Source organism: Blautia fusiformis (assembly GCF_020686995.1).
GTDB lineage: Bacteria > Bacillota > Clostridia > Lachnospirales > Lachnospiraceae > Blautia_A > Blautia_A fusiformis.
In genome coordinates, this window is the sequence record NZ_JAJEPT010000006.1 from 57,672 (window position 1) to 113,709 (window position 56,038).

General features: G+C 40.4%; 67 protein-coding genes and 5 pseudogenes (2 of these 72 only partly in view). 52 read left to right on the forward strand and 20 right to left on the reverse strand.

What is annotated here, in order from left to right:
* The 3 genes in view from LKD46_RS06980 to LKD46_RS06985 are tightly spaced (at most 58 nt apart) and all read left to right on the forward strand, a layout consistent with a single transcriptional unit that may run on beyond the window.
* Positions 1-612: the 3' portion of a molybdopterin-binding protein gene (locus LKD46_RS06980; protein ID WP_021650138.1), read on the forward strand. 414 nt of this gene lie to the left of the window's left edge; only the last 612 of its 1,026 coding nucleotides appear in the window; its start codon lies off the left edge, out of view; it ends in the stop codon at positions 610-612.
* A gap of 58 nt (positions 613-670) precedes the next feature.
* Positions 671-964: a hypothetical protein gene (locus tag LKD46_RS16535; protein ID WP_287082736.1), complete on the forward strand. Its 294-nt coding sequence runs from the start codon at positions 671-673 to the stop codon at positions 962-964.
* The gene (locus LKD46_RS06985) at positions 933-1,670 is read left to right on the forward strand and encodes a molybdopterin-binding protein (protein WP_059086544.1); all 738 of its coding nucleotides are present in this window, start codon (positions 933-935) and stop codon (positions 1,668-1,670) included. The genes LKD46_RS16535 and LKD46_RS06985 overlap by 32 nt, the downstream gene beginning before the upstream one ends.
* Before the next feature lie 117 nt (positions 1,671-1,787).
* On the opposite strand, the gene LKD46_RS06990 is transcribed toward LKD46_RS06985, so the two are convergent.
* Positions 1,788-2,492 carry a formate dehydrogenase accessory sulfurtransferase FdhD gene (locus tag LKD46_RS06990; RefSeq protein ID WP_227573953.1) on the reverse strand — a complete coding sequence of 235 codons (705 nt, stop codon included), beginning with the start codon at positions 2,490-2,492 and terminating at the stop codon, positions 1,788-1,790.
* 222 nt (positions 2,493-2,714) lie between these two features.
* Between LKD46_RS06990 and LKD46_RS06995 the strand changes: the two genes are divergently transcribed.
* The 5 genes and pseudogenes from LKD46_RS06995 (at position 2,715) to mobA (ending at position 5,786) form a co-directional block, all read left to right on the forward strand.
* Positions 2,715-3,170 (forward strand): MOSC domain-containing protein, encoded by a 456-nt coding sequence (locus LKD46_RS06995; RefSeq protein ID WP_015526506.1) that lies wholly within the window; start codon positions 2,715-2,717, stop codon positions 3,168-3,170.
* Positions 3,160-3,645: pseudogene (moaC, locus tag LKD46_RS07000) on the forward strand (cyclic pyranopterin monophosphate synthase MoaC). The gene LKD46_RS06995 and the pseudogene moaC overlap by 11 nt, the downstream one beginning before the upstream one ends.
* A gap of 1 nt (position 3,646) precedes the next feature.
* Positions 3,647-4,621 carry a GTP 3',8-cyclase MoaA gene (gene moaA / locus LKD46_RS07005; protein ID WP_044960389.1) on the forward strand — a complete coding sequence of 325 codons (975 nt, stop codon included), beginning with the start codon at positions 3,647-3,649 and terminating at the stop codon, positions 4,619-4,621.
* A 6-nt stretch (positions 4,622-4,627) separates the two neighbouring features.
* The gene (locus LKD46_RS07010) at positions 4,628-5,116 is read left to right on the forward strand and encodes a MogA/MoaB family molybdenum cofactor biosynthesis protein (protein WP_021976150.1); all 489 of its coding nucleotides are present in this window, start codon (positions 4,628-4,630) and stop codon (positions 5,114-5,116) included.
* Complete coding sequence (gene mobA, locus LKD46_RS07015) at positions 5,103-5,786, forward strand: molybdenum cofactor guanylyltransferase (RefSeq protein ID WP_110103570.1); 684 nt, start codon at positions 5,103-5,105, stop codon at positions 5,784-5,786. Before LKD46_RS07010 ends, mobA begins: the two co-directional genes overlap by 14 nt.
* A 162-nt stretch (positions 5,787-5,948) precedes the next feature.
* On the opposite strand, the gene LKD46_RS07020 is transcribed toward mobA, so the two are convergent.
* From LKD46_RS07020 to LKD46_RS07035, 4 genes are read right to left on the reverse strand one after another with little or no spacing between them, the layout of a single operon-like run.
* The gene (locus LKD46_RS07020) at positions 5,949-6,812 is read right to left on the reverse strand and encodes a TylF/MycF/NovP-related O-methyltransferase (protein ID WP_227573954.1); all 864 of its coding nucleotides are present in this window, start codon (positions 6,810-6,812) and stop codon (positions 5,949-5,951) included.
* Complete coding sequence (locus LKD46_RS07025) at positions 6,809-7,834, reverse strand: XdhC family protein (RefSeq protein WP_110103572.1); 1,026 nt, start codon at positions 7,832-7,834, stop codon at positions 6,809-6,811. The genes LKD46_RS07020 and LKD46_RS07025 overlap by 4 nt, the downstream gene beginning before the upstream one ends.
* 31 nt (positions 7,835-7,865) lie before the next feature.
* Positions 7,866-8,939, reverse strand: coding sequence for a histidine phosphatase family protein (locus LKD46_RS07030; RefSeq protein ID WP_110103573.1), 1,074 nt, complete (start codon positions 8,937-8,939; stop codon positions 7,866-7,868).
* The gene (locus tag LKD46_RS07035) at positions 8,932-9,864 is read right to left on the reverse strand and encodes an NTP transferase domain-containing protein (protein WP_227573955.1); all 933 of its coding nucleotides are present in this window, start codon (positions 9,862-9,864) and stop codon (positions 8,932-8,934) included. The genes LKD46_RS07030 and LKD46_RS07035 overlap by 8 nt, the downstream gene beginning before the upstream one ends.
* A 209-nt stretch (positions 9,865-10,073) precedes the next feature.
* Between LKD46_RS07035 and LKD46_RS07040 the strand changes: the two genes are divergently transcribed.
* From LKD46_RS07040 to LKD46_RS07075, 8 genes are all read left to right on the forward strand, one after another.
* Positions 10,074-10,334, forward strand: a complete 261-nt coding sequence (locus LKD46_RS07040; RefSeq protein ID WP_015526497.1) for a hypothetical protein — start codon at positions 10,074-10,076, stop codon at positions 10,332-10,334.
* 36 nt (positions 10,335-10,370) lie between these two features.
* Entirely contained in the window at positions 10,371-13,133 is a 2,763-nt protein-coding gene (locus LKD46_RS07045; RefSeq protein WP_110103575.1) for a molybdopterin-dependent aldehyde oxidoreductase, read from the forward strand.
* 101 nt (positions 13,134-13,234) lie between these two features.
* Positions 13,235-15,529, forward strand: coding sequence for a pyridine nucleotide-disulfide oxidoreductase/dicluster-binding protein (locus tag LKD46_RS07050; RefSeq protein WP_110103576.1), 2,295 nt, complete (start codon positions 13,235-13,237; stop codon positions 15,527-15,529).
* Complete coding sequence (locus LKD46_RS07055) at positions 15,529-15,750, forward strand: DVU_1557 family redox protein (RefSeq protein ID WP_005427475.1); 222 nt, start codon at positions 15,529-15,531, stop codon at positions 15,748-15,750. Before LKD46_RS07050 ends, LKD46_RS07055 begins: the two co-directional genes overlap by 1 nt.
* On the forward strand, positions 15,751-16,284 hold the full coding sequence (locus LKD46_RS07060; RefSeq protein ID WP_110103577.1) for a class I SAM-dependent methyltransferase: 534 nt from the start codon (positions 15,751-15,753) through the stop codon (positions 16,282-16,284). It begins immediately after the preceding gene.
* 3 nt (positions 16,285-16,287) lie between these two features.
* Positions 16,288-16,722, forward strand: a complete 435-nt coding sequence (locus tag LKD46_RS07065; protein ID WP_021650124.1) for a DVU_1555 family C-GCAxxG-C-C protein — start codon at positions 16,288-16,290, stop codon at positions 16,720-16,722.
* Positions 16,719-18,044: a radical SAM (seleno)protein TrsS gene (gene trsS, locus LKD46_RS07070; RefSeq protein ID WP_110103578.1), complete on the forward strand. Its 1,326-nt coding sequence runs from the start codon at positions 16,719-16,721 to the stop codon at positions 18,042-18,044. Before LKD46_RS07065 ends, trsS begins: the two co-directional genes overlap by 4 nt.
* Before the next feature lie 20 nt (positions 18,045-18,064).
* Positions 18,065-19,240 carry a DVU_1553 family AMP-dependent CoA ligase gene (locus LKD46_RS07075; protein WP_015526491.1) on the forward strand — a complete coding sequence of 392 codons (1,176 nt, stop codon included), beginning with the start codon at positions 18,065-18,067 and terminating at the stop codon, positions 19,238-19,240.
* Positions 19,241-19,273: 33 nt separating this feature from the next.
* Here the strand turns inward: LKD46_RS07075 and LKD46_RS07080 are convergent, their stop codons facing one another.
* Positions 19,274-20,005: a DUF5714 domain-containing protein gene (locus LKD46_RS07080; protein WP_059086549.1), complete on the reverse strand. Its 732-nt coding sequence runs from the start codon at positions 20,003-20,005 to the stop codon at positions 19,274-19,276.
* Between the two features lie 330 nt (positions 20,006-20,335).
* Here LKD46_RS07080 and LKD46_RS07085 point away from each other — a divergent pair, with 330 nt between their 5' ends.
* Entirely contained in the window at positions 20,336-20,578 is a 243-nt protein-coding gene (locus LKD46_RS07085; protein WP_015526489.1) for a cation-transporting P-type ATPase, read from the forward strand.
* Between the two features lie 30 nt (positions 20,579-20,608).
* Here the strand turns inward: LKD46_RS07085 and LKD46_RS07090 are convergent, their stop codons facing one another.
* Entirely contained in the window at positions 20,609-20,812 is a 204-nt protein-coding gene (locus LKD46_RS07090) for a hypothetical protein (RefSeq protein ID WP_044960377.1), read from the reverse strand.
* 177 nt (positions 20,813-20,989) lie between these two features.
* Here LKD46_RS07090 and LKD46_RS16755 point away from each other — a divergent pair.
* The 5 genes and pseudogenes from LKD46_RS16755 to LKD46_RS07110 all read left to right on the forward strand — a co-directional run.
* Positions 20,990-21,058, forward strand: a pseudogene (locus LKD46_RS16755) (LPS biosynthesis protein); the annotation flags it as partial.
* Between the two features lie 123 nt (positions 21,059-21,181).
* A complete protein-coding gene (locus tag LKD46_RS07095) occupies positions 21,182-21,619 on the forward strand; it encodes a radical SAM mobile pair system MarR family transcriptional regulator (protein WP_005608550.1) in 438 nt (145 codons plus the stop codon).
* Complete coding sequence (locus LKD46_RS07100; RefSeq protein ID WP_110104282.1) at positions 21,616-22,305, forward strand: radical SAM mobile pair protein A; 690 nt, start codon at positions 21,616-21,618, stop codon at positions 22,303-22,305. The genes LKD46_RS07095 and LKD46_RS07100 overlap by 4 nt, the downstream gene beginning before the upstream one ends.
* Entirely contained in the window at positions 22,293-23,201 is a 909-nt protein-coding gene (locus LKD46_RS07105; RefSeq protein WP_021650118.1) for a radical SAM mobile pair protein B, read from the forward strand. Before LKD46_RS07100 ends, LKD46_RS07105 begins: the two co-directional genes overlap by 13 nt.
* Before the next feature lie 63 nt (positions 23,202-23,264).
* A complete protein-coding gene (locus LKD46_RS07110) occupies positions 23,265-23,474 on the forward strand; it encodes a DUF6219 family protein (protein ID WP_008392833.1) in 210 nt (69 codons plus the stop codon).
* Positions 23,475-23,736: 262 nt separating this feature from the next.
* Here the strand turns inward: LKD46_RS07110 and LKD46_RS07115 are convergent.
* From LKD46_RS07115 to LKD46_RS07130, 4 genes and pseudogenes are all read right to left on the reverse strand, one after another.
* Positions 23,737-23,985: pseudogene (locus tag LKD46_RS07115) on the reverse strand (ATPase); the annotation flags it as partial.
* 36 nt (positions 23,986-24,021) lie between these two features.
* Positions 24,022-25,782, reverse strand: coding sequence for a diguanylate cyclase domain-containing protein (locus LKD46_RS07120; protein WP_084449113.1), 1,761 nt, complete (start codon positions 25,780-25,782; stop codon positions 24,022-24,024).
* A 163-nt stretch (positions 25,783-25,945) separates the two neighbouring features.
* Positions 25,946-26,164, reverse strand: coding sequence for a hypothetical protein (locus LKD46_RS07125; protein ID WP_021650115.1), 219 nt, complete (start codon positions 26,162-26,164; stop codon positions 25,946-25,948).
* Positions 26,161-26,445: a transposase gene (locus LKD46_RS07130; protein WP_021650114.1), complete on the reverse strand. Its 285-nt coding sequence runs from the start codon at positions 26,443-26,445 to the stop codon at positions 26,161-26,163. The genes LKD46_RS07125 and LKD46_RS07130 overlap by 4 nt, the downstream gene beginning before the upstream one ends.
* A gap of 106 nt (positions 26,446-26,551) precedes the next feature.
* Between LKD46_RS07130 and LKD46_RS07135 the strand changes: the two genes are divergently transcribed.
* The 9 genes from LKD46_RS07135 (at position 26,552) to LKD46_RS07175 (ending at position 32,118) form a co-directional block, all read left to right on the forward strand.
* Entirely contained in the window at positions 26,552-26,944 is a 393-nt protein-coding gene (locus LKD46_RS07135) for a hypothetical protein (protein WP_021650113.1), read from the forward strand.
* A gap of 25 nt (positions 26,945-26,969) precedes the next feature.
* The gene (locus LKD46_RS07140) at positions 26,970-27,575 is read left to right on the forward strand and encodes a DUF1349 domain-containing protein (RefSeq protein WP_021650112.1); all 606 of its coding nucleotides are present in this window, start codon (positions 26,970-26,972) and stop codon (positions 27,573-27,575) included.
* A gap of 94 nt (positions 27,576-27,669) precedes the next feature.
* Entirely contained in the window at positions 27,670-28,482 is an 813-nt protein-coding gene (locus LKD46_RS07145; protein WP_044960374.1) for an alpha/beta fold hydrolase, read from the forward strand.
* Between the two features lie 72 nt (positions 28,483-28,554).
* On the forward strand, positions 28,555-29,310 hold the full coding sequence (locus tag LKD46_RS07150; protein WP_021650110.1) for a 4Fe-4S binding protein: 756 nt from the start codon (positions 28,555-28,557) through the stop codon (positions 29,308-29,310).
* Positions 29,311-29,608: 298 nt separating this feature from the next.
* A complete protein-coding gene (locus tag LKD46_RS07155; RefSeq protein ID WP_021650109.1) occupies positions 29,609-30,079 on the forward strand; it encodes an LURP-one-related/scramblase family protein in 471 nt (156 codons plus the stop codon).
* A gap of 45 nt (positions 30,080-30,124) precedes the next feature.
* Complete coding sequence (locus tag LKD46_RS07160) at positions 30,125-30,343, forward strand: hypothetical protein (protein WP_015526477.1); 219 nt, start codon at positions 30,125-30,127, stop codon at positions 30,341-30,343.
* 23 nt (positions 30,344-30,366) lie between these two features.
* Positions 30,367-30,729: a YccF domain-containing protein gene (locus tag LKD46_RS07165; RefSeq protein WP_059086556.1), complete on the forward strand. Its 363-nt coding sequence runs from the start codon at positions 30,367-30,369 to the stop codon at positions 30,727-30,729.
* A gap of 434 nt (positions 30,730-31,163) precedes the next feature.
* Positions 31,164-31,433 (forward strand): AAA family ATPase, encoded by a 270-nt coding sequence (locus LKD46_RS07170; RefSeq protein WP_059086557.1) that lies wholly within the window; start codon positions 31,164-31,166, stop codon positions 31,431-31,433.
* Positions 31,434-31,500: 67 nt separating this feature from the next.
* Positions 31,501-32,118 (forward strand): sugar O-acetyltransferase, encoded by a 618-nt coding sequence (locus LKD46_RS07175; RefSeq protein WP_114002502.1) that lies wholly within the window; start codon positions 31,501-31,503, stop codon positions 32,116-32,118.
* Between the two features lie 130 nt (positions 32,119-32,248).
* On the opposite strand, the gene LKD46_RS07180 is transcribed toward LKD46_RS07175, so the two are convergent.
* On the reverse strand, positions 32,249-33,085 hold the full coding sequence (locus LKD46_RS07180) for an AIM24 family protein (RefSeq protein ID WP_110103033.1): 837 nt from the start codon (positions 33,083-33,085) through the stop codon (positions 32,249-32,251).
* Between the two features lie 395 nt (positions 33,086-33,480).
* On the opposite strand from LKD46_RS07180, the gene LKD46_RS07185 reads away from it, so the two are divergent.
* Positions 33,481-33,696, forward strand: coding sequence for a hypothetical protein (locus LKD46_RS07185; protein WP_110103034.1), 216 nt, complete (start codon positions 33,481-33,483; stop codon positions 33,694-33,696).
* A gap of 21 nt (positions 33,697-33,717) precedes the next feature.
* Entirely contained in the window at positions 33,718-34,134 is a 417-nt protein-coding gene (locus LKD46_RS07190) for a hypothetical protein (RefSeq protein ID WP_110103035.1), read from the forward strand.
* Between the two features lie 78 nt (positions 34,135-34,212).
* Here the strand turns inward: LKD46_RS07190 and LKD46_RS07195 are convergent, their stop codons facing one another.
* Positions 34,213-34,377 carry a hypothetical protein gene (locus tag LKD46_RS07195; RefSeq protein WP_158526437.1) on the reverse strand — a complete coding sequence of 55 codons (165 nt, stop codon included), beginning with the start codon at positions 34,375-34,377 and terminating at the stop codon, positions 34,213-34,215.
* A gap of 724 nt (positions 34,378-35,101) precedes the next feature.
* On the opposite strand from LKD46_RS07195, the gene LKD46_RS07200 reads away from it, so the two are divergent.
* The 7 genes from LKD46_RS07200 to LKD46_RS07230 are packed head-to-tail and all read left to right on the forward strand — an operon-like array spanning position 35,102 to position 38,972.
* Positions 35,102-35,512 carry a peptide deformylase gene (locus tag LKD46_RS07200; protein WP_015526465.1) on the forward strand — a complete coding sequence of 137 codons (411 nt, stop codon included), beginning with the start codon at positions 35,102-35,104 and terminating at the stop codon, positions 35,510-35,512.
* A 56-nt stretch (positions 35,513-35,568) separates the two neighbouring features.
* A complete protein-coding gene (locus tag LKD46_RS07205; protein ID WP_015526464.1) occupies positions 35,569-35,937 on the forward strand; it encodes a VOC family protein in 369 nt (122 codons plus the stop codon).
* A gap of 10 nt (positions 35,938-35,947) precedes the next feature.
* Positions 35,948-36,403 (forward strand): YaiI/YqxD family protein, encoded by a 456-nt coding sequence (locus LKD46_RS07210; protein WP_015526463.1) that lies wholly within the window; start codon positions 35,948-35,950, stop codon positions 36,401-36,403.
* Position 36,404: 1 nt separating this feature from the next.
* Entirely contained in the window at positions 36,405-36,746 is a 342-nt protein-coding gene (locus LKD46_RS07215; RefSeq protein ID WP_019163300.1) for an arsenate reductase family protein, read from the forward strand.
* 18 nt (positions 36,747-36,764) lie between these two features.
* Positions 36,765-36,974: a DHHA1 domain-containing protein gene (locus LKD46_RS07220; RefSeq protein WP_110103036.1), complete on the forward strand. Its 210-nt coding sequence runs from the start codon at positions 36,765-36,767 to the stop codon at positions 36,972-36,974.
* 42 nt (positions 36,975-37,016) lie between these two features.
* Positions 37,017-38,543, forward strand: coding sequence for a Y-family DNA polymerase (locus tag LKD46_RS07225; RefSeq protein ID WP_110103094.1), 1,527 nt, complete (start codon positions 37,017-37,019; stop codon positions 38,541-38,543).
* A 15-nt stretch (positions 38,544-38,558) separates the two neighbouring features.
* On the forward strand, positions 38,559-38,972 hold the full coding sequence (locus LKD46_RS07230; RefSeq protein ID WP_114002501.1) for a hypothetical protein: 414 nt from the start codon (positions 38,559-38,561) through the stop codon (positions 38,970-38,972).
* Positions 38,973-39,000: 28 nt separating this feature from the next.
* Here LKD46_RS07230 and LKD46_RS07235 read toward each other — a convergent pair whose 3' ends face one another.
* The 3 genes from LKD46_RS07235 to LKD46_RS07245 form a co-directional block, all read right to left on the reverse strand.
* Positions 39,001-39,405, reverse strand: coding sequence for an HI0074 family nucleotidyltransferase substrate-binding subunit (locus tag LKD46_RS07235; RefSeq protein WP_022426101.1), 405 nt, complete (start codon positions 39,403-39,405; stop codon positions 39,001-39,003).
* Entirely contained in the window at positions 39,386-39,667 is a 282-nt protein-coding gene (locus LKD46_RS07240; protein WP_022426100.1) for a nucleotidyltransferase family protein, read from the reverse strand. The genes LKD46_RS07235 and LKD46_RS07240 overlap by 20 nt, the downstream gene beginning before the upstream one ends.
* A gap of 137 nt (positions 39,668-39,804) precedes the next feature.
* Positions 39,805-40,320, reverse strand: coding sequence for a helix-turn-helix domain-containing protein (locus LKD46_RS07245; protein WP_110103039.1), 516 nt, complete (start codon positions 40,318-40,320; stop codon positions 39,805-39,807).
* A gap of 421 nt (positions 40,321-40,741) precedes the next feature.
* Between LKD46_RS07245 and LKD46_RS07250 the strand changes: the two genes are divergently transcribed.
* From LKD46_RS07250 to recD2, 10 genes and pseudogenes are all read left to right on the forward strand, one after another.
* The gene (locus LKD46_RS07250; protein WP_330409225.1) at positions 40,742-41,002 is read left to right on the forward strand and encodes a hypothetical protein; all 261 of its coding nucleotides are present in this window, start codon (positions 40,742-40,744) and stop codon (positions 41,000-41,002) included.
* A 287-nt stretch (positions 41,003-41,289) separates the two neighbouring features.
* Positions 41,290-41,904, forward strand: a complete 615-nt coding sequence (locus LKD46_RS07255) for a GNAT family N-acetyltransferase (RefSeq protein WP_173770512.1) — start codon at positions 41,290-41,292, stop codon at positions 41,902-41,904.
* A 685-nt stretch (positions 41,905-42,589) separates the two neighbouring features.
* Entirely contained in the window at positions 42,590-43,336 is a 747-nt protein-coding gene (locus LKD46_RS07260; RefSeq protein WP_110103042.1) for a helix-turn-helix domain-containing protein, read from the forward strand.
* A gap of 3 nt (positions 43,337-43,339) precedes the next feature.
* On the forward strand, positions 43,340-43,606 hold the full coding sequence (locus tag LKD46_RS07265) for a hypothetical protein (RefSeq protein WP_110103043.1): 267 nt from the start codon (positions 43,340-43,342) through the stop codon (positions 43,604-43,606).
* A 132-nt stretch (positions 43,607-43,738) separates the two neighbouring features.
* A pseudogene (locus LKD46_RS16760) lies at positions 43,739-44,156 on the forward strand (GNAT family N-acetyltransferase).
* A gap of 159 nt (positions 44,157-44,315) precedes the next feature.
* Positions 44,316-45,128 (forward strand): purine-nucleoside phosphorylase, encoded by an 813-nt coding sequence (locus tag LKD46_RS07275; RefSeq protein WP_147602738.1) that lies wholly within the window; start codon positions 44,316-44,318, stop codon positions 45,126-45,128.
* A gap of 37 nt (positions 45,129-45,165) precedes the next feature.
* Positions 45,166-46,356 (forward strand): phosphopentomutase, encoded by a 1,191-nt coding sequence (locus LKD46_RS07280; protein WP_015526454.1) that lies wholly within the window; start codon positions 45,166-45,168, stop codon positions 46,354-46,356.
* Positions 46,357-46,368: 12 nt separating this feature from the next.
* Entirely contained in the window at positions 46,369-47,037 is a 669-nt protein-coding gene (gene deoC, locus LKD46_RS07285; protein ID WP_015526453.1) for a deoxyribose-phosphate aldolase, read from the forward strand.
* A gap of 258 nt (positions 47,038-47,295) precedes the next feature.
* Positions 47,296-47,988 carry an MBL fold metallo-hydrolase gene (locus LKD46_RS07290; protein WP_114002500.1) on the forward strand — a complete coding sequence of 231 codons (693 nt, stop codon included), beginning with the start codon at positions 47,296-47,298 and terminating at the stop codon, positions 47,986-47,988.
* A 121-nt stretch (positions 47,989-48,109) separates the two neighbouring features.
* The gene (gene recD2, locus LKD46_RS07295; protein WP_147602736.1) at positions 48,110-50,740 is read left to right on the forward strand and encodes an SF1B family DNA helicase RecD2; all 2,631 of its coding nucleotides are present in this window, start codon (positions 48,110-48,112) and stop codon (positions 50,738-50,740) included.
* 29 nt (positions 50,741-50,769) lie between these two features.
* Here recD2 and LKD46_RS16855 read toward each other — a convergent pair.
* Positions 50,770-50,853, reverse strand: a pseudogene (locus LKD46_RS16855) (AsnC family transcriptional regulator); the annotation flags it as partial.
* Between the two features lie 35 nt (positions 50,854-50,888).
* Between LKD46_RS16855 and LKD46_RS07305 the strand changes: the two are divergent.
* Complete coding sequence (locus tag LKD46_RS07305) at positions 50,889-52,244, forward strand: MATE family efflux transporter (protein WP_147602735.1); 1,356 nt, start codon at positions 50,889-50,891, stop codon at positions 52,242-52,244.
* 233 nt (positions 52,245-52,477) lie between these two features.
* On the opposite strand, the gene LKD46_RS07315 is transcribed toward LKD46_RS07305, so the two are convergent.
* Both LKD46_RS07315 and LKD46_RS07320 read right to left on the reverse strand, forming a co-directional pair.
* Positions 52,478-53,674 (reverse strand): MFS transporter, encoded by a 1,197-nt coding sequence (locus LKD46_RS07315; RefSeq protein WP_021651233.1) that lies wholly within the window; start codon positions 53,672-53,674, stop codon positions 52,478-52,480.
* A gap of 3 nt (positions 53,675-53,677) precedes the next feature.
* Positions 53,678-53,830 carry a hypothetical protein gene (locus LKD46_RS07320; protein ID WP_015526448.1) on the reverse strand — a complete coding sequence of 51 codons (153 nt, stop codon included), beginning with the start codon at positions 53,828-53,830 and terminating at the stop codon, positions 53,678-53,680.
* Positions 53,831-53,981: 151 nt separating this feature from the next.
* Between LKD46_RS07320 and LKD46_RS07325 the strand changes: the two genes are divergently transcribed.
* A complete protein-coding gene (locus LKD46_RS07325) occupies positions 53,982-54,869 on the forward strand; it encodes an AraC family transcriptional regulator (RefSeq protein WP_227573957.1) in 888 nt (295 codons plus the stop codon).
* Between the two features lie 70 nt (positions 54,870-54,939).
* Here the strand turns inward: LKD46_RS07325 and hcp are convergent, their stop codons facing one another.
* Positions 54,940-56,038, reverse strand: the 3' portion of a protein-coding gene (hcp, locus tag LKD46_RS07330; protein WP_227573958.1) for a hydroxylamine reductase. The gene runs 476 nt beyond the window's last position; 1,099 of the gene's 1,575 nt are visible here — the last part of the coding sequence; its start codon lies beyond the right edge, outside the window — the gene reads right to left on this strand; the stop codon is at positions 54,940-54,942.

The following is a 56,038-nucleotide window of genomic DNA, read 5'->3' on the forward strand; positions in this document are numbered from 1 at the left end:
GTGATTCCGCTGGTGATTGCAAAAGAAAAAATGGATTTGGTGAAGAAAACAGCAGGAGAAAAACCGCTGGTATCGCTGGCACCTTATAAGAAACGGAAGGTAGGAATTGTAACCACCGGAAATGAAGTATTTTATGGAAGAATTAAGGATACTTTCACACCGGTAATCATCGAAAAAATGAAATCTTACGGTGCTGAAATTCACGGACATATTCTGTGCAATGATGATATGGAAAAAATCACTGCCGCTATTATGAAATTAAAAGAAGAAGGGGCAGATCTGATTGTCTGTACCGGTGGTATGAGCGTGGATCCAGATGATAAGACACCGGGCGCGATCAAAAATACAGGAGCGAGAATCGTATCTTATGGTGCTCCGGTACTTCCGGGAGCGATGTTCCTGTTATCCTATCTGGAAGATGGCACACCGGTAATGGGACTGCCGGGATGTGTGATGTATGCAAAAGCCACCGTATTTGATCTTGTTCTGCCACGTATTATCGCAGGTATAGAAGTGACAAAAAAAGATCTGGCACATATGGGAAATGGCGGATTCTGTCTTGGCTGCAAAGAATGTCATTATCCGAACTGCAGCTTTGGAAAGGGCGTATAAGAGCAGGACAGGAGGAATAAGCATGGAAAAGCTTACGGTAGAGTAGGCACTGGAAGCACTGCTGGAACATACAAAAGTAATAGAGGAAACGGAAACTGTACCACTTTTGCAGGCATGTGGAAGAGTGTTGGCAAAGGATATGATTGCAGGATTTGATAACCCGCCGTTTGACAGATCACCTGTGGATGGTTATGCCTGCAAAGCGGAGGATATAACGGATGCATCAGAAAGTCATCCGGTACAGTTGACGGTATTGGAAGAGATTGATGCGGGGCAGTATTCCAGAGTCACAGTGGAAAAGGGGGCAGGCGGTTCGGATTATGACAGGCGCAGCTATTCCGAAAGGCTGTGACTGCTGTGTCCGTCAGGAGGATACAGATTATGGAGAAGAGACTGTCAGAATCTTCCGTCCGACCGGACAGTGGCAGAATTACTGTTATCAGGGAGAGAATTTTAAAAATGGAACGGTTCTTTTGAAAAAGGGTGACAAAATCGGATTTATTGAAGCAGGTATACTGGCCAGTATGGGAGTCATAAAAGTGAAGGTTTATCGTCGGGTAAGAGCAGCTGTTCTGACTATCGGAGATGAAGTAATGGCACCCGGAAAAAGATTGATTCCGGGGAAGATTTATGATTGTAATCAGGGACTTCTGGCGGTTCGCATGAAAGAATTTGGTGCAGAACTGGTGGAAGTGGCAGCCATAGAGGATCGCCCGCAGGCTATGACAGCAGCAGGCGAAGTCATGGCTCTGGACTGGGGAATTACATTGCAGTGTGATACCACAGGAAAAGAAGACGCCAGCAGTGTAGGAGTGCGAAGTCACTTTATATATCCGGTACTACCGGAAGCAGATGGCACAACGAAAAACGTATTTCCATGTAAAGTGGAAAGAGTGATTGAGGACGTGTTTTCGTATATCTTGATCGTATCTACGAAAGAAGAAGCCAGGATTCGCGTAGATGTGACGAAAGAACAATGGCAGCAGTACCAAAAGCATATTTCTGGAAATAAGATATGGATTGGGATAGATGAAAAAGATGTGATGTTATTAAAATAAATGAAAGAATCACCGTATCAAGGTTGAGGTAATCTATGATACGGTGATTCTTTCGTGAAAAATGCGAAAAAGCTTTCAATATCCAGTTCCGGTGGTTTAATATGCGGTTGTCAAACATTATTTCGTAAATACTTTCATTCGATCCCTTCTGGTTGCACAGATCAGGGTCAGGTGATATTTTTTTGCAAGATCAATTGCTTCAGAAGTAGGAGAAGCCTTGCTGGAGAGAATTGGAATCCCTGCATGGATGACCTTTAAAGTCATATCAGTTGGTATTCTGCCGCTGGAATATACCATACATTGATGCAGGTCAATATTGTGCCGCAGAGCGTAGCCGATCACTTTATCCAAAGCATTGTGCCGTCCGATATCTTCGCAGGAAAACAGAATGTGATCTTTTTGAGCGAGAATGCAGCTATGTGTGGCAAAGGTAATGCCATGGAGAGGAGAACCATCCGCAAAGGCATCCGCCATATGAAAGATCCATTCTGGTTTCCAGAAAATCGGTGTAAGTGACTGCGGCTCTTTGGATGTAACAAAGTAATCATTTAAAATATGATTGCCGGTACAGCAGGTAGGAGTTACTTCTACAAAGGCATCCGATGAGGATTGTGTGCTGCGTGCCGAATTTTTTAAATAGACTTTTGCACGTTTTCCATATTCACAGATATAGATATGATCTACATCTGTGAATATGGAAAACGTGATGATTTGTTCTGTCAGCAATCTTCCAAGAACCAGTTCAGTCAGATGCTGGGGCAGGCAAACAAGTTTCATAGTCAGATGATCATTTATATAGACATCCATCATATGTTCGTTCAATACTTCTTCTTGTTCCGTACGGGATTCTCCATTTCTTCCGATATATTGATATGTTTTTGTCTCTAGCAGAGACAGATTTTGTTATTGTTCGTTAATATACATAATTTCTCCAATTGAAAAAACAATTCTTTTATCATGTTTACTATGTGTTATACTAGATTTAGTATAACAGACATCTCTTTATTTCGAAAGAGTGAATTGAGGGATGAAGGAGGAAATAAAATGGGAAAGATTATGGCGGTAAATATCAGTGAGAAGAAAGGTACACAGAAAAAGAATGTACATAGTGCCAGACTGATGGAAGAATTTGGAATCGAGAAGGACGCCCATGCCGGCAAGTGGCATCGCCAGGTGAGTCTTCTTTCTTATGAAAAAATAGAAGAATTCAAGGCAAAGGGAGCACCGATCGAAGACGGAGCATTTGGAGAAAACCTGATTGTAAGTGGATACGATCTGAAGGCATTGCCGGTTGGCACCAGACTTCGCAGCGGAGAGGTATTATTAGAAGTGACACAGATCGGGAAAAAATGTCATAGTGGATGTGAGATTTATAAAATTATGGGTGACTGTATTATGCCAAGAGAAGGTATCTTTACCAGAGTACTTCATGGTGGCGTATTGACAGAAGGCGATGAAATTGTGATAGAGAAGGCAGCAGGTGAGGCAGATGGAGAATAAGCTGAATCATTTTGATCAGAAGGGTAACGCTGTTATGGTGGATGTGTCCGGAAAGATACCGACATCCAGAACAGCAGTAGCAAAAGGCAAGATTTGTGCCTGTCAGGCTGTGATGGATGCAGTGAAACAGGGGACTGTGAAAAAAGGAGATGTACTTGGAATAGCAAGAGTGGCTGGCATTATGGCGGTAAAACAGACATCTCATCTGATTCCGATGTGTCATCCGCTGATGATTTAGAAGTGTTCGGTAGATTTTGAACTGGATGAAGAAAATCTTGAAATTACGGCAATCTGTACAGCCAAAACGGAAGGTCAGACCGGTGTGGAGATGGAGGCGCTTACTGGTGTGAATGTGGCACTTTTGACAATTTATGACATGTGTAAGGCAATTGACAAGTCCATGGAGCTGACGGACATTCATCTGGTAGAAAAAAGCGGAGGAAAAAGCGGGTTATATCGAAACCCGAAAGAATAGTATGAAGGATAGATTTGGAAGAGAGATTGACTATCTGCGGATATCCATTACAGATCGATGTAATCTCAGGTGCGTCTATTGTATGCCGGAAAATGGAGTTGTGCAGATCCCGCATGAAGAAATTCTGACTTATGATGAGATTACCAGAATCAGCAGATGTATGACTGGTTTAGGTATACGTAAGATCAAACTGACCGGAGGAGAACCGTTAATTAGAAAGAATTGTGCCACACTGGTTCGAATGTTAAAAGAACTTCCTGGCATCGAAAAAGTGACATTAACGACCAATGGTGTATTGCTCGAAGAACAGATAGCAGATCTGGCAGAAGCGGGGCTTGATGATATAAATATCAGTCTGGATACTTTAAATGCAGCAGAGTTTGCAAAGGTAACCAGGAGAGAAAGTCTGGATCGGGTGCTGGAGGGAATCCAGGCGGCATTACAGTATCCGCAGATTGGATTGAAGATTAATTGTGTGCCGGTAGTGGAAGAGCAGGAAAATCTGGTATCGATAGCGAGACTTGCAAAGCAATATCCGATTCATGTTCGTTTCATTGAAATGATGCCGATTGGATATGGAAAGGATTTTCAGTTTCGGGGAGAAAGTGAAATATGCGAAATATTAGAGAAAGCATATGGAAGAATGACTCCAATAAAAGAACGATATGGGAATGGACCGTGTCATTATTATAAAATAGAAGAATTTCAGGGTAAAATAGGATTTATCAGTGCGATGACGCATAAGTTTTGCGACCAGTGTAATCGTGTGCGTATGACAGCAGAAGGATTTTTAAAAGCCTGTCTGCAATATCAGACTGGAACGGATTTGAAGAATTTGATGCGTTCAGGATGCACAGATGATGAACTGACAGAGGCAATACAGAAAGTAATATGGGAAAAACCGGTCAGTCATCATTTTACATCGGAAGAGATTGAGACAGATGAATGTAAATTAATGTCCCAGATAGGAGGATAAGGAATTATGAAAGCTGCGATTATCACATCCAGTGATTCCGGATATGCAGGAGAGAGAGAAGATAAAAGTGGTTCGGTAATCCAGGAAATTTTGGAAGCGAACGATTACGAAGTGGTGCATACCATTCTTTTGCCGGATGACAGAAAGATGCTGGCAGATGAGATGGCTCGTATAGCAGATGAGGGAATAGCAGAGCTGATTGTAACTACGGGTGGAACCGGATTTTCGCCGAGAGACTGTATGCCGGAGGCAACAAAGGATATTATAGAACGTGAAGTGCCGGGGATTCCGGAAGCAATGAGAGCATATAGTATGACGATTACACCAAGAGCTATGCTCAGTCGTGCAGCAGCAGGTATTCGAAAAGGAACACTGATCGTGAATCTGCCGGGAAGCCCGAAAGCAGTCAGAGAAAGTCTGGAATATATTATTCCAGCGCTGGAACATGGATTACAGATCCTGACCGGGGAGGCAACGAACTGTGCCAGAAAATAATCGGAAAATGCAGACTGATATATCTGAATTAGAAAACGGTCAGTTGGCAGAACAGCAATTGCCATCAGATTTTATGCTGGTAGTCCTGGCAGGTGGTGCCAGCAGCCATATGGGAAGGGAGAAGTCAGATCTGCTTTTAGATGGACAGACATTTTTGGAGATACAGATCGGAAAAGGATGTCAGTTGGGAGCAAAACAGATCTTAATTTCTGGATATCGTGGAACACAGTGTGGGGAAGAGATTGTGCCGGATCGAATTTCCGGTCAGGGTCCACTTGGCGGTCTGGAGAGCTGTTTTCGAAGGGCAAAGACAGAAAAATGCCTGGTGCTGGGGGTAGATACGCCGCTGGTACCTGTGGAAGAACTTCAAAATCTGTTGAAGTTCGCAATGGAAAAAGCCGACCAACCGGTGACTATGCTGTGTCATAATGGAAAAGAAGAATCGCTGATAGCGGTATATGATGCCAGACTTTATAAAGAGATCACAGATTTTCTGGAATCAGGAAGATCATCGGTGTATCGTTTTTTAAATACAGTGGGATATTCCCTATACCATACCAGTGCACCGGAAAACTATTTTCAGAATATCAATGATCCGGAAATCTATAAGAAAGTCTGCACGGAATGCGAAATTGCTGATATTTTCATAAAGGAATCCGTTAAACTATAGATTTTTAAATACTGTAGGAATTTTTGTTTGTTATACGGAATCCAATGAGGGATATTTTCAGAATATTAACGATTCTGATACATATTTAAAGACTGAAGGGTATCTCGTAAAATAGTATAATACAGAAGGCGTATAGGATTATGAAAGGCTTCCAATTAGGTTTTAAATGATTTTTCGGATAATAGCACTTCCATGCAGATCGCATACAGGATCTGCAAACAGGTGGTGTTTCAGGCAGAATTCGTCTACAGCTTTGTTACATCCGGAAAACTGGGTACTGTATACGTCATGGATCAGGAGAACTCCGCCGATAGACAGACGTTCATAAAACAGAGGTAATGCAGCAGCAGTTGGAGCATAGAGATCTGCATCTAATGATACGAAACAGAAAGTTTCATCGGTAATATCGGAAAAAGTATCCGGAAACCATCCTTTATAGATGATCACATGTGATGGATCAGGCATGATGCGAAGAACAGAATCTACATCTGTAGAAGAAAAGTCACCTGTTTTAGCGCGAGACAGATGCCTGGAGGTTTCTACGGCAATATCTTTTTCTGAAAAGCCTTCAAAAGTATCAAAAAGATGTATTTTTCGATCCGGAAAGGCCGTACTGATCAGGCAAGAAAAATCACCCTGGAAAACACCAAGTTCTGCCACATCTCCAGGGATATTTTGTTGATGCATCTGTTCGGCTAAAAGGCGCATAACCGCAACCCGTGCATCGAACATGCGAAGTGCAGAAGGATCACAAAATGAACCGTGATAGCCCAAGTGCTCCATCTGCTGCATCATAGAACCACGCCGCTCTTCATCCAATACACCAAGAATAATCAGATCAGGAAGAAGAGCAGCGGCCTTTGATGGAGAACAGATTGGGATATTACCAATAAATTGTCCATGTTTGCGCGGATCATTATCGGCAAAGCACATGATCTGATAGGAATTTCCAAGAAGTCGGGCAGTCATCTGCCCAATCTGTCCGGCACCGAATATAATAGTTTTGTAGACATGTTTTGTCATCATTTCATAGCAGCCTTTCTTTCAGCTCGAACCTGAATCATTTGTCCTGTGATAGATATTGCGATTTCAGCAGGTGTTTCTGCTTTAATATTAAGTCCCACAGGCGTGATAATACGGTCTAATTCTCGCTCATCGATTCCATACTCTTCTACGAGACGATGAAATACACCAGCTCTTTTGGCGAGACTTCCAATGACGCCGATATAGCATGCAGGTGTGGCAAGAAGTTGTGCCTGCACAATCGTATCATAGGCATGACCTCGTGTCATGACACAGCAATAATCAGCATCTGTGATAGAAATGCTCTGATCCAGATGATCAAAATCGCAAAGGATTGTCTCCGCTGCATCCGGGAAAAGAGCAGGATCTGTAAATTCCGGACGGTCATCCAGAACGATGCAGTGAAAGTCAACACTTGCAAGTATTGGTACCAGCTTTTGTGAAACATGCCCGCCTCCAAATACATAGACAGTTCCGGATGTACCGATTTGTTCTGTAAACAGGTCACAGGTTTCATTGCGATGACGGCATGGTCTTGCAGATAAGGAAGATAAGATGGAAGAAGGAACATCAGCATTTCCAGTCAATCCATAGGATGCACTGTAAAGACTCATACCGGATGTAACATGAAGATCACAGATCAGCCAGAAATCTTTTCGTTCTTTATATAATGTCTCAGCAGTTACGGCAAGTTCCATAATAATAGGGTCATTATGATCCAGATACTGGAAAAATGCGGTAACATCACCACCACAAATCATACCGATATTTTCAACATCTTTGCGATTCAACCGGAATTCATGTTCACAGGATTCTTTCTTTTCAAGAATATCAAGTGCCATAAGCTCTGCACGATATTCGACAGAACCTCCGCCTATGGTTCCGGCAATTCGGCCTTTTTTTCCAACCAACATACGGGAACCGGCACCTCTTGGCGTTGATCCTGAGGAAGCAACGATGGATGCAAGCACAAGGTCGTTTCCTTTTTGAAATTCTTGTTGTATGATCTGAAATAAAGTTCTCATATATAAAACACCTCCTGTAATTTTCTATAAGTCATATCGTCATGTGACAGATGGTCTGTATCATATTTTGCAGATCAAGAGCCTGTTTAAGCTGTCGTTCATGAGATTTCAAAGCTTCGGGACTGTTACATTTACACAGACTTTCCGCAAATCGTTTTTCGATGGTTACACGTTCGGTTTCCTGAATTAGTTTATCTGATAAAAAGACGATAGCCGCTTCATTCAGAAGTGTCTTCTGTAAACCATGATGTTGTGAAATAATCTGACTGATTTCAGTATAGCCTAATTGTAAGAAAAGATCACCACCTGTTTTGGTGTGATGTTTTTGAAGTCTGGCAATATCGTGAAGGAGTGCTCCGGAGCGAATCAGTTTTTTATTAAAAAAGTAACCATGAGATTCCAGCAGATCGCAGAAATGGCAAGCCAATTCAGTCACTGCATCACTGTGCGCTTGTACATGATGAGGAAGAGACACCGAATCGCGAAGCATCCGGCATAGTTCGTCATGCAAGTCAGGATGAGGCAGCAGGTAAGTCAAATCGGATAAGACAACATGATCGTTATCGTCTGTGTTCAGATGATAATAGGAACCACATGGAAGACGAAAATACTGTCTGGCATGCTGTTTTGAATCAAGCAAATACAGATAAGAAGAAATTACATCTGTATGAGCAACAATCGCAATATCACCCTCAGAAGAACGAAGAATCTCATAAATTGCCTGCGAAAAACGCATGCCAGATGCGAAAGGAGTTTCTGCTCCTGGAATCGGGTAATCAGGATTCATTCCACGTGCTTCATATATGTCCGGCCATCTTTTGCGTATCTCATCAAATGAAAGACCATCCCATTCTCCCAGATTTCGTTCTGTTAAATCTGAGATAGTGATATGTGGAAGATCAGGTGTGATATGTGCAGCCGTTTCCATAGCTCTTGACAAAGGACTGCAGTAAACAGCAGTTATTTTATCATCCAGTTCTCCGTGAAGAAGGACTGACTGCAGATGTCCAAGCATAGATAAAGAAAAATCAGTCTGACCGATACAGTAAGAATGTTCATCTGGATATTGTGGTTTTCCGTGTCGAATAAGATAAAGATTACGCATTGAAAAATCCTCTGAAACACTTTTCAAATATTGCTTCGGAACAGGTACGTGTTTCCTCTGAAAAACGGGCATATCGCTTCAAAAATTCTTCTCCGTATGGTGTCAGCTCACTGTGACTGCCCTTTACACCGCCCTGACTTCGAATAATCAGCGGTTCATGAAGCTGAGATTCTAATGTATGGATCAGATTCCAGCTGGTGGAGTAGGAAATGTGCATGCGTTCGCAGGCATCACGAACAGATCCTGTTTCATGAATCAGTGTAAGCAGCGAATAGAGCTGTTCATCAAAGAAGACCTTTTCCCGTGCCAGCTGAATCTGAATCTCTGAACGGATCAGACTTTGATTGTGTGCACGAAGAAGTTCTGCATAATCCTCTGGTGTATCCGCATCATGAATGATTCCAGGATCTTCTACATTTAAACAATACATGGGAGTTCCACAATGTTCTACAGCACCCTTCAGACCAGTGTTTCCATCATTGCTTAAAATGGACTCAATTAATGAGGAACGAATCAGGATCGGATGACCTGGAGTTCCGTTACAGACCGGAGTGACAAGAGGCTGTCCAAGAGAAAGCATTTGTGTAACGGTATGTGCTGTGAATAGTGGAACATCTACAGGTGTAAAGAGTACCGTATCCACTTTGTCTTTTAAATATTCCAGTCCAATCCTGACAGAATCAAACATATGAGTAGTTTCATAGTCCTCATTTCGAAGAAAAATAACATGATTGGAAGCAAGGTGGCGTTCTAGAGCATCCGCATTGTATCCGGTTACCACTACTATTTTAGAGATTCCGGCCTGCCGGAAGTTATTAATCACACGCTGCGCGATGGAAATGGATCCAAGCTGAAGCATGGGCTTGAAGTCTCCCATTCGTGACGATTTCCCTGCAGCTACGATGAGAGCACCTGTCTGCATCATAGATACCTCCTAAAAATAACATTGTACAAATTTGACATTATTATAGCATGAAAAGTGAGGATAAATAGTAAAATTTTTAAATAAAGTAATAAAAACAATATAAAAAAGGACGAAAATAGCCAACTAATAATTATTTACAATTTGTAAAACTGTACAAAATTATGATAACATGAAATTATACAAAATAATGTAAACAGGAGAACGTTTCCATGGATAAGATTTTTGAAATTACCGCAAAAGAAGTTACGATACAGGTAAAAGATGAGCGCACAGGAGAGCAATACAGTCGGACACTTCCGATTGATTATTATGAGAATGCGAATGTTTTAAAACTCAGCGGTGAGAATCTGGACGGAAGCAGCTCTTCCATTGTTTTCTATTCTGTCAGAGGAATGGAAAGACTTAAAGATCTGACGGGTAAGGGAGCCGATCATGATCCATGCGGAACACATAAGTCAGAAGATTTGTAACATCGGAACGTGTATTTTTTAAAGGAGGAATGAAACATGATTAAAAAGACATTGAAGATCAATGGTGTGGAGCGAATCCTTATTCTTGATAAGGATGAGACACTGGCTCAGGTACTTCGTGAGCATCTTCTTCTTACAGGATGTAAGATCGGTTGTGGAGAAGGTCATTGCGGAGCATGTAATGTTATTATGAACGGAAAAGTTACAAGATCCTGTATTTACAAGATGAGCCGTGTTCCGGACAATGCAGAGATCACAACAATCGAGGGTGTGGGAACAATTTCTGATATGCATCCGATACAGGTTGCATGGATGGCATATGGATGTGCACAGTGTGGTTTCTGTTCACCAGGTTTTATTATTTCAGCAAAGGTTCTTCTCGATAATAATCCGAGCCCTACCCGTGAAGAAGTGAGGGACTGGTTTAACAAGCAGCGTAATCTCTGTCGTTGTACAGGTTACAAGCCGCTTATCGATGCGACCATGGCGGCAGCAGCAGTTATGCGTGGCGAGATGACCAAAGAAGACCTCGTATTCAAGCAGACAGGTGATTCTATTGTCGGTACAAACTATATCCGTCCATCAGCAGCACAGAAGGTAACAGGTACCTGGGATTTCGGTGCAGATGATGCATTAAAGATGCCGGAGGGAACTCTTCGTCTTGCACTTACACAGGCCAAGGTTTCTCACGCAAATATTCTCAGTATCGATACAACAGAAGCAGAGAGTATGCCGGGAGTTGTTCGTGTTATTACAGCGAAGGACATTAAGGCAGCAGGCGGAACCAACAAGATCAATGGTCTTGTAATGCTTCCGAAACACAATAAGACAGACGGATTTGAGCGTCCTGTACTCTGCGACGAAAAGATCTTTCAGTTTGGTGATGCGATTGCGATCGTAGCTGCCGACACAGAAGAGCATGCACGTGCAGCAGCAGATGCAGTTAAGGTGGAGATCGAAGAACTTCCTGCATATATGAACGCAATGGATGCAATCGCACCGGATGCAGCAGAGATCCATCCTGGTACTCCAAACGCATTTTTTGAGACAAACTGTATCAAGGGACCGGACTTTGACTGGGACAGCATTCCGGATTCACAGCAGGTTGAGATCGAGTCCTACTGTTCACGCCAGCCTCATCTTCACCTTGAGCCGGACTGTGGTTATGGATATATTGATGAAGACGGTATGATAACAGTGCATTCCAAATCTATCGGTATACATCTTCATATGCCTATGATCGCAGATGGTATCGGTGTACCAATGGAAAACTTAAGACTTGTTCAGAACCATGCAGGCGGAACATTTGGTTACAAGTTCTCACCGACAAATGAGGCTCTGATTGGTGCAGCTGTTAAGATTCTGGAACGTCCGGTATCGCTGGTATTTAATCAGTTCCAGAACATTACTTATACAGGAAAGAGATCTCCTGCATTTATGAATATTAAGCTTGCAGCAGATGAAAATGGTAAACTCTTAGCACTTTGGGGTAACAACTATGTAGATCACGGTCCATATTCAGAATTTGGCGATCTGCTTACCATGAGACTTTCTCAGTTTACAGGCGCAGGTTATGGAATTAATTCTATTCGTAATAAATCAACAACCGTATTTACAAACCATGCATGGGGCTCCGCATTCCGTGCTTATGGTTCACCACAGTCTTATATGGGATCTGAGATTGCGATTGACGTGCTGGCAGCTAAGATGGGAATCGATCCGTTTGATATCCGTGAAATGAACTGCTATAAAGAATCAGAGGGCACTACCATCCCGACAGGTTATCCACCGGAGGTATATTGTGAGGAAGATTTGTTTAAGAAAGCACGTCCATTGTATGAAGCGGCGAAAAAACGTGTTGCCGAAAAGAATGCAGCTTCTGACGGAAAGATGAAATATGGTATCGGTGTATCTCTTGGAGTATACGGTTGTGGTCTTGATGGTGTTGATACATCAAATGCATTTGCAGAATTAAATCCGGATGGAACCGTTACGATGTATGCTGCATGGGAAGATCATGGACAGGGGGCTGATATGGGTGTTCTTGTATCATCTCATGAAACACTGCGTCAGGCAGGAATCAGACCGGAACAGATTAAACTGGTTATGAATGATACGAAGACATGTCCGAATGCAGGACCTGCAGGAGGATCACGCTCACAGGTTATGTCAGGTAATGCATGTCGTCTGGCTGCAGAAAATCTTGTAGCAGCAATGAAGAAAGAAGACGGAACATTCCGTACTTATGATGAGATGGTAGCAGAAGGGCTTGCAACAAAATATGAAGGTAACTGGGTAACTACATTCTGTGCAGATCATCCGATCGATCAGGATACCGCACAGGGCGATCCATTTGCAACTTATATGTATACTATCTTCCTGCCGGAAGTTGCTGTTAATATAGAAACAGGTAAAGTTACCGTTGAGAAATTTACTTGCGTAGCTGACGTAGGTACGATCATGAACAGACTTCTTGTAGAAGGTAATTTCTATGGTGGTCTTGTACAGGGTATCGGTCTTGCTCTTTCGGAAGATTTTGAAGATTTGAACCATGACACCACTTTGAAGAATTGTGGTATTCCATATCCAAAGGATGCTCCGGATGATATTGAACTTCACTTCAATGAAACATATCGTCCAAGTGGTCCTTACGGTGCGGCTGGTTGTGGTGAGGCTCCACTGGATGCTCCACATCCTGCAATCCTGAATGCAATCTTTAATGCGACAGGTGCACGTATTACACGTATCCCTGCCCGTCCGGAAAGGGTTCTTGCAGCATTAAAAGAACTTGAGAAATAAGCTTAATTCATAATGTGGTTGGAGTAAAAGCTGCCAACTGTGATATAATCAGGGGAGACGGGAAACTGCCTCCCCTTTACAGACGAAAGGAGTATCAGGTTATGACATACATACAGGAGAGAGGTTCTACTCACGTTTATCATGTAAATCGAATGTCAAAAGAAGAGATGGATCATATGATCAGTCTCTGCGTCCATGAACAGCCGGCCTACTGTGTTGCAGCCTGTCCTTTCAAAATGGATACAAAAGAGATGCTGTATTATGCTGCAAAAGGAAATTTTAAGAAAGCGTTGGCAATTTATGAGAAAATTACACCATTTCCAATGATTCTCTGTGATGGATGTACGGCACCTTGCGAAGATAATTGCAAGCTTTGTGAACTTGGTGATGGTGTCTCCATACGAGAAGTAGAACGTGCGATTGTCCGGTATGGAGAACCGGGAAGAAGAAGCAGTGTATTCCGCATGAGAAAGAAGAAAAAGGCAGCAATCTTTGGTTCTGGATTATTTCCACTGTTTCTTGCGGGGGAACTGGAAAAGAAAATGTATCCTACGACGATTTATTGTAAGGAAGAAGATTATGAAAGCTATATTGCAGCGGCAGCCGGACATCTTTTGGAATCAGACCGCAGCAATGAAGCGAAACGTCTGAAATCTATGGATCTTTCTTTTGAATTTGGATGCAGTTTGAATCTTTCGTTTATCAGAGAAAAAATGGAACTGGCAGATGTGGTATGCGCATCAGAAGAAGTGGCAAAAATGTTAGCTCCGGAAGAAGCAGCAGATGTCGAGATTATGTTAAGAGAACAGGCAAAGATTGTCAGCGGACCTGCGGAATCTGTGATGGATGCGGCTTTTGCCGCAAAGCGGGCAGCTTTGACAGTGGATCTTCTGGTACAGAATTTATCGCCGCACAGCAACAGAGGCAGTGAAGGAGCAGTGACTACCAAGCTTTATACGAACATGGAAGGAATCCATGGATCGAATAAGATTTTCTGTGGTCAGGATGGGTATTCAAAAGAAGAAGCTGTAGAAGAAGCAAAACGATGTATTCAGTGTCATTGTGACGAATGCATGAAAGGCTGTGTGTATTTAAGTGAATATCAAAAACATCCGGGTTTATTAGCCCGTGAGATCTATAATAATACTCAGATTATCATGGGAGATCATCCGATGAACAAACCGATGAATGCCTGTGCCCTCTGTGGACAGTGTACGGTGATCTGTCCGAATGGATTTGATATGAGTCAGGTGTGTAAGTCAGCAAGAGAAAATATGGTATCCACAGATAAGATGCCGCTGGCGCCACATGAATTTGCACTGATGGACATGTTATTTTCAAATTCAGAGGCTTTTTTAAGCAGACCCCAGCCGGGATATGAAACTTGCAGATATGTATTTTTCCCGGGCTGTCAGGCAGGGGCGATAGCGCCGGATGTGGTTATGCAGGCATACGAAGATTTAAGTAATCGGGTAGATAGAGGTGTTGCTCTGATGCTGGGATGCTGTGGTGCAATCAGCGAATGGGCGGGCCGCTATGAAATGACAGAAAAAGTAAATGAGCAGCTGAAACAGGAACTGGCCAAGCTTGGTGATCCGATCATCATTGCAGGCTGTCCAAGCTGCATGAAGCAGCTAAAAGAAAGTATTGGAGCACATGTTATAGGAATCTGGGAAATTTTGAGAGAAATCGGACTTCCACAGCAGGCGAAAGGACTGGAGATACCGGTTGCCATACATGATGCCTGTGGTGCCAGAGGGGATGCACAGACACAAGATATGATACGACAACTTTTGTCGGATATGGGATGTATCGTTGAAGATACAGAATATTCCAGAGATTTGTCTCCATGTTGTGGATATGGAGGTCTGACGGCATATGCCAATAAAGATATGGCAGCGAAAATGACAGAAAAGTGTCTGGAACGTTCCGATGCACCATATATTACATACTGCATGGCATGCAGAGACCGATTTGCCAGAGAGGGAAGAGAATCCAGACATATCATGGAACTTCTGTATGGTGCAAATGCCAGCAACATGCCTGATATCAGTGAGAAACGCTACAACAGGCTCATATTGAAACAGACACTTTTAAAAAACATCTGGAATGAGGAACCGATCATGGAGAAAAAAGACTATACTGTTGCCTATACAGAAGAGGCAATCCATATGATGGATGAGCGCATGATACTGAAAAGTGATGTGGAACGTGTGTTATCAGATTACAGAGAAAATCAGGAAGCAATCCTGGATGAAGAAACAAAAGAACTGGTGACAAGAAGCAGACTGGGAAATGTCACATTCTGGGTGCGGTTTGTGGAAACAGAAGACGGATATCTGGTACACAGAGCATACAGTCATCGAATGAATATTATGAAAAGGGTGGGACAGTAATGGCAGTAGAAAGAACATATTATACGATTGATCCGGAAGGAAAGCTGACCTGCATGAAATGTAAGGTTCCTCTTGTAAAAGGAAAAGCAAAATTTATGTATCTGGAAAATGGGTTTCCTGTGGAAATGCCTGTCTGTCCAAAGTGTGGGTTTGTGTATGTTCCGGAAGAACTCGCACTTGGAAAAGTGCTCGCGGTGGAGCGTGCACTGGAGGATAAATAGATGAACAGGCATCCGGGAGGGGAAGCGCAGACGCTTCATCTTCTGGAGAACATAGAATGGAAAAAAGAAATGAAAGCACTGGATCTTGGAGCAGGAGAAGGAGACACGGTTCGAATCCTGAAATCATTTGGGCTGGAAGCACATGGCGTGGATCTTTTCCCACGGGGCAGTGATGTGGAAATTGGCGATTTTCTGCATTTGCAGTATTCATCAGACAGTATAGATCTTTGCATCAGCCAGTGTGCATTTTTTGTTAGCAGAGATCAGAAAAATGCACTATCTGAATGCTGGCGCGTTTTGAAAAAGGGAGGTTTTCTTTTATTGTCAGATCTGGATACCGGAAATCTTTTGAAAATGGCAGAACAGACAGGATTTACCATTCTCCGGCAGGAGGATCAGACGTTACTTTGGCGGGAATATTATCTGGAAGCAATCTGGAATGATTCGTTCTGCTGCGAAGAGTATAAGCTTCTGCAGAAAGAATATAAAGGAAAGAAGCTGCGCTATACCATGTTGGTTGGCAGAAAGGAGTAGCACATGGATCTTTATGAAAGAATCATAGAACTTAGCAGTATGGGTTATCATTGCTCACAAATGGTTATGATTATGACACTGGAAGCCATAGGTGAGGAAAATCCACAGCTTGTAAAGGCTCTGGGAGGTCTTGGCGGTGGGATCGGTTACTGTGGAGATACCTGTGGCTGCCTGACAGGAGGAGCCTGTGCGATAGGTTTGTTCCTTGGCAATCTGGCTCCGCAGGAGAAAGAAGATATACAGATGAAACCGGCTGTGCAGGAATTATATCAGTGGTTCCATAAGAAGACCGAAGAAGAATTTGGTGCTTTTTATTGTAAGGATATCACTTCTAATTTGGATTGGGGAGTGATTATGGAGCAATGTCCTGCGCTGATTGCAGATACTTATACGAAAGTGATAGAAATACTGACAGAACGGGGAATATTGGAACTATGATTACGCTGGGTAAAACAAAAAGTGTATGCCCGATATGTATGAAAGTACTTACGGCTAAAAAATGTATCGGTGAAGATGGCATTTATCTGGTGAAAGAATGTGATATCCACGGAAAGTTTCAGACACTGATCTGGGAAGGAACGGCAGCAGAGTATCTTTCCTGGGGAAGAGAAAACCTGTCTGCGGAGACTCCGGTAAATCCCAAAATCAAAGAGAAATCCTGCCCGGATAATTGTGGACTCTGTGAGGAGCACGAACGAAAAGGCTGTTGTATGATACTGGAAGTGACAAAGCGCTGCAATATACACTGCCCGGTCTGCTTTGCTTCGGCAGGAGAATGTCTGGAAAACGGTGATCTTTCAATTGATGAAATAGAAAAGCAATATGATTTTCTGATGGATCATGGAGGACCATTCAATATTCAGCTCTCAGGTGGAGAACCAACCATGCGGGAGGATCTTCCGGAGATCATACATATGGGTAGAGAAAAAGGGTTTACATTTTTTCAATTGAATACCAATGGAATCCGTCTTGCGCAGGAAGCAGGATATGCCAGAAAACTAAAAAAAGCAGGACTGAATACAGTATTTCTTCAGTTTGACGGTGTCACAGATGATGTGTATCAGACATTGCGCGGACGCTCTATGATAGAACTGAAAGAAAAGGCTGTGTTAAACTGTTCGGAAGCGGAACTGGGAATTGCCCTGGTACCTGTCATTGCGCCAGGAGTAAATGACATGCAGGTTGGAGATATTCTGAAGTTTGCGATGGATCATATGCCATTTGTAAGAGGAGTACATTTCCAGCCGATCAGCTATTTTGGCAGATGTTCTCAGCAGCGTCCACAAGCTCCGATTACCATACCAAAGATGTTGAAGCTGATCGAGGAACAGACTGACGGGCTTATGAAAAGCAAGGATTTCGCCGGTGGTGGAGCAGAGAATCCATACTGTTCTTTTCATGCAAGTTATCTGAAAAAAGGTGAGAGGGAACTGAAACTTTTGGAAAAGAAATCAGGCAGAGGATGTTGTTGTACTACCAGCGATAATTCCAGACAGTATGTGGAAAATCAGTGGAGCTATAGCACAAAAAAATTTGATGATGGAGAAATGACACAGACAGATGCGCTGGATGAATTCCTGATCCGGGTTCATAATGAAACTTTTGCAGTATCAGGGATGATTTTTCAGGATGCATGGAATCTGGATCTTGAACGTCTGAAAAGATGTTATATCTGCGAGGTGGATTCTGATTATGGAATGGTGCCGTTTTGTGCATATAATCTGACGAATTCGAAAGGAATATATTTATACAGAAAGTGAAACGATCGAATATAGATGCAATGATCTGTAAGCAGGAAGGTATTACAGAGATTACAAGAGATGAAATACACAGAATACAGCTGGAGAAATTAAATATTGTACTGAAGAGAGAGAAAGAACGAGAGGGTTTTTACCGAGATTTGCCGGAAAGACTGGAAAGCCTGATAGATTTGAGAAGCCTTCCTTTTACGACAGAAACAGATCTGGCACGAGATGGAGGCAGGATGCTGCTTTGCTCCCAGGGGGAAGTCCAGAAAGTGATATCAGAACAGACAAGCGGAACTACCGGTGCCGGTAAACGTGTATTCTATACAGAGGGAGACTGTGAACACACCATAGAACTTTTTATGGCAGGTCTGGGTGAATTTATTTATCCTGGAAGTATAACGATGGTGGCTATGCCATTTTCAGGTCCTTTTGGATTAGGAGAACTGATCGCGGAGGCAATCAGACGTCTGGGAGCAAAACCTCTTTCAACCGGGACAGGAAGAACTTATGGCGAACTGAACAGGATTCTGGAAGAGGAGCAGCCGGATACGTATGTGGGAATGCCGACGGCATTGCTTTCCATGCTTCGAATGTGCGGAAAAGGCAGTATAAAAAGAGCACTGGTATCCGGAGATGCCTGTCCGAAAACTGTCATGAAAGCAATCGAAGAAATTCTGCAAACACGACTTTGGCCGCACTATGGTTCTAGAGAGATGGGGCTTGGAGGTGCCATTTGCTGCACGGCGCATGAGGGCATGCATATGCGGGAAAACCATTGTATTACAGAGATTATAGATGAGAACGGAAATGTGCTGCCGGACGGTAAATGGGGAGAACTGGTGATTACAACCATTGGAATGGAAGCACAGCCGTTGATTCGATATCGAACCGGTGACTGGTCAAGGATCATTCCAGGAAGATGCCTCTGTGGAAGTGAAATAAAACGCCTGGACTTTGTAAAGCGGATGGATCCATTGGGAAGTATCAGAGAGATGGATGAATTACTGTTTGAGATTCCGGAACTGGTAGATTATTGTGTGAAAATTGTAGATGGAAAAAAGGAAATTACAGCGCTTTTTACATCGGACAATGGAGAAGAACGAATCAGGAGTGTTTTGGAAGAGAAGGATATTCGTTCATGGAACTGCAAAAAAGCAAAGTGGGAAGATGGGGCGCTGTATCCTGGCAAACGAGTTACAAGGCAGTGATTTCGTGGTATCATGGAATCACTGCCTTGCCTGTTATTCGGGATAGTATGGACAATCTTCCTGGATACATTCGCGATTATCTTCGCAGTATTTACACGTTATAGAAGACAACGGAATGTTTACAGAACAAAACTGACTGTAAAAATGAACGGCTTCTTCAATGGCAATTCTGCTGGTACGTTTGCAGCAGCGAGGTCCACCAACATCTGCCAGTCTGGATAAAATAATGGAAACAAGTTTTTGAGGAAACGGCCATGCATCTTTGTGAAGTGGACTGGATCCAGTCATAACGGACATGAAAATACCGGCTCCGGCAGCAGCTCCACAGACACCCCAGTAACCACAGGTACCGCCCGGAACCTGCTTCGCTCTTTTACAGATTTCAGATAGTGCAGCATCGTAATCCATATGTTCTCCATTATTGCGAAACGCTGTCAGAAGAACGCACGGAACAATTGCATGATGCTCTGGTCCATGCATATGTACAGATGGAAGATCCATAATTTTTTCCAGAAGAAGCAAAGCATCTTTTTCGGTACTGTCTCTGAGCGCTGCGATTACCGGAGCATATGTGCCATAGCTGTGACAGGCATCACAGATAAAGTGACTATTTTCACAGACCGCATTGGTTAATTGCTCTTTATGGCAGATACTACACGTCTGAATAGAGCTTTCAGCACGATACGTAATAGGAGCACCACAAATCAGACATCCGGAAAAATGTTCCGCTTCACCACAACAACAGGAATTATTCGTATGATCCATTTGATTCACCTCCGGAGAATTTATTTTAATAGTGTTAACGATGTAAAAAGTATAACATAAAATGAAAAAGTAATGATAAAGTATCTTGACAATCATGTTACTTTGGGTATATGATTTTATCCAATAAAGGGGAGTAACCTGCGCTTAACAAATTGCGTTTGTGATGTTGTCAGTACGGTGGAAGCATCCGGTATCATAAGGAAATGGTGAGACTTTTATTGCATTTTTTATTATGCAATGAAGGTCTTTTTTTTATATTTTTTTCAAAGAGGTCTTTCATTGCATAAGAAATTCAGGTAGTAAATACTTAGAAACGATGAGGCGGAAGTGATGAAGGAAATTTATCAGCAGACGGTAGAAGAGGTTCTTGAAAGGGTGAATGGCAAGAAATCTGGGCTTACAAGTGAACAGGTGAAAAGATCCAGAGAAAAGTGTGGGTGGAATGAACTTACAGAAGGAAAGAAGAAAGGTATCCTGCAGATTTTCTTTGAAGGAGCTGTCTATTTCCCGACAGCTCCTTTTCTTGTATTCATTCGGCTGATACAAAGCGACAAAGCCGGCACAATATCATAAGTAATATATAAAACTCTGATGTACATGTGATTAAAAAGAATCAATCATATGCATTAGCCGCTCATGAAAAATATCTCTTTCTTCGTAAATTTTTTCTAACTCTTTTTCAGTAAACAATGCATAGGCGCTATCAGGAACAGCTGTTAATCCATCACAGGTAAATGGTATACGTCGCCCACCTCTGAAAATGGCTGCTTCCCAGTACTTTTTTCTAAAATATTTAATTATTCCCATGTAGTACCATCTCTTTCCCATATTTGTTATTGACGTTCTGGCAAATAAAATACTTCTGTTCTTACTATATTATCATCAAAATCCATTTCTACATAATAATCTCGGACAAAATATGATCTCCAGTAATCATGTAGTGAGTAAATTTCCAATGTTTTGAAATCAACAATGCACAATGGAATGTCAGAGTTAACAGAGCATACCTTGGCAAATGAAATAGAAGCTCCACATGAGATTTTAAGAAAATAGGCAAGTCAAATTCCAGTTTGGAGAATTGAAAAAATGGAATTTACCTATTAAGACATATAAACTCTTGACAATAAAGCTCCTATATAGTATGTTTTTAATAAACTACTATATAGGAGATTTTGCATGGAAATGAATGGAGGATTTCTTGTCACAAAAATAAAACAGCTTGGAGACCGGATTTTTGAGAAGATTCTCAGTGAAAAGAATATTGATGCGTTTAATGGAGCCCAGGGACGTATTCTTTATGTGCTGTGGCAGGAGGATGGTATCTCAATCAGGTCACTCTCGACTAAATGCGGATTAGCGATAACATCTCTTACTACGATGCTGGAAAGAATGGAAAATCAAGGGCTGATAAGCCGTGTTCAGTCTGAAACGGACAAAAGGAAAACACTCCTGTTTCTGACTGAGAAAGCACATGCCTTAAAGGGCGAGTACGATTCTGTATCTGATGAGATGGGCAGTATTTACTACAAAGGTTTTTCAGAGGAAGAAATTACCCGGTTTGAGAAATGTCTCGACCGCATCAGAAAGAATCTTGAGGAGTGGCAGAAGTCATGAGTATTTGTATCAAAGATCAGATTCAGAACATGAATATCGTCATTGGCTGCACAGTGGGGTGTACATATTGCTATGCCCGCAACAACGTGAAACGCTGGCATATGATTGATGACTTCGCTGACCCTGAATTCTTTCCGGGTAAGCTCAAGATGATGGAAAAGAAACGTCCGCAGAACTTTCTTCTTACCGGGATGAGCGATCTCTCCGGATGGAAGCCGGAATGGAGAGACGAGGTATTTGCAAAGATCCGTGAAAATCCACAGCATCAGTTCCTGTTCCTTACCAAGCGACCTGATTTGCTGGATTTTGATACCGATTTGGAAAACGCATGGTTTGGCGTTACGGTGACGAGGAAAGCAGAACTGTGGCGTATCGACGCCCTTCGGAAAAACGTCAGAGCAAAACATTACCATGTTACCTTTGAGCCGTTATTCGACGATCTCGGCACAGTTGACCTTTCCGGAATCAATTGGATCGTTGTGGGCACCATGACCGGAGCTCAGAGCAGGAAGATTCATACGGAGCCGGAATGGGCATGGTCTCTGGCGGACCAGGCACATAAGCTTGGCATTCCGGTGTTTATGAAGGAAGACCTTGTCCCTATCATAGGGGATGAAAATATGATTCAGGAAATGCCGGAAGAATTTAATAAAGTGTTAGAGGTACAGAAATCATGGAAGAAGTAATAAATGGAATCCTCATTCGTGAGGTGGAAACAAAGAACATCATGACTAAGTCTAGTCTGCCGGTAGGCGGTTACTCGGTCAATCCCTATGTGGGCTGTACACATGCCTGCAAGTATTGCTATGCTTCTTTTATGAAGCGCTTTACCGGGCACAAGGAGGAATGGGGCACTTTCCTTGATGTGAAGCATTGGACGGAAATTAAAAATCCGAAGAAATATGCCGGACAGCGGGTGGTCATCGGTTCTGTGACAGATGGCTACAATCCACAGGAGGAGCAATTCGGGAATACCAGAAAACTTTTGGAGCAGCTGATCGGCAGTGACGCAGATATTCTGATCTGCACAAAGTCGGATCTTGTGGTACGAGATATTGATTTACTGAAGAAGCTTGGACGTGTAACCGTTTCATGGTCAATCAACACACTAGATGAAAATTTTAAGAACGATATGGACTCTGCTTCGAGCATTGAGCACCGTATCGCTGCTATGAAGCAGGTATATGAGGCAGGTATCCGTACAGTCTGTTTCGTATCCCCGGTATTTCCCGGTATCACGGATTTTGAAGCAATCTTTGAGCGGGTAAAGGATCAGTGCGATCTGTTCTGGCTCGAAAATCTCAATCTTCGAGGCGGTTTCAAAAAGACAATTATGAATTATATCGCCGGAAAATATCCTGATCTTGTACCACTTTACGACGAGATCTATAACAAGCATAACCGCAACTACTTTGAAGCACTTGAAGTAAAAGCTGAGAAAATGGCTAAGAAGTATGATTGTGCCTTTGTGGATAATGAAATGCCTTATGGCAGAGTCCCGCAGGGACATCCGGTGATCGTAGATTATTTCTATCATGAGGAAATCCGTGGGACAGAGAATACCGGAAAAAGAAATCGCTAACTTCCAGTTTGTATATATCTTTTAAAAGGTATATGATTAAGAAAAACGGCAGGAGGTATCTGAATGAAATCACATAAATATTGGTCTATCGGTGCACTGATTACAATGCTTGGAACTTTTTATACAGGTTATAAGGGATCAAAAGAAGGCCATAAGTACTTTGCAGCAAGTTCTTTGCTTTGCATGATTATGGCTATTTATACAGGACACAAGATGATTTCTGGTAAAAGTAGGAAGAAAAAAGAAGTTTCAGTAGAGAGTGTTGAAGATTAAAAAACAAAATATTTTAATAAATAACGCCGGTGCGGGATTTTTGATATCCAGTACTGGCGTTATTTATTCTACAGGGGCTTGGGGGGTGTAGCCACCAAATAGTCAGTTTGCATTCCTTGTCAAAAGACATCGGATCACAGTTCAGTACATCCATATAAAACTCTTTTCATAGGATGCTTCGTCTGAATTCATCTGCAATCTCCGTCATAATAAAAATATCTCCATCATTTCAAAAGAGAATGCTGGAGATATTTCGCCTTGCTTATTCTTGTAGTAACCAATCGGCTATATCGTAAATTACGATTCCTTCATAGCTATATTGGGGATGTTTGGTTCTAGCAATAATCATTTTCGGATAAGCATCTCGAATCTGAAGCCGAGGAAAGCATTCTCTCTCAAATGTTTACTGCCCGGAAATGTTGTCGCTGATCTGAATATAAAACTTCTCGTTGCTTCTCTGAGCAATAAAGTCGGTTTCCTTTTGATAGAGCTTGCCGACATAAACATTATATGAAAATAGATCATACGCTCTGTTTTTTGCAATATTTTATCTTGCGAATTTATCATTGTAACGAATATGCATATCTTCCCAATCCATGAACAATACATAAAATACTTTCCCGTATTGCGGGCTCTCTACAATTCTTCCATGATCAAGAACAGAAAAATAAGTTCCGTCAGCTTTTCGAAGATGAAAGTGAGTATAGTCATTTTCATTGCCGTTGTCAATCTGTTCCCAGATACTTGATTCTATCTGTTGCTGTTCATCTTCACGAATCAAGTTGCGAAAACTTTTCTCAGTAAGTCTGAACAGTTCATCTATATCTTTATATCCGGACATATGAAGAAATTCATCATTTGCAAAAATTAGTTCATCATCTTCTTTGTCAGCTCTGTATATGATGAATGCACCTGGAAGATGTTCAGAGATATCCTTGAATGCGAATCCAAGTTGTTTGCGGGCACCTGACGGAAGTCCTTCTCTGTAGACCATACATCCATTTTTTCCATGAAGCTTTATTTCATAAAGAGCGGCATCTGCGCAGCGCATGAGTTGTGAACGATTGGATGCAAATGTTGGATATTCTGCATATCCTAGAGAAATATAAAATGCATGTTCCTTACCATGGTATGAGAATGATTTAGGAAGTTTGGTGAATTTCTGCAGCTGTATATCTGCTTCTGCAAAGGTACAATTTGGTAAAAGAATGCAGAATTCGTCACCACCATTTCTTCCAAGTAATGCATCGGATGGGAAAAAAGTCTTCATGCTGTCTGCAAGATTCTTTAGTGCCCTGTCTCCGTAATTATGTCCATAGATATCATTAATAAACTTGAAATCATCGATATCAAGGAGCGCAGCCACAAAATGTGTTTTTGGATTTTTTTGAATCATTTTTTCTGCAAATTCATCAAATCCATAGCGGTTATAAATATTTGTAAGAGAGTCTGTGCGCGCCAGTATCTGAAACTTTTTCTTATGTTCTTTTGCTACTAACCATACTCTGGTAAGAACTGACAGGAGAAGGCTTATTGTAAGAAAAATTCCGATGATGATTACCAGTAATGTGGCATTTCTCCATCCACTTTTAGGAGTTACTTCAAATTTCCAGTTTTCGTCTCCTATTGTAAATGTATAAGAAACAGGACGATTTATTTGCCCATCTGATTGATAAACCACTTTATAAGTATCACTCCATGGAGCGTCTGTTTTTGAAATTTTGTATTCGTATCCAAAATTTGAAAGTGCACTGATTGAATCTGAAAAAATATCCGGAACACGCAGGATAACAATAGTAAATCCCCAGAAATACTCATGTCCGTTTTTATCTTTCAGGTATATGGGATTGCGGACTGCAATTCCATATCCTCCCTGTTTTAATTTGAAGGGGCCCTGCGTAATGATTGTATGGTTGTCTCTTGCGTAACAGGAAATTTTTCCGCGGTCTTTATCATGGATCAAATCAATCTTACCTGCCTCATTTTCATTAGCCGGATAAATATCTGTAACAACACCATTAGGAGCGAGCTGTACACTTTCAATAGAATCAGACATAAGATTTCCTGCAATTGTTTCAAACTGACGGATTTCGCCATCTTCACTTATTAAGATTTGCTTCAAGGTATCTGTGATCTCAATTCCATTTGTAATTTCATTCTTTATTTGTTCGCCATAGGTGGCTACGTTTAATTGTGCTGTTATGTGTCTCTGCTCTTTTTCGTGGGTGTCTGTTTTGTATACAATCAAACTAATAAGGCATATGCCCAGTAAAAAAGTGATAAGAGGCACAAGTGTTTTCTTTTTCACTTGGTTCACCTTATTCTGTTCATGGGAATTATTATAATAAAGCATTATATCACAGAAGTTGAAAAACAGAATAAGTTTTATGAAAAAAACGAACTGTGCAAAATCTTTATACATCTATGACAGAAGAATATATATCGATAGGGATTTGTGAAATCTATATATTTTAAGAAGGAGCCTTGGAATCATCATAAATATCCTGTATTTTTGCTTTTACAGCTTTACGACGTTTTTCTGTATCAGAAGGTACGTGGTGGAGCCATGCAAGATATCCTGAGCGAGAGACACCTAAAAATTTCAACATTCCGAAGACGGAAACCCGACGTCCAGCCTTTTTGGCAGCTTCCGTCTTCTCAGACACTTCAAGATAAATGGCTTCCGTCATTTTCCCAGAATGTTGATTGCTTTTTCTAACACATCAAGTGCATCTTGGGCATCACGTAATTCACGTCTGAGACGGGCAATTTCCTTCTGCTCATCAGATGCATAATTACCAGAACCACGAACAGGAATATCACCTGATTCCCGGAAGTCTTTTAGCCATTTTGTTAATGTGCTGTATCCGATGCCAAGATTTTCTGCACATCCACGTACTCCGAGATCTTTGTGATCCTGATAGTACTGGACTGCATCAAGTTTAAATTGTTTGTCATGTTGCTTTGCCATATGAGATCTTCCTTCAGCATGCCTCTATTGTATCATGCTTATGTGTATTTGGAATTTCTCATTTTGGTTTGTACTATTTATATTCTAGCACCAATACCTGCAATCTATGAAGGCAAATCTGAGAGAAATTATTCACTATATTGACGAGTCAACACTTGAAAAAGCGAAGAACGAAAAAGTTCAAAAGCAAGAGTCTCCCTCAAAGATGTCAAAAGACGTAGAGGAGTCTGTTGATAAGATGTTCTCCAATCGTATGAGCAAAGCATATTCTGAATGTAAATCAAATCAAGATACACAGCCATTTAATGAAAATATAGAGAAGGAATACCAGAAGCTTTTGGAAACACTGTCTCCGGAACAAGAGGAAGTGCTTACGAAGTATTGTGATGAAATATTTGCCAGCGGAGCAGAGACAGAAGAGTTTTTTTATCGCCTGGGTATAAAGGATGGACTGAGATTAAAAAGTACGGTAAAATCTGTATTAGAAATGATGTCGTGAAATCGGAATTTGGAGGGATAATGAGATGAATATAAAAGATTTTAAGTGGACGAGAGAACCTGATGATTACACGCTGACAGATGACAAAATTGAGATTATCACACAGCCTGGAACTGATTTGTGGCAAAGAACTTACTATCATTTCCGCAATGATAATGCTCCGGTTTTGCAGATAGAAACAGAGGAAAAGTTTTTTTCATTTATGGTGAAAACAGATTTTAAGGAAAGCCATCATCGCTTTGATCAGTGCGGTGTGGTTATGTATCTTGACAGTGAGAATTGGTTGAAAGGTTCTATAGAATATGAGAATGACAATTTTCAGCACCTGGGAAGTGTTGTGACAAACAATGGATATTCAGATTGGGCAACTACGGAAATTGATGCAGAGATTAAATCTATGTGGTATCGTCTCAGTAGACGTGAAGATGATTATTGCATTGAATGTTCTGAGGATGGAATACGGTTTAAGCAAATGAGGATTTGTCATATGTGGGCTGGTGCAGGAAAAATCAAATTTGGAATTTATGCATGCAGTCCGGAAGATTCATCGTTTAAAGCGGTATTTACAGATATGAAATTGACGGAGTGTCAATGGAAAGCCCACGATGGTCAAAAGCCGGATGAGATGTAGCAGACTGTATTTGATATAAAAAACCAATATGAAAATAGTTAAAGTTTTTCAGGTTGTGTAACTGAGAAAAATGAAAATTGCGGAGGTGGATTTGTTGAAGGAAAGTACATATCAAACTCCTTGCGGAACAATTCACTATTGGTCAAATAATCTGAGTTTGGATACAACGACGCTTGTATTTTTACCAGGGCTGACTGCTGACCATAGATTATTTGATAAACAGGTTGAGTACTTCGATGGAAAATATAATATTATTGTATGGGATGCACCGGCTCATGCCTCTTCCTGGCCGTTCCGCTTTGACTTTGATCTGTTTGATAAGGCAAAATGGCTGAATGGGATTCTTGAAAAAGAAGAAATCATAAAACCAATTATAATAGGTCAATCAATGGGAGGATATGTGGGACAGGCTTATGCACAATTGTATCCTGACCGGCTGGCAGGTTTTATTTCCATTGATTCAGCACCGCTGCAGAGGAACTATGTGACAGCAGTGGAGATCTGGCTTCTGAAAAAAATGGAACCAGTATATGCACATTACCCATGGAAGTTGCTTTTGAAATCCGGAACTGAGGGAGTTGCAACTTCTGAGTATGGCAGAAATCTGATGAAGGAAATGATGCTGGTCTATGATGGTGATCAGCATCGTTATGCCCAAATTGCCGGGCATGGATTTCGTATTCTGGCAGAGGCAATGGAAAAGGATCTGCCATATGAAATCAAATGTCCTTCCCTGTTGATATGTGGTACAAAGGATCATGCCGGTTCATGCATAAGGTATAACAGAGAATGGCATCGAAAAACGAAAATTCCTTTAAAGTGGATTGAAGGGGCCGGTCATAATTCTAATACAGATAAACCGGAGATGATAAATAGTTTGATAGAAGAATTCCTTTCAAACATATAAAGACTATTGAAAACAATTGGTCAACCGTTATAAAAGGACAATAAACAAATCGGAATCAGTAGGAGGATCATTATGAGATTTTATAACATATTTTTCAGCCCGACAGGAGGTACAGAGAAAGTAGCAGATATTGTTGCGAAAGGGACGAAGCTGGATGCTGAAGAAATCGACCTAATTAAAGAACCAAATAAACTCATGAAGGTGAAATTTGAAAAAAAGGACCTATGTTTGGTTGCTGTACCGTCTTACGGTGGACGCATTCCATCAGTTGTAACGGATATGTTCCGCAAAGTAAAGGCAGATGGTACGAAAGCAATTCTTGTGGCAGTATTTGGAAACCGTATGATTGATGATACTCTATTGGAACTACAGGATGTTCTGGAGGCATCAGGATTTGTATGTATCGCAGGAATGGAGGCAGTCGCAGAGCATTCCCTGATGCACCAATTTGGAACCGGACGCCCGGATCAGCAGGATGAAAAGGAATTGCTGGAATTTGCCGCAAAGATTATGCAAAACAGCGAAGCACAAAGGACACCTGCATTTCCGGGAAACAGACCATATCGAGAATATGGTGGTGTTCCACTCAAACCTGTTGCAAATGGAAAATGCACTTCCTGCGGTCTGTGCGCAAAAGAATGCCCGGCAGGTGCCATTCCGTTGGACAATCCGAAGATGACCGATAAGGATAAGTGTATTTCTTGTATGCACTGTGTAGCAGTCTGTCCGAAGAAAGCAAGAAATTACAGTAAGCTTGTCAGTTTTATCGCTGGACTGAAAATGAAAAAGGTTTGTTCCAGTAGGAAGGAAAACAAATTGTATTTATAATAGGGCGAGCAATACAATGAGAAACATGTAAATTGATACGTGAACAATCGGCTCAGTATGATATTTAATTAAATATTGCAATGAAAAGATCATTTACCGTAAACAAGCAGTAGATGGTCTTTTTTATATCTTTTTGTGAACAAGTAGAGATTTATAGCTGGTAATATGTGTTTTATCATAATCCGTGAAATAAGATGAGTTAATTCTTCGATTTACATATTTTTTAAGGTGTTCCGGCATGGTATTATGATACTTATAAAGAACCAATTATATCTGTTGGAGAGAGCGGTGAAAAGTTATGAAGTTATTGTTTAAACAAAGGCTGTTTTCATGGTTTGACAGCTATGATATCTATGATGAAGCAGGCAACACTGTTTATGTAGTAAAAGGCCAGTTGTCCTGGGGACATAAACTTGTAATTTATGATGCCTATGGAAATGAAGTAGGAATGGTTGTTCAGAAAGTACTTACTTTTCTTCCTAAATTTGAAATTTATAAAAACGGCAGTTATATCGGATGCCTGAGCAAAGAATTCTCATTCCTGACGCCACATTATAATATTGATTACAATGGATGGCATATTGATGGAACCATTATGGAATGGGACTATAGCATTCTTAATCAAAGCGGTTATTCAATTGCACGGGTTAGTAAAGAACTGTTTCATATGACTGATACATATGTTATTGATGTGCAGGATCCAGGAAATGCATTGGATGCGTTGATGTTCGTACTTGCGATTGATGCAGAAAAATGTTCCAGGAATTAGATAGTTGATCTTGTTACCGAAGATATTCGGAGATGGGGAGGTAGCATGGGATTATTTAAAAAGAAAATCGTGAAAAAAACATATGACCGAGAACATATGAAACCAGTTATTCGTGCAAGCATTTGTACTGGAGAAGAAGTAGCAGGGTTCAAAGACATACGGACCGGAAAAATCGAAGAAATCATGCTGATCAGATCTCCAGAGGACTTAGAAAAATTCAAAGAGATATATGAGATAACAGAGGAAATTGCAAAAGAATATTAGACATTGGATGAGGAGATGTTGTCATGAGAACTATAGGTAATATCCTTTGGTTTATATTTGGAGGATTACTGGGCGGACTGGCATGGATTTTTGCAGGTTGCATATGGTGTATTACAATTATTGGAATTCCGGTAGGTCTGCAATGTTTTAAATTTGCAACCTTGGCATTTTGGCCGTTTGGAAAAGAAATCGTGTATGGAAATGGCATGTTTTCATTTCTGGTAAATCTTATATGGATTATATTTTTTGGATGGGAAATGGCACTTGGAAACCTGATAGTGGGTTGTATTTGGTGCATTACGATAGTTGGAATTCCATTTGGAAAGCAGTTCTTCAAGATGGCAAGACTCTCTTTCATGCCATTTGGTGCGAGTGTGATAGGGTAGAATGTGTAAGGTCTTATTGATGAAAAATGAAATAATATTATTCACAGATGGTAATATTAATATTGGAGTTCAAATAAACCCTGAACAGGAAACAGTCTGGTTGACACAGAAGTATTGTTTGATGTTAAGCATATGCAGCAGCCGGTCACTGATAAGGAATTTAAAAATTTCACAGACTGTGCGGTTAAGAAAAGTAACGAAAATGCCCTGATTTTCACAACTGAAGATATGGAGAAGCCTTTCATAAGCTTTGATGAAGGAATGTAGAATTTCTTTGAACCGGAGCTTCAGAAGAGATTGTATGAAATGGAAAAAGTCATTTAATATATATTGATCAATGATATAATATTCTAAAATGTTGATGATAAAAGAAATATAGTAATTAAAAATGTTACAAAGTTGTTCTTGATAAAAATATTATTTGGTAACAGGAGATGTTTTATGTTAAAAAGAAAAGTGACGCATTACATAAAAAATGGGTAGATTCAAAAAACAAAAAATGTCTTGTAATTCAGGGAGCCAGACAAACAGGAAAAACATATATAGTTGAAAGATTTGCAGAAGAGAACTATGAAGAAATTATTGAAATTAATTTTAAACAGATACCTTCTGCGATGGATATTTTTTCCAGTGATCTAAAAGTAGATAATATGGTTATGGCTATGTCCGTATTTGATGACGGAAAGTGCAAAAGCATTAGATAAAATATTGCAGACCATGAGAGAGTGGGGAAACTGATATTTATAACTTTGAATTTGGAGGTTATCGAAAATGACTGAAAGAGAAAAAATGCTAAGTGGAGAGTTGTACGATCCAACGGATAAAGAATTGGAGCAATTACGCGTGAATGCACGTAAATTAGCAAGAAAATACAATTCGACAGAAGAAGATGATCAAGAAGAACAAGCACAGATATTGAGGAAATTATTGCCAGCAACAGAGGAACTCCCCTATTTACAGGCGCCTGTTTATTTTGATTACGGATGTAATACGTTCTTTGGAAGATTCAGCTCTGCTAATTTTAACTTTACATGTTTAGATGTATGTGAAATACATATAGGCGATAATGTGATGATTGGTCCAAATGTTACATTGGCAACTCCTATGCATCCATTATTACCTGAAGAACGCAATATTAGGAAAAGAGAAGATGGAAGTTTTTATAATCTTGAATATGCGAAGCCAATAACTATAAAGGATAGTTGCTGGCTGGCATCCAATGTGGTTGTTTGCGGTGGTGTCACCATAGGAGAAGGGTGTGTAATTGGTGCAGGGAGTGTTGTAACAAAAGATATTCCGCCGTATAGTTTGGCAGTTGGAAATCCATGCCGGGTCATTCGAAAAATAACTGAGAAAGATCATATGCCAGATGGAATTGAAAAGAATTAAAAATTTGCATTGATGATAAGCAGTTCATCTGAATAAAGAAAATAAAATGATCACAATTAATAACGCCGATGCAGGATTTTTATAATCCTATATCGGCGTTTGTTGGGTTACAAGAGAATGTATTTTACACTTATTTTCCAAATGTATTGCTGGATTTAGCAGCAGCTTTAGCTGCCATGGTGTTAGTGGACTCAAATAAGGAAGTTGTCGGTGCGACCGGACACATCAGTACCCGTCCTGTTCCACGATAAACATTTACCAGACCCTCTCCGCTAACTGCAGATCCGACAAGTGTTTTTGTAGATCTTTCTACGGTAAATTCAAGATTTGATGACCAGCATACAGCAAGGTTTCCATCAATTTTCAGTTCATCATTTTCCAATATGACTTCAATCAATTCATCTTCGGGAACATTAGACTCCAGTGCAGCTACACCATTTCCCTGCAAACTCAGATTAAACAGACCTTCGCTACCTAATACTGCTGATGAAAGGTTCTTTCTGGCTACAACTTTACTTTTTACATTTGCATCACAAGCCAGGAACATGCCATCTTCAATTGTCATTCCGGCTGGTCCCCATTTGCCAATGTCTGCAAGGATAATATATTTGTATGTCGGTTCTAATACCAGATAGCCTTCACCAACATATTCCGGTTTAACTGCGGTTTCTTTTGTAACCGCACCCTTGAGTGCCTTTCCAAGGAAATCTCCGATACCTTTTACACCAGATGTGGCTTGTACATTACCACCCATCCATTGCATGGCACCAGCCTGGATAACAGCTGAATGGTCTTTATCAATATCAATAACAACCTGTCTTCTTCTGACATGCATTTTACTCATGAAATACTCATTCATTGCATTCATAGGTGAAACGCTGGCATCCTGCACATATTCAAGCACATGGAAGTTTTCGATACTTTTCGCATATTTTCTGTTTTCATTTTGCAAGTTTTCAATTCGCATAGCATAATCTCCCTTTTAATAATAATTTATGATGTTGCTCGGATATGCTTATTATAAAAGAGGCAGCATAGATAGGAAACAATTCGTGCAGAGAAATATAAAGACAGAATTCTCAAAATTCGAGAAATATAAAGATGCAATTCCTCATGGTGGATGTGTATTATGAAAAATAAATTTGTTATAGTGACAATATCAACAAAAAAACAGAATATAAATGGGGTGATCAGATGGAAGCGGCACAGCGAATTCGATTAATCCGGATAATAGAAAAGATGGAGAAAAATCCGGCATTCAGTAATAAGCTTGGCATAAAGAACACATCTGAATATTTAGCAGAAAAAGAACAGAAAAAATGAAAGATACATATAAGAATGAGTTTCAGAAGGAGTAAAAAAATGTTATCGTTATTATTTGCAATTTGTATGATTTGGTTTGTTGGAAAATTTTTTGCTTTTGGGTTAAGAGCATCCTGGGGAATTATGAAATTACTTTGCACAGTTATTTTCTTCCCGGTGATATTGATTGGTATGGTTGTAGGTGGACTGATGTACATTGCTTTTCCATTGTTGATTGTCGGCGGCATTATAGCATTGGTGACGTCACATTCATAATCGATCAGGAGGAGAAAACGAATGGGATATGATATTGAAAAAGAAAAAAGAGAAGCAATTGAAGCTGGACGTAGAGCTTTGAACAGTCTTCAGGCAGCAAAAGAAAATTTAAACAGTGCAAAGAACTGGGGACTGGTAGATATGTTTGGCGGTGGTTTTTTCACTACGATGCTAAAACATTCTAGAATTGATCAGGCCAAACGGAATATGGAACAGGCAAAGTATGATCTTCGTAATTTCAGTAGAGAATTAAATGATGTAAACATGGTATGTAACTTGAATATCGATACTGGAGATTTTCTTTCTTTTGCGGATTATTTTTTTGATGGATTTGTTGTGGACTGGGTGGTCCAGGATCGAATCAATAATGCAAAAAGACAGGTAGAAGAAGCTATTCGAAGAACAGAAAGTGTCGTCAATCAATTACAGCGTATGTAAAGGAAAAGGCAATGAGTCAGAAATGGTTCATTGCCTTTCGTTGCGTTATGGCTTATTTTAATTTTTCTTTTTTGGCATTTAAGAGCTCAAGATTCTTGGTGAAGGCGCTTTCTCCGGAACCTTGATACCAGCTTTGCGGATCATAGCATCAAAATTTTGTTCAATTATATGCAGGGTATTCTGTTGCTTCTGGAGATCCTGCTTTTCTTTTTTTGCTGAGGACAGTTCTTCTTCCAGTTCCATCTGTTGGCGCTGCAGTTTTTCAGCCGACGGAAGTTTGTGAATACCAAATTCTGAGCACGTATGATGTCACGACAGGCCCGATAGACTTCACAGTATTTCTGAATTACTTGTTGATTTTGAATTGCCAGCCTCGTTTGTTGAATCTTATTATCGGTGGCATGAATGGAAGCCTCCAAATCTGCAACATGATTTTGGAATTCTTCGTAGTTTAGTTGGCAATTAAAGGCCTTTAATCAGCGTTTAATCTGCCATAGGACCCAATTATCCCCGCCATAGAACCAGTTGGTTGTCGGGATTTTCACACAGCCATTTATTGTAAGATGATAACATCAAAAAAGAAGAAAAATCCAAGGAGGACTGGCAGATGAAAGGTTATAACACAAGGTCAGTATGGATAATATCAGCAGAAATAAGGTATCTGCTGTCGGAACAGAAAAAGTTTCAAAATAAATCAAAAAATATTGATGAAGTCTACCAATCAGTGTTTTTTCGTTGTATAATGTTTTTGTCGTACAAGGTCACTTTCCTTTGTAATGTTTTGGGTCAAATTCATTATACATCAGAAAGTCCTGTACGATATTTTTTTATGAAAAAGTTGTAAAGTGGTGTTAGATAATAAAATATTGGAACAATGAAAGAGGAACAGGAAATATTTGAGCGAATTGTTATGACGAGAAAGATTTCTGGTCAAGATAGATAAGAATTAGAGTACAGGAGAAAGTAAATGGTAAAACAAATAGTAAGAGATGTTTTCTTCTTAGGCCAGCCATCTGAACCGGCCACGAAAGCTGACATCCAGGTTGGAAAGGATCTGCAGGATACGCTGCAGGCGAACAGAGAACGTTGTGTTGGTATGGCGGCGAACATGATTGGTGTAAAGAAGAATATCATCATTGTGAATATGGGATTCATAAATGTTGTGATGTTCAATCCGGTGATTGTTTCAAAACGTGACATGTATGAGACAGAAGAAGGCTGTCTGTCGCTGGATGGTGTTCGTAAGACGACCAGATACCAGGAAATAGAAGTAGAGTATTATGACTTCAAATGGAAAAAACAGCGCCAGAAATTGTCAGGATGGACAGCACAGATTTGCCAGCATGAAATTGATCATTTGTCTGGAAAGATTATTTAACCGCATGCGGATTGCGAATATTCGCTTGACTCAAAGCGGATTGTGAGGTGACGGATATGCTGAAAAACGTACTGATCGTGGTGGATGATATAGAAAAATCCATAGAGTTTTATAAAGACTTATTTGGACTGCAAGTGATTCTTAAGAATGAAGGTAATGTGATCTTATCGGAGGGACTTGTTTTGCAGGATGCCGACGTATGGGGGAAAACATTGAATGAAACTTCTACGCCATTCAATAACATGATGGAATTGTATTTCGAGGATTTTGATATAGATGGATTGCTTGCAAAATATGAATCCGGTAAGTATTTCGTCCGATATGCCACTGAACTAACAGAACTTGCAGGTGGGCAGAAGCTTGTAAGGCTGTATGATCCGAGTGGTAATCTCATCGAGGTTCGTACGCCATTTATGTGTAATTAAAGGAGAAGATATGCAGATTTTTGTTGATGCAGATGCCTGTCCGGTAATTGGTATTGTTGAAAAAGTTGCAAAAGAGCACAGTGTTCCTGTAACGTTGTTGTGTGATACCAATCATGTGTTATCTTCTGATTACAGTGAAGTGATCGTAGTTGGAGCCGGAGCAGATGCCGTGGATTATAAACTGATCAGCATTTGCCATAAAGGCGATATTGTTGTATCACAGGACTACGGTGTGGCTGCAATGGCATTAGGAAAAAATGCGTATGCGATTCATCAATCCGGGAAATGGTATACCAATGAAAATATTGACCAGATGCTTATGGAACGGCATCTGAATAAGAAAGCACGAAGGGCATCCGGAAAGAATCATTTAAAAGGACCACGAAAACGAACATCGGAGGATGATGAGCATTTTAGAGAATCCTTTGAGAAAATGATACATATGGCAATGGATAAGGAGAATTGATTTGAACGTACAGATTTTTGGGACAAAGAAGTGTAATGATACAAAGAAAGCAGAACGTTTCTTTAAGGAACGTGGGATCAAGTTTCAGTTTATTGATATGAAAGAAAAGGGCATGAGTAAGGGCGAATTTAATTCAGTTGCCCAGGCAAATGGTGGACTGGAAAATATGATCAACTGGGAGGGCAAGGATAAGGATCTGCTTGCGCTCATTAAGTATATTGCAGAGGAAGATAAACTTGAGAAGGTACTGGAAAATCCGCAGGTGATTAAGACACCGGTTGTCCGTAATGGAAAACAATCCACTCTTGGATATCAGCCGGATATCTGGAAGGCGTGGAAGTAAGAAACAGGATGTTTTACCATGTATGAGGAAGAAGAAAATCGCTGGCGTTGTTCCTTCCGGTCTGATGGAAAATGGATCAATGTAAACAAACTTCTGCAGACGTTTGGCGGAGGTGGACATGCTGCAGCAGCTGGTGTGCGCAAACGGACGAATGATGTTGAAAAATTCAGGCAGGAAATCCTTGAGCGGATTGTTATGATGAGAAAGTTTTTCGGGCAGGATAAATAAGAATTAGAAACAGAACACAGGAGAATCGTGAGGTGTAGAATGATGGAAAAGGAAAGAACCTATATTGCGATCGATCTTAAGTCATTCTATGCGTCTGTGGAATGTAAAGAACGAAATCGGGATCCTTTGACGACCAATCTTGTGGTTGCAGATAAAAGCAGAACAGAAAAGACAATCTGTCTTGCGGTATCGCCAGCATTAAAGTGTTATGGGATACCAGGAAGGGCTCGTTTATTTGAGGTTGTTCAAAAAGTAAAAGAAGCCAACAGCGCCCGCAGGTGGAAAGTGCCGAACAGAACTTTTATCGGAGCCTCTGATGACAGCACAGAATTAGATACCAATCCGGAACTGGAGATTGATTATATTGTTGCTCCTCCCCGGATGGCCCTCTATCTGGAATACAGCACCAGAATTTACAGTATTTATCTGAAATATATTGCGCCGGAAGATATTTTCCCGTATTCGATCGACGAAGTATTTATGGATGTAACGGATTATCTGCATACTTATAATATGACAGCAAGAGAACTTGCAATGACCATGATACAGGATGTGCTGAAAACGACAGGTATAACGGCAACTGCTGGAATCGGAACGAATATGTATCTGTGTAAGATTGCGATGGATATCGTGGCGAAGCACATTAAAGCAGATAAAGATGGTGTACGAATTGCAGAACTGGATGAAATGTCATACCGAAGGAAACTCTGGGGTCACAGACCACTTACTGATTTTTGGAGAGTAGGAAAAGGATATGCAAAGAAGCTGGAAGAATACGGGCTTTATACAATGGGAGATATTGCCAGATGTTCCATCGGAAAAGAAAATGAGTTATATAATGAAGACTTGTTATATAGGTTGTTTGGTGTTAATGCGGAGCTGCTGATCGACCATGCCTGGGGATATGAGCCCTGTACCATGGAAATGGTCAAGGCTTATAAGCCGGAAACGAACAGTGTTTGTTCCGGGCAGGTACTTCATTGCCCTTATGATTTTGAAAAAGCAAAATTAGTCGTTAAAGAGATGACAGACCAGATGGTTTTGGATTTGGTGGATAAGAAGCTTGTAACGGATCAGATCGTGTTGACGGTTGGTTATGATATTGAGAATCTGAACAATGCCGACAGGAGAAAGCAGTATCATGGAGAGGTTACGATCGACCGTTATGAAAGAAGAATTCCGAAACATGCACATGGAACGACCAATCTGAAACGACAGACTTCCTCAACCAAGATGATAACGGATGCAGTAATAGAGTTATATGACAGAATCGTTGACAGAAACCTGCTTGTCAGAAGAATCAATATCACAGCGAACAGGCTTGTGGATGAAAGTTCTGTCAAGAAAGAAGAAGTATATGAGCAGCTGGATCTTTTTACGGATTATGAGGCGCAAAGGAAAAAGCAGGAAGAGGAAGAGGCTGCGCTGGATCGCGAAAAACGTATGCAGGAAGCAATGCTCAGTATCAAAAAGAAATTTGGAAAAAACGCTGTACTGAAGGGGATGAATCTTCAGGAAGGTGCAACCGCCAGGGACAGAAATGAACAGATTGGCGGTCATAAGGCGTAAAGGAGTTGAAAGCGGATGAAAAATAATTCTTATGACGATATCATTAATTTACCGCATCCGGTCTCTAAGAATCATCCGCAAATGCCACTTCGGGATCGGGCAGCGCAATTTGCTCCTTTTGCAGCCCTGACCGGACATGATGCTGCGATAAAGGAAACGGCAAGATTAACCGATGAAAGATTGGAACTGAGCGAGGAAGCGATTGCTCAGCTGAATGAAAAAATCAATATAATCAGAAATAATATCGGTATAGAACAGAAAGTATCGATAACTTATTTTATTCCCGATGCAAAAAAAGCAGGCGGCTCCTATGTTACGTGCTCTGGTATTGTAAAAAAGATAGACGAATACGAGCATACCATCATTATGACGGATCAAACGGTCATTCCAGTCGAACAGATAAGTGATATTAAATGTGAAGAGTGGTAAATGTGAAAAATGTTTCACTGGTGTTGATTTACTGTTTATAGTATTTCGCAACATCGTTTTTGAATTTTTCAAAAAGAGGATAATAAATATTTATAATGTCTTGAAATTTCTCTGCGGCGAAAGTACCATCGTAATCATGAGACAAATGATTTCTGGATTTCAGCATTTGCAGCCAGGTGTCATCATCAATAATACCATTGGTAAATGCCTGCTGCAGAGTTTCGCGTGGAGAGCCAACTGCAAAATCAAGAATTCCCATTTTTTTGATCAGAATATCTTTCATAACTTTCCAGGAGATGTCGAAAGTAAGACTGAAATTGAGAACAGTTCCTTCGAGAACAAAATCGGTCTTGGGGTCGGCTGTTTTGCTTTTTGCAAGATTGGAGAGACTTTTACAGAAAGTGTTATAGCGGTTAATAAATTTGTTTTCCATATTTTTTTATATCCTCCAATAAATACTCATTTTTTATACTGTCAAAGTCAAAAATATCAATTTTCCTTAGCGTTTCAATCTTCTGAAGATCATCTTCTAACTGCATTAGATTATCACAGCCGTATACTACAAAATCAATATCACTGGTGGGGGTTGCAGTGCCTGTGGCGAAGGAACCGAATAAATCAAGGCGTTTTACGTTATTTTTTTTGCAAATCATGGTTACTTTTTCGATGATTTCGGAAATTGGCATTACGTTCATGATCCACTCATGTCCTCCTTTACTTGGAAAATTCTGATAAAAATATGATAGCAGTTTCTATAGATTAATTCAACTTTAAAGACACTGACTGCGGTTGGTGTTATTCTATAGTCGTAATCCTTTTGTGGCGTTATGGATTATTTTAATTTTTCTTTTTCGGCATTTAAGAGTTCAAGATTGAGCCCTTGTTCTCCGGCTGTTTTATCTACCCAAAGATTCAAAGAGTCTATGGCTAAAGAAATTTCATCAAGTTTTTTACTGATATAAGCAAAATCTTTCATTTCATCATCGCTGATCTTACCGTCACGGGCAATCTGGATTAGACGACCGGTAAGAGGGTTGATTTCATTTAAACTGGCAATTGTCTCCAAAATGATATTTGACAGATCGGTCATTTCTACTTCTGGAACATAACGATAGCCGATTTCGCATTTGTGAGAGCAATAGTAATTGCAAAGATCTGGTCTTTTATAGGCATCTGCCATCTGGAGGATATCATAAGGCGTAGGTTCTTGTGTTTCATATTCAAATTTTTCAATTTTTGAATCAGAGACAGCATCCATTCTTTCACTGGCCTCTGCTCTTGTAAGTCCTGCCGCTTCTCGGCAAAGCTGGTAAATTGTTTTGTTTTCCCTGGTGGATTGTTTACCCATGAGAATTTCCTCCTCGTATATCGCTAAACTTGCGGATTATTTATGTTCCAGGCCGCATGTTGAGCATGTATTTCTTATATGAATTTTATTATACATAAATTATGAACTAACAACAAGTAATAGACTTTGTAAAATTACCTATTTTATAAATCATTTCACGGGAATTTTTTACAATTAAATAATCCATTCCAAGGAAAAGCCAGCCCAGCTATTCATTGGAAAGACCATAGAAAAGACAGGTTCAGATACACTGATTAACCTCAGTATGTCCGGAACTGTTTTTTTGTTGCTATCGTTACTTTCGGGTGTCTTTGCCACGCTTGCTTCCTGGAGATTTCAATGACAACCCTTCTCCCATAAGGTATAATAAAGCAGAGTATTTTGTTTTGCTCACCACGAAACGAGAGGGAGATCTACATTAATGGATGCGAATGTGATCAATGAATTGAAAAGCGGCTTAAATGCCGCTTATATAAATGGTTCTGTGGCAGCAAATCTGGCGTATAAGCCAGTATTTGTGTCGAATAATCCGGAAGATGGGAAGAAAGTTATTTCATCTGTGGAGGATGAATTGCTGCGCTGTGATCAGTTTCAGATCAGTGTTGCATTTATCACGATGGGTGGTGTGACACCGCTCCTGCAGACGTTAAAAGGGCTTGAGGAAAAGGGCATTAAAGGATAGATTCTTACGACCAATTATCTGAATTTCAGCGAACCGAGAGCACTTGAGAAACTCAATGGATTGAAAAACATTACGTTGAAAATGTATGACGTGCATCAGAACTTAGAAGTAGGAGATATGGTGCAGGAGAGGGTGATACGGAGAGATACGAATATGAGTGCCCTTGCGGGAAAGGAAAAATCATAGAAGAACATGATAATATTCCTGGATTTCGTGATCATGATGTTTGGATAAGTTGTGATGAATGTTCCAAAATATACATTGGATACTTCAAAAGGAGTTCGCGGTTGGGAATTAGTGGAGAAAGAATAAATATGGGAAGATTAAAAAGCTGGATCCTAACGACATTTTATAAAAATGAGCTGCTTGCGATACAAAAAGAATATGAACGTAAGGTAAAGGAAATTAACTATGAAGCTCAAAAGAAAACGAAGCTGATTGATACAGTTCATAGAGTGTTTCGTGAACCTAATCATGTGATTATTGGAGTAGAAACTAATAAAATGGGGGATGAGGTTCTTGTTGTTCAGTGGATACATAGCAATGATATATGGATTATGCTATACAACGACAAATATAAAGCCTGTAGCAATCATCCTAGAATTATGGCTACTTATGAGAAGCCTTACGGAGAAGCTGAGTATATTCATATAGATGATATTATGGTAGAAGATAAAGAGATAGGTAATGGATCAATCCTTATGGAATATTTCCTTAAATACTGTAAAACGACGCCAGCAAAATATATATCGGGTAGTTTATCGTCTGTAGATTCAGATCATTTTGATAGATCAGAACATTATTATCAAAAGCATGGATTTAAAGTTGAATTTTATGAAGGGCGAAAATCCGGTAGTATTAGGTATGACATGAATGACAAGAAAACAAGGAATAAATTATAATATTGATACAAGAACGTATGTTCGATATAATAACTCTAGGATCGCCAAATTATCACAACTAAAAACATATCTCTACCTTTCGGGAATACCCCTCATTTCAGGTATATCCTGTCAAGAAAGATGAAGATATTGTTTTATGACTTTGGTTTCCTGAGGCCACACAGTTCAGAAAGTGTATCTTTTTTAGAATTCCTTTTTGTAGATACTTTCTGATTTTTTTCACCTTAGAGGGTGGCTAAGGCTGTCATTTCCTGTTCCGTAGTTATATCAAGATATACCATCGTTGTTTCTACGGAGGAATGACCGAGAAGAAATGAAATCTGAATACTACGATGACATTTTGAACGGGAACATGAGCTTCTCATCCTCATGTGCTCAATCAGGGTATCCGTATTGTTTTGTAAATAAGTTACATCTATAATGCTTTTTTCAGAAATTGTAGGAAACATTATAAATGAATATGATGGTAGGCAACATATAAATGCAAACAATATCTCCACCTTTTTTATCTGGAAGTGTGTTAAACACAGGATAATTCAAAAAAAGTGTTGATATGTTTGGGGTTGTGATAATTTGATAAATTTTAGAAAAGGTTACAGATTGACACCTGCTGTCAACCAAAGTTACAATTCATAGTGTTGAGAGCGCTTATCAATGAACTTATGATAAGAAAGGATACAATTTTATGAATGGATTAAAATTTATAAGAACAAGATGCAATATATCTTTAAATGAGTTGGCAGATATTTTGGATGTAAGTCGACAGCAGGTAAGTGCCTGGGAAAACGGTGTAAAGCCTATTTCTCAGAAAAGATTAAACCAGTTATCGAAGTATTTTGGTGTTGACGAAAAATATTTTCTGGATATATCAGAAGATGATAAAGAGTTTATTGTTTCCAAAGCTCTATATCGCCGTCAGGACAATGAAAAAGAGATATATTGTTTTGTAAAACAGGGAGAGATGGAAGATGATTTCAAGTATAGACCGTTTTCGTATCCTAATTTTGAGGAATCATTAGATGAACAAATGATTCGTGCGAAGAAAAAGAACAAAGATACAATAGAAGGAATACAGGAAGCAATGAGGTATTTTGGCAAGCCAGATAAGATTATTGAGGAGATTTCTGCAATTAATCGCGGCTGTAAGGTTTATGATGCACTTACAAAGTATTTGAGACAAATGCCAAAAGAGGCTCCGGGAACAATTATTTTGTATTATAATATGGTCAGAAATGTTCTTTTTTCGCTTCTGATTGCCAATGGACTGATGAGTAAGGAAGAACTTGAAAAAGAATTTGAGCATAATATTGGAAGTAAATTGTATGATGATATGGAATGGATCTATGAACAAGCTGATATTTTCAAAAAGAGATATGATTATAAAGTGAAACTGGTTGAAGAACAAAGGATTAAATTCCAAAAAGAGGAATAGAAAATGAAAAGTGAAAAAACAGGTACCTCAATGAGTAGAATTGAAAATACAAGATTAATATCCGCAGTTTATTGTGACTGTAAAAAGTGTTTTCATTCTGTAAATAAAAATGGAATGCTATATTGTAAATATTATGATCTTTTTTCACCTATAAAGAAAAAATGCGCCAGATATTCGTTCCTTGATAAAGGGAAAAAGAAAAGAATATTGCCGAAAGAGAAACCCAAAAGAGTAAAAAAGGAACCTACGTTTCCATGGGAAACCCCGTAAAATGTATCTGATAATTTGCAGAAAGAGTAAAAAATGGAAGATAAATCAGTGGTAGCTCAAAGATCGATTAGATATTTGGATGATAAAGTTTCTTTGTTAAAGAGAAATCAAAGCTGATGGAGGATAATCGTTATGATCAGAAAGATGCAGAACATAGATATTAATAGAGTTGCTGACATATGGTTGAAAACCAATTTAAAAGCGCATGATTTTATTCCTGAGCAATATTGGACAAGTAATTATGAATTAGTGAAAGAAATGATGTTACAAGCGGAAGTCTATGTGTATGGAAATGATTCAGGGGTTTGTCGGATTAAGTAACGAATACATGGAAGGTATTTTTGTTTCTGATGAAATGCAGTCATGTGGTATAGGTAAACTTTTATTAGAGTATATCAAGAATAAAAAAGCTAGATTGCGATTAAACGTATACCAGAAGAATGCCAGAGCCATCTCTTTTTACCAAAGAGAAGGGTTCGATATTCAATGCGAAGGATTCGATGATGCTACTGGTGAAAAAGAATACACAATGTTGTGGCAACAGAAATAGAAAGCGGATTTTGGGGGAGGATTTTATATGGAGTTTAACAATAAAGTAGTGATTGTGACGGGAGGCGCTCAGGGCATTGGAAAGACCATTGCAGAGGAATTGCCTTTATGAAAAAGCATAAATATAATGACAATACCTAAAAGAAAGGAAGAAGTAATCATGTATAAAAAATTAATGACATGCCTGGAAAGCGTAAGAAAGAAAATTGATTTCAAACCAGAAGTTGCACTGATTCTTGGATCCGGACTTGGAAATTTTGCAGATGGAATTCAGATTGAACAGACCATCGACTATACGGACATCGAGGGATTTCCGGTTTCTACTGTAAAAGGACATAAGGGACGTTTTGTGTTTGGGTATGTGGAGAAAACACCGGTTGTAATCATGCAGGGACGTGTTCATTATTATGAAGGATACGCAATGTCAGATGTTGTTCTTCCAACGCGTCTTATGGGAATGCTCGGTGCGAAAAAAATCCTTCTCACTAATGCTGCAGGAGGAGCTAATCCTTCCTATAAACCGGGAGATTTCATGATGATCACAGATCACATTACAACGGGAGTTCCAAGTCCTCTGATAGGACCGAACATAGATGAGCTGGGAACCAGATTTCCGGATATGAGTGAGGTATACAGCCGCCGTCTTCAGGATGTGATCCGCAAATGTGCAAAAGAATGTGACATCAAACTTCAGGAAGGTGTTTATGTACAGTTTACAGGACCAAATTATGAGACTCCTGCAGAAGTAAGACTTGCACAGAGATGGGGTGGAGATGCAGTTGGAATGAGCACCGCATGCGAAGCTATGGCTGCCCGACACATGGGAATGGAAATCTGTGGAATTTCCTGTATCACAAATATGGCAGCAGGAATTTCCCAAAAAGAGCTTAACCATAAAGAAGTGCAGGAAACAGCAGACCGCGTAGCGAAATCCTTCAAGGAATTAGTAACAAAAGTTGTTGTAAATATGTAAGATCCATAAGTAAGACAGCAGAAAGGAGACAAAAATTATGAAGAAATATAAGAGAATATTTACTATTGTAATAGACTCCTTTGGGGCAGGAGAAATGCCGGACGCAGCCCAGTACGGGGATGAAGGAACAGATACTATGGGACATATTTCCCAGAATGTAGATGAATTTACGATTCCAAACCTTCAGAAGCTTGGAATTGCAAATCTTCATCCGTTGAAACAGGTTGCAGCAGTGGAGCGACCAATGGGTTATTATACATTTTTAAAAGAAGCCAGTACCGGAAAAGATACTATGACAGGACACTGGGAAATGATGGGGCTTCACATCACAAAACCGTTTAAGACTTTTACAGAGACCGGATTTCCAAAAGAGCTGATCGATGAGCTTGAGAAGAGAACGGGACATAAAGTAATTGGAAACAAGAGCTCCAGCGGAACAGAGATCCTGGATGAACTGGCTGAGGAAGAAATCGCTACCGGTCATATGATCGTTTACACATCTGCTGATTCTGTATTGCAGATCTGCGGAAACGAGGAGACTTTCGGACTGGATGAACTGTATCGCTGCTGTGAGATCGCCCGTGATATCACCATGAGGGATGAGTGGAAAGTCGGACGTGTTATTGCAAGACCTTACCTTGGCAAGAAAAAAGGTGAGTTCAAACGTACCAGCAACCGCCATGATTATGCACTGAAGCCTTACGGAAAAACTGCGCTTAATGCATTGAAGGATGCAGGTTATGATGTGATCTCCGTTGGAAAGATTTTTGATATTTTTGACGGCGAGGGACTGACAGAGTCCAATAAGTCAAAAAGCTCTGTTCATGGAATGGAGCAGACAATTGACATTGCGAAAAGAGAGTTTGAGGGGCTTTGTTTTGTAAATCTTGTAGATTTCGATGCTCTTTGGGGACATCGACGCAATGTAAAGGGATATGCAGAGGAACTGGAAAGATTTGATGTAAAACTTGGTGAACTTCTTGATGAGCTTCGTGAGGATGACCTTCTGATCATTACAGCTGACCACGGAAATGATCCGACGCATACAGGAACTGATCACACAAGAGAAAAAGTACCATTTTTTGCTTATTCTCCATCTATGGAGGGATACGGAAAACTGGAAGATCAGAATACTTTTGCAGTAATCGGTGCAACGATCGCAGATAATTTTGAAGTTAAGATGCCGGAGGGAACAATTGGAAGTTCTCTTCTGGATGAGCTGAAGTAAAAGGAAGGTAAAATGGATAAAAAAGATATATTAAAAAAAGTGGATCATACATTACTTGGACAGACTGCAACATGGGATGATATTCGAGGAATCCTGGATGATGCCATGAAATATGAGGCTGCATCTGCATGTATTCCGGCTGCTTACGTAAAACAGGCAGCGGAATATGTAGCGGGAAAACTTCCGATTTGTACAGTGATCGGTTTTCCGAACGGATATAATACAACTGCTGTAAAGGTATTTGAGACGAAAGATGCCATTGCAAATGGTGCTTCAGAAATCGATATGGTTATTAACATCGGATTTTTAAAGGATGGAAGATATGAGGAAGTAGAGAATGAGATTCGTGCGATCCATGAAGCTTGTGATGGAAGAATCCTCAAAGTCATTATTGAGACATGCCTTCTTACCGAAGAAGAGAAAATTAAAATGTGTGAGATCGTTACAAATGCAGGAGCAGAATTTATCAAAACTTCTACCGGATTTTCTACAGCGGGAGCAACTTTTGCAGATGTAGAGCTGATGAAGAAATATATTGGAAAAGATGTAAAAGTTAAGGCAGCAGGTGGAATTTCATCCTTCGATGATGCAGAAAAATTTATCAGTCTTGGCGCAGAGCGTCTTGGAACAAGCCGTCTTATTAAGATCCTGAAAAATACGGACACTGGTGCAGGATATTAACACTGTGAAAGAGGACTGTCAAAGACAGGATTATACATAAATTATGAACTAACAACAAGTAATAGAATTTGTAAAAGTATCATTTCACATTTTTCTACCAGCTGTGGATAAAGGATGGACGGAATCTAAAAAATACGATAAAATCTGCATTAGAAATGCTGTTGTCGTGAAATTTACAAACGCTCGAAAAAGGAAAAATAAACATGGCAAAGAAAGATTTGCTATCCGGTACCGGCGTTAATTTATATAGGTGATATTATGAAAATTACTTACATTAACCACAGTGGATTTTTGGTTGAGACCAGAGACTGCTACTATATTTTTGATTATTACAAGGGTGAATTACCGAATCTTGACAAGGAGAAAGAAGTGATCGTTTTTTGCAGTCACTTCCATAAGGATCATTTTAACCCACAAATTTTTGGGATCCTTGATGATATGGGAATGACTTATCAGGCAATCCTGGCGAATGATATACGAAAAAGGAATCATTTGTCGGATATGAAGATCACATATGTTTATCATGATCAAGCTTATAGTTTGGATAATGAAACCAAAGTTGATACATTGCTATCTAACGATAGTGGTGTCGCATTTATTGTCAAAACAAAGGAAGGTACCATTTATCATGCCGGTGATTTAAACGACTGGTATTGGGATGGTGGGTCGAAAGCTGATAACCAGAGACTTACTTCAGCATATCGCGCGGCGATCAGGAAAATCAAGGGTATGCATTTTGACGCTGCATTTGTTCCCTTGGATCCGAGACAGGGAGATCACTATGCTGACGGGATCCTGTATTTCCTTAAAAATGTAGATTGCAATGTCATTTTTCCAATGCATTACTGGAATGATGCCAATGTAATTAAGCGGTTTATTACTGAATATCCGCAATATAAGTCACGCATTAGAAACACAGAATGTACAAAAGGAGAAGAAATTTCATCGTAGACCCAGATGACTATTGGCTTGAGATTCTGCCGTAAAGCGGATGTATGTTGGTGATCTTTTATGGATCAGAGCATTTTATTCTGTGGTCATTTGTGATGAATTATGAGAGAAGGAGACGGGCATGGAGCACTTACGTTGTGTAGTTGAGAGAATTACATATCAGAATGCCGACAATGGCTACACGGTTCTGAAATGTGCGGTGAAGAATTACAGTGATCTTGTCACAGTAGTTGGCACGATGCCGGATACCCATGTTGGTTCTGTGCTGTCTCTGGAAGGTATGTGGAAGATGGATGCCAAATATGGGCGGCAGTTTTTGGTGGAGAAATTTGAAGAGACACTTCCTGCCACAGTATATGGAATCGAAAAATATCTTGGTTCCGGTCTGGTGAAGGGCGTTGGTCCAAAGTTTGCAAAAAGAATTGTGGAAAAATTCGGGAAGGATACACTGGATGTTATTGAAGAGACACCAGATGAACTGCTCAAAGTATCAGGTATAGGAAAAGTACGTGTAGACCGGATCAAAACAAGCTGGCAGGAGCAGAAAGAGATCAAGAATATCATGCTTTTTCTGCAGAGTCATGAGGTCAGCACCTCTCATGCGACAAAGATTTTCAAGACGTATGGAAGTGAAAGCATTGCGATCGTAAAGGAGAACCCATACCGGCTTGCAGATGACATCTGGGGAATTGGATTTAAGACAGCGGATTCCATTGCACAGAAGATGGGGATTGACAAAGGCAAATTTGTCCGTCTGCGCAGTGGTATTTTTTATACATTGAATAAGCTGGCAGAAGCAGGTCATTGTTATACAACAAGAGAACAGCTGACTGGAAGGGCAAAGGAACTTCTGGAAGTGGAAGAACCGGAGCTGGAGATTACCTTGGATGAGATGATCCGCACGAATGATGTGATCAGAGATGAAGCAGAAGATCGGGAAGTAATCTATCTGCCCCCATATTATTTTTCAGAAAGTGGCTGTGCAAAGCGGCTGCTTCGGTTGATGTCCTGTGGAAAGAAGAAATCTGAGGATACGGAAGAAATATTGGAGAAAGTAGCAGCTTCATCAGAAATTACTTATGACGAGATTCAGTGGCAGGCGGTAAAGACAGCGGTTTCCTCTAAGGTCATGGTGCTGACCGGTGGACCTGGAACCGGAAAGACTACAACAACTCTGGGAATTATTTCTGCATATAAGCAGGCTGGATGTCAGATCATTCTTGCTGCACCGACTGGAAGAGCAGCAAAGAGAATGTCAGAAGCAACTGGAATGGAAGCAAAAACGATTCACCGGTTATTGGAATATAAACCTCCGGAAGGCTATCAGAAAAATGAAGAACATCCGCTGGAAGGAGATGTGCTGATACTGGATGAATGTTCCATGATCGATATTATGCTGATGTATAATCTTTTAAAAGCATTGCCGCAGCAGATGTCTCTGATTCTGGTAGGCGACATTGATCAGCTGCCAAGTGTCGGAGCGGGCAATGTTCTCAGAGATATTATTGATTCCGGATGTGTTCCGGTAGTTCGTCTGACCAGGATTTTCCGTCAGGCACAGGGAAGCCGGATCATCATGAATGCACACCGGATCAATAGAGGGGAAGGCATTGATATGAGAGGCGGGAAAGATGCCGACTTTTTCTTTGCCACCAAAGAGAGTAATCAGGAAGTGGTGGATACTATCGTCCAATATTGTAAGACGAACCTGCCGAGATACTATCATGTAGATCCACTGCAGGATATTCAGGTGCTGACTCCGATGCAGAGAGGCGAATGTGGGGCAGTAAATCTGAACCAGGTGCTGCAGGAAGCCATGAATCCGTCAAAGATCTTTCTGCGGAGAGGCGGCACACAGTACCGGCTGAAGGATAAGGTGATGCAGATCCGGAATGATTACGATAAGGAAGTATTTAACGGAGATATTGGGACTATCACAAAAGTTGACGTGGAAGAACGGGAACTGACAGTTCTGTTTGATGAACGGGAAGTAGTCTATGATGTGACAGAGCTGGACGAACTGGCGCTTGCCTATGCAGTGACGATCCACAAATCCCAGGGAAGCGAATATCCAATCGTTGTCATGCCATTTACCATGAGTCATTTTGTCATGCTACAGAGAAATCTCCTTTATACGGGTGTGACCAGGGCGAAAAAGATCCTGGTACTTGTCGGAGAGAAGAAAGCTGTGTATTATGCGATAAAAAATGAAACGACAACTGGCAGAAATACATGTCTGGCAAGACGTCTGCAGCCGAACAGCAAAGAAGCACAGGAAGTGAAGGCACAGCTTTTGAAAGAAGCAGTAGACGAGACCGCAAATGAGAACGGAAGCGACAGTAAGAAGATGATCGTCTATAAGGGCAGCATCCAGCCTTCTATGGTATGTGAGACACCGGCAGTTTATGAGGGAAATCTTTGGAAACGCCTGTCGCAGTCAAAGTTCAGAAGCAGTTTTTCCCTGAAGGCAAACGATCGGAGTTATGTATCAGAAAAGGGAATGGAGAAAGTACGTGAGCATGCCTGTGATTTTATCAGAAAGCGTCTTGCACCGGCAGAAATACCAAATGATGGAAAACAGACACCGATGAGAGGGCATCCGGTTTTTGTAGCCCAGCATGCCACAGCTACCTGTTGCAGGGGATGTCTGGAAAAATGGCATTGTATTCCGAAAGGACGGGAATTGACAGAAGCGGAGCAGGAATATGTTGTAAATGTGATCATGGAATGGATCGGTCGGGAAATTCATTGAGAGAACGTCTCGGCTTTGGGGTCTGATTTCTATAGCCGTAATCCTTTAATATCTTTAATACGTGATAAGATCGTATTGCAGCTGCAGCTGATAACGCCGGGCAGTGTAGCAATAAGTGAAATTATGAAACCTGTGGAGGAATAGGATAATGTCAAAAGATGAATATTTGATCACAGATGCGCCTCTTAAAGCGCTGACGGTTTTTGCAATGCCAATGATTTTGGGCAGCTTTTTTCAGCAAATATACAATATGGCTGACTCTATCATCGTCGGCCAATTTGTTGGTTCCTCCGCACTTGCAGCTGTCGGGGCCTGTGCAGCGCTGACCAATGTTTTTATTTGTGTGGCACTGGGGGCAGGTGTCGGTGCCGGTGTGCTGGTGAGCCGCTATTTCGGTGCCAGGGAGTATGGAAAAATGAAGACCATCGTGTCAACATCCTTGTTTAGCTTTTTAATTCTAAGTATAGTCCTTGGGGTTTTTGGATTTTGCTTTTCCCACTGGATGATGAGTGTGTTACAAACCCCTGGCGATATACTGGATGATGCAGTGTTATATCTGCGGGTCTATTTCGTGGGATTTCCGTTTCTGTTTATGTATAACATTCTTTCCAATATGTTTACTTCCATAGGCGAATCAAAAATCCCGCTGGGGCTCCTGATATTTTCGTCAATCTTAAATATTTTTATGGATCTCTGGATGGTGGCCGGACTTGGTCTCGGTGTGTTTGGTGCAGCCCTTGCGACTCTTATAGCACAGGGAATTTCTGCGGTGTTTTCACTTTTGCTTTTCCTTAGCCGGATGCGTCGATATAAAAGTCGCTTTGACTGGTTTGACAGGCAGGAGTTACATTCCATGCTTCAAATTGCTGTACCTTCGGTTCTTCAGCAGTCTACAGTGTCCATCGGTATGATGATCGTACAGGCAGTTGTAAATCCCTTCGGTACACAGGCACTCGCAGGGTATGCGGCGACGATGCGGGTAGAGAATGTTTTTTCATTGATTTTTGTTTCTATTGGCAATGCGGTTTCCCCATATGTTTCCCAGAATCTTGGCGCAAAGAAAATTGAACGGATCAAAAAAGGATATCACGCTGCACTGGTGTTAGATCTATGTTTTGCAGTTCTTGCTTTTATAGTCATTGAAACATTGCATACTCAGATTTCCTCGCTATTCCTTGGTAAAGATGGAACTGCCCTGGCCTATCAGGTATCCGAGGGCTATATGAGATGGCTTGGTTACTTCTTCATCTTTATGGGAATCAAAATGGCAACCGATGGGGTTCTTCGTGGTCTTGGGATCATGCGCCCGTTCCTCATTGCAAATATGGTGAACCTGGCGATCCGCCTGTCTGTTGCTTTGATCTGTGCACCGCGTTTTGGCATTGTATTTGTCTGGCTTGCTGTACCAGCCGGTTGGTTTGCAAATTTTTTAATATCCTATATGGCTCTCAGGAGATCATGGCCGACTGATAGCAGCACGGAAGAAGGGGATTACAGTTTGTAATATCCTGGCATACAGCACAGAACGTGTGGCACGTACTGCGATCATGATGATATTAAATCTGAGTTCTGCAATGCGGGTACAGATGAAGATGCTGGCATGCGGAAATCATGACAATTTTACCAGAAATCTTCAGGTTCCGCTCAATGCTGTATCAGGTCTATAGTATCTGGCAGCAAAGTGATGATACAGCTTCCGGGTTTGCAGAGTGAAAAAATATAATTACAATCAATAAGTCAGTGCTTTGATATTTTCTTCCGATACAGCAGGAATAACATAAACAATAGAATTACTGGAAAAATAAGTCCGAATCCCATGCCAATCTTAATATTATTTCCAGCATTCTGAGTGATACGACCAACAATTCCAGGTCCAATGCTGCCACCTAAATCTCCTGCCATGGCAAGAAGAGAGAACATAGCCGTTCCACCTGTTGGAAAAGTTTTTGAGGAAATACTGATGGTTCCAGGCCACATGATTCCAACTGAAAATCCACATGCAATACAACCGATCAGTCCGATGATCGGGTTGGATGACAAAGCAGTAAGCAGATAACAGACAACGCATAATATGCCTGAACCACTCATAAACTTCATTAAATCTAACTGTTCTCCATATTTACCAAAAATTATACGGCTGATTCCCATTGTTACTGCAAACATGCAGGGACCTGTTAGATCTCCCAGAGCTTTTGATAATCCCAGTGCTGATTCTGCATAAGCAGATGCCCATTGAGCCATTGCAAGTTCAGAAGCTCCGGAACAGATCATCAGACATATTGCAACCCAGAAAAATGGCTTGGAAAACAGATCCTTAATTTCCATTCCAGAACCATTGTCAACCAGAGATTCAATGGGACAGGTCATGAAGTTATAAGTATTAATTGCAGGAATGATTGCCCATATTACGGCGAGCCACTTCCAACTGTCTATTCCAAATATCAGGAAAAATAAGCTGGAAATCAAAATTGTCCCAACAGCTCCCCAACAGTAAAACGAATGGAGCAGACTCATAGTTGCTTCTTTGTTTTCAAACGGACAGGCCTCGATAATAGGACTGCAAAGTACTTCTATTAAACCGCTTCCGATGGCATAAACAATAACACTACATATAATTCCAATAAAAGGATCAGGTAAAAAATCAGGTAAAAATGCCAGTCCAAGCAGACCCAGTGCAGCAAATATTTCTGATGCAACAATGCACACACGATATCCGATATGATCTACGAATTTGGCACAGAACAGATCAACCAGAAGCTGTGTGAAAAAGAAGAAAGTGGATATCAGAGCAATGTTACCGAGAGAAATATGGTAGTCACTGTGAAATTTCAAAAAAAGAAGCGGTGCGAAGTTTGCCGCAATAGCCTGTGTGATAAATCCCATATAACAGGCTATTTTTGTCTTATGGTAGTTAGTTTTTTTTACAGCATTCATTTTTTATTTTCCTCTCCGAATGTTTTTAACAGTTTTATGTTCAATCTTCACATTCATCAATACTTCCACAAAAAAGTCTGTTCTGGGTGGTGCGGTTATTTCAATTTTGTCGCCCTCAATGTTGATCTCACTTTCATTCATCCATTTAAAAATCATAAGAATACCTCTTTTCTTTTTTTACTTGATTATATAGCAAATATCATATATATACATTGAATTAAATTGTAGAAATACTGTATAATATCGTAAAAAAGAAAGAACGTGATATGGGATGGATTATAATAAAATACTTACAGACGAGGAGTTCATGGAAATTAAACAGCATGGAAGCAGTGATTATCCATTCCAGTATTATTATGATAATCTGGAATTGTTTGATTTTCATTGTATTGAGTGGCACTGGCACAGAGAATTTGAGTTTTTATATGTCGAGTCCGGACAAGTTACATGCGGAATAGGAGAAAAACAGATTATATTGTCAGAAGGAGAAGCAATTTTTATTAATTCTAAAATATTGCACCGCTTTTATGCATCATCAGGTGGTATCATTCCTAACTTTGTATGTATGCCGGAATTTATTGCGCCGGAGAACAGCCTGATCTATAAGAAATATATCTTGCCAATCATTTCATCGAATATATATTTCCAGCGTTTTCAGCCTGATGAACTATGGCAAACAAAGATCATACAAACTATGATAAAAATAATGGAAATACAGAGGAATGAGAAAATAAAAGAGCTTGCTACTTTGGCATTGCTGCAGGATTTATGGCTGACTTTTTATGAAAATGTAAAGTTATCTGATAAAGGAGATGTACAGACAGTGGATGAAGTTGCACAGAAAAGAGTGCAGTTGATCATGCAATATATACATGAAAACTATAATCGCAATTTGTCTCTGGATGAAATTGCTTCGCATATAGGAATCAGCAAAAGTACTGCACTTAATTTGTTCCACCGTTTTTTACATACTACACCGGTTAATTATCTGATAGGATATCGACTTCAGGCAGCTTCCTGGTTATTGAAAAATACGAATAAAAAAGTAAAAACGATCGCTTATGAAAGCGGATTTCATAACGTTGATTATTTTTGCAGATTGTTTAAAAAACGTTATCATTTAACTCCATCAGAATATCGCTGCACATGTTTAAAAGTGTTGTCGGCTGATCCGAGTCTTCAGACCTGTAAATAAAGCCGATGCAGGACTTTTGGAATCCTGTATCGGCTTTGTTGATTTTGTAAAGGCTTTGAAAAATTTACTTTTACTGGTTCATCAGTGCTTTGATATCTTCTTCCGGTGTGGTGATAGGTGCAATACCATAATTTTCAACCAGAAAGTTCAGAATATTAGGAGAAAGGAACGCCGGAAGAGAAGGACCAAGACGGATATTTTTGATACCCAGATGCAGGAGGGTTAACAGGATACAGACTGCTTTCTGTTCATACCAGGAGAGTACGAAGGAAAGCGGAAGCTCATTTACAGAACATCCAAATGCATCTGCAAGTGCCACAGCAACCTGGATCGCACCATAAGCATCATTACACTGCCCCATATCCATCAGTCGTGGAAGACCACCGATCTCTCCCAGATCGAGATCATTGAAACGGAATTTTCCACATGCCAGGGTGAGAACGATACTGTCAGAAGGTGTCTGCTTCACAAATTCCGTATAATAGTTTCGACCTGGCTTGGCACCGTCACAGCCGGCAACCAGGAAGAAATGGCGGATCGCGCCTGATTTTACGGCTTCTACCACAGTACCTGCATGGGACAGGATAGCTGCATGACCAAAACCGGTTGTCACTTTTTTACCGCCGTTGATACCGGAGAACATACGATCTTCTTTGTAACCGCCCAGCTCCAGTGCTTTTTCAATAAGTGGTGTGAAGTCTTTCTTCTCGTCAATATGGACAGCTCCCGGGAAGGCAACCACTTCTGTTGTAAATACTCTGTCAGCGTAGCTGCTTTTTGGAGGCATCAGACAGTTGGTAGTGTAGAGGATAGGGGCCGGAAGATGGTCAAATTCTTTCTGCTGATTCTGCCATGCAGTTCCGAAATTGCCTTTCAGGTGAGCGTATTTCTTTAAGAATGGATAGGCATGGGCAGGGAGCATTTCACCATGTGTATAGATATTGATTCCTTTTCCCTCAGTCTGTTCAAGTAAAAGCTGCAGATCTTTCAGATCATGTCCGGTCACGACAATAAAAGGCCCTTTTTCTACCGTAAGTGTAACATCAGTTGGCTCTGGTGTTCCATAGGTTTCTGTATTTGCCTTATCAAGAAGTGCCATGCACTTCAGATTGATCTCTCCTGTTTTAAGTACTGTGGAAAGCAGTGCTTCTGTGCTTTCTTCATAACCG

Coding starts and splice junctions, on each gene's coding strand:
- LKD46_RS06985 (WP_059086544.1), top strand. CDS start 933: ATGACAGGCGCAGCTATTCCGAAAGGCTGTGACTGCTGTGTCCGTCAG.
- LKD46_RS06995 (WP_015526506.1), top strand. CDS start 2,715: ATGGGAAAGATTATGGCGGTAAATATCAGTGAGAAGAAAGGTACACAG.
- moaA (WP_044960389.1), top strand. CDS start 3,647: ATGAAGGATAGATTTGGAAGAGAGATTGACTATCTGCGGATATCCATT.
- LKD46_RS07010 (WP_021976150.1), top strand. CDS start 4,628: ATGAAAGCTGCGATTATCACATCCAGTGATTCCGGATATGCAGGAGAG.
- LKD46_RS07020 (WP_227573954.1), bottom strand. CDS start 6,812: ATGATGACAAAACATGTCTACAAAACTATTATATTCGGTGCCGGACAG.
- LKD46_RS07025 (WP_110103572.1), bottom strand. CDS start 7,834: ATGAGAACTTTATTTCAGATCATACAACAAGAATTTCAAAAAGGAAAC.
- LKD46_RS07030 (WP_110103573.1), bottom strand. CDS start 8,939: ATGCGTAATCTTTATCTTATTCGACACGGAAAACCACAATATCCAGAT.
- LKD46_RS07035 (WP_227573955.1), bottom strand. CDS start 9,864: ATGATGCAGACAGGTGCTCTCATCGTAGCTGCAGGGAAATCGTCACGA.
- LKD46_RS07040 (WP_015526497.1), top strand. CDS start 10,074: ATGGATAAGATTTTTGAAATTACCGCAAAAGAAGTTACGATACAGGTA.
- LKD46_RS07045 (WP_110103575.1), top strand. CDS start 10,371: ATGATTAAAAAGACATTGAAGATCAATGGTGTGGAGCGAATCCTTATT.
- LKD46_RS07050 (WP_110103576.1), top strand. CDS start 13,235: ATGACATACATACAGGAGAGAGGTTCTACTCACGTTTATCATGTAAAT.
- LKD46_RS07055 (WP_005427475.1), top strand. CDS start 15,529: ATGGCAGTAGAAAGAACATATTATACGATTGATCCGGAAGGAAAGCTG.
- LKD46_RS07060 (WP_110103577.1), top strand. CDS start 15,751: ATGAACAGGCATCCGGGAGGGGAAGCGCAGACGCTTCATCTTCTGGAG.
- LKD46_RS07065 (WP_021650124.1), top strand. CDS start 16,288: ATGGATCTTTATGAAAGAATCATAGAACTTAGCAGTATGGGTTATCAT.
- trsS (WP_110103578.1), top strand. CDS start 16,719: ATGATTACGCTGGGTAAAACAAAAAGTGTATGCCCGATATGTATGAAA.
- LKD46_RS07075 (WP_015526491.1), top strand. CDS start 18,065: ATGATCTGTAAGCAGGAAGGTATTACAGAGATTACAAGAGATGAAATA.
- LKD46_RS07080 (WP_059086549.1), bottom strand. CDS start 20,005: ATGGATCATACGAATAATTCCTGTTGTTGTGGTGAAGCGGAACATTTT.
- LKD46_RS07085 (WP_015526489.1), top strand. CDS start 20,336: ATGAAGGAAATTTATCAGCAGACGGTAGAAGAGGTTCTTGAAAGGGTG.
- LKD46_RS07090 (WP_044960377.1), bottom strand. CDS start 20,812: ATGGGAATAATTAAATATTTTAGAAAAAAGTACTGGGAAGCAGCCATT.
- LKD46_RS07095 (WP_005608550.1), top strand. CDS start 21,182: ATGGAAATGAATGGAGGATTTCTTGTCACAAAAATAAAACAGCTTGGA.
- LKD46_RS07100 (WP_110104282.1), top strand. CDS start 21,616: ATGAGTATTTGTATCAAAGATCAGATTCAGAACATGAATATCGTCATT.
- LKD46_RS07105 (WP_021650118.1), top strand. CDS start 22,293: ATGGAAGAAGTAATAAATGGAATCCTCATTCGTGAGGTGGAAACAAAG.
- LKD46_RS07110 (WP_008392833.1), top strand. CDS start 23,265: ATGAAATCACATAAATATTGGTCTATCGGTGCACTGATTACAATGCTT.
- LKD46_RS07125 (WP_021650115.1), bottom strand. CDS start 26,164: ATGACGGAAGCCATTTATCTTGAAGTGTCTGAGAAGACGGAAGCTGCC.
- LKD46_RS07130 (WP_021650114.1), bottom strand. CDS start 26,445: ATGGCAAAGCAACATGACAAACAATTTAAACTTGATGCAGTCCAGTAC.
- LKD46_RS07135 (WP_021650113.1), top strand. CDS start 26,552: ATGAAGGCAAATCTGAGAGAAATTATTCACTATATTGACGAGTCAACA.
- LKD46_RS07140 (WP_021650112.1), top strand. CDS start 26,970: ATGAATATAAAAGATTTTAAGTGGACGAGAGAACCTGATGATTACACG.
- LKD46_RS07150 (WP_021650110.1), top strand. CDS start 28,555: ATGAGATTTTATAACATATTTTTCAGCCCGACAGGAGGTACAGAGAAA.
- LKD46_RS07155 (WP_021650109.1), top strand. CDS start 29,609: ATGAAGTTATTGTTTAAACAAAGGCTGTTTTCATGGTTTGACAGCTAT.
- LKD46_RS07160 (WP_015526477.1), top strand. CDS start 30,125: ATGGGATTATTTAAAAAGAAAATCGTGAAAAAAACATATGACCGAGAA.
- LKD46_RS07165 (WP_059086556.1), top strand. CDS start 30,367: ATGAGAACTATAGGTAATATCCTTTGGTTTATATTTGGAGGATTACTG.
- LKD46_RS07170 (WP_059086557.1), top strand. CDS start 31,164: ATGTTTTATGTTAAAAAGAAAAGTGACGCATTACATAAAAAATGGGTA.
- LKD46_RS07175 (WP_114002502.1), top strand. CDS start 31,501: ATGACTGAAAGAGAAAAAATGCTAAGTGGAGAGTTGTACGATCCAACG.
- LKD46_RS07180 (WP_110103033.1), bottom strand. CDS start 33,085: ATGCGAATTGAAAACTTGCAAAATGAAAACAGAAAATATGCGAAAAGT.
- LKD46_RS07185 (WP_110103034.1), top strand. CDS start 33,481: ATGTTATCGTTATTATTTGCAATTTGTATGATTTGGTTTGTTGGAAAA.
- LKD46_RS07190 (WP_110103035.1), top strand. CDS start 33,718: ATGGGATATGATATTGAAAAAGAAAAAAGAGAAGCAATTGAAGCTGGA.
- LKD46_RS07195 (WP_158526437.1), bottom strand. CDS start 34,377: ATGGAACTGGAAGAAGAACTGTCCTCAGCAAAAAAAGAAAAGCAGGAT.
- LKD46_RS07200 (WP_015526465.1), top strand. CDS start 35,102: ATGGTAAAACAAATAGTAAGAGATGTTTTCTTCTTAGGCCAGCCATCT.
- LKD46_RS07205 (WP_015526464.1), top strand. CDS start 35,569: ATGCTGAAAAACGTACTGATCGTGGTGGATGATATAGAAAAATCCATA.
- LKD46_RS07210 (WP_015526463.1), top strand. CDS start 35,948: ATGCAGATTTTTGTTGATGCAGATGCCTGTCCGGTAATTGGTATTGTT.
- LKD46_RS07220 (WP_110103036.1), top strand. CDS start 36,765: ATGTATGAGGAAGAAGAAAATCGCTGGCGTTGTTCCTTCCGGTCTGAT.
- LKD46_RS07225 (WP_110103094.1), top strand. CDS start 37,017: ATGGAAAAGGAAAGAACCTATATTGCGATCGATCTTAAGTCATTCTAT.
- LKD46_RS07230 (WP_114002501.1), top strand. CDS start 38,559: ATGAAAAATAATTCTTATGACGATATCATTAATTTACCGCATCCGGTC.
- LKD46_RS07235 (WP_022426101.1), bottom strand. CDS start 39,405: ATGGAAAACAAATTTATTAACCGCTATAACACTTTCTGTAAAAGTCTC.
- LKD46_RS07240 (WP_022426100.1), bottom strand. CDS start 39,667: ATGAACGTAATGCCAATTTCCGAAATCATCGAAAAAGTAACCATGATT.
- LKD46_RS07245 (WP_110103039.1), bottom strand. CDS start 40,320: ATGGGTAAACAATCCACCAGGGAAAACAAAACAATTTACCAGCTTTGC.
- LKD46_RS07250 (WP_330409225.1), top strand. CDS start 40,742: ATGGATGCGAATGTGATCAATGAATTGAAAAGCGGCTTAAATGCCGCT.
- LKD46_RS07260 (WP_110103042.1), top strand. CDS start 42,590: ATGAATGGATTAAAATTTATAAGAACAAGATGCAATATATCTTTAAAT.
- LKD46_RS07265 (WP_110103043.1), top strand. CDS start 43,340: ATGAAAAGTGAAAAAACAGGTACCTCAATGAGTAGAATTGAAAATACA.
- LKD46_RS07275 (WP_147602738.1), top strand. CDS start 44,316: ATGTATAAAAAATTAATGACATGCCTGGAAAGCGTAAGAAAGAAAATT.
- LKD46_RS07280 (WP_015526454.1), top strand. CDS start 45,166: ATGAAGAAATATAAGAGAATATTTACTATTGTAATAGACTCCTTTGGG.
- deoC (WP_015526453.1), top strand. CDS start 46,369: ATGGATAAAAAAGATATATTAAAAAAAGTGGATCATACATTACTTGGA.
- LKD46_RS07290 (WP_114002500.1), top strand. CDS start 47,296: ATGAAAATTACTTACATTAACCACAGTGGATTTTTGGTTGAGACCAGA.
- recD2 (WP_147602736.1), top strand. CDS start 48,110: ATGGAGCACTTACGTTGTGTAGTTGAGAGAATTACATATCAGAATGCC.
- LKD46_RS07305 (WP_147602735.1), top strand. CDS start 50,889: ATGTCAAAAGATGAATATTTGATCACAGATGCGCCTCTTAAAGCGCTG.
- LKD46_RS07315 (WP_021651233.1), bottom strand. CDS start 53,674: ATGAATGCTGTAAAAAAAACTAACTACCATAAGACAAAAATAGCCTGT.
- LKD46_RS07320 (WP_015526448.1), bottom strand. CDS start 53,830: ATGATTTTTAAATGGATGAATGAAAGTGAGATCAACATTGAGGGCGAC.
- LKD46_RS07325 (WP_227573957.1), top strand. CDS start 53,982: ATGGAAATTAAACAGCATGGAAGCAGTGATTATCCATTCCAGTATTAT.